This window comes from Hymenobacter lapidiphilus, from assembly GCF_013377885.1.
Taxonomy (GTDB): domain Bacteria; phylum Bacteroidota; class Bacteroidia; order Cytophagales; family Hymenobacteraceae; genus Hymenobacter; species Hymenobacter lapidiphilus.
The window spans coordinates 1-57671 of the sequence record NZ_JABKAU010000029.1; the positions used below are offsets into that span (position 1 = coordinate 1).

General features: G+C 60.4%; 46 protein-coding genes (1 of these 46 running past the window's edge). 24 read left to right on the forward strand and 22 right to left on the reverse strand.

What is annotated here, in order from left to right; translation table 11 throughout:
• A partial coding sequence (locus HW554_RS14450) for an N-acetyl sugar amidotransferase (protein WP_176909284.1) occupies positions 1 to 1161 on the reverse strand: 1161 nt, incomplete at its 3' end.
• Positions 1162 to 1213: 52 nt separating this feature from the next.
• Entirely contained in the window at positions 1214 to 2098 is an 885-nt protein-coding gene (locus HW554_RS14455; RefSeq protein ID WP_176909285.1) for a carbon-nitrogen hydrolase family protein, read from the reverse strand.
• Positions 2099 to 2400: 302 nt separating this feature from the next.
• On the opposite strand from HW554_RS14455, the gene HW554_RS14460 reads away from it, so the two are divergent.
• From HW554_RS14460 to HW554_RS14475, 4 genes are all read left to right on the forward strand, one after another.
• Complete coding sequence (locus tag HW554_RS14460; protein WP_176909286.1) at positions 2401 to 5097, forward strand: valine--tRNA ligase; 2697 nt, start codon at positions 2401 to 2403, stop codon at positions 5095 to 5097.
• A gap of 126 nt (positions 5098 to 5223) precedes the next feature.
• A complete protein-coding gene (locus tag HW554_RS21005; RefSeq protein ID WP_176909287.1) occupies positions 5224 to 7059 on the forward strand; it encodes a tetratricopeptide repeat-containing sensor histidine kinase in 1836 nt (611 codons plus the stop codon).
• A 738-nt stretch (positions 7060 to 7797) separates the two neighbouring features.
• Entirely contained in the window at positions 7798 to 8832 is a 1035-nt protein-coding gene (locus HW554_RS14470) for a hypothetical protein (protein ID WP_176909288.1), read from the forward strand.
• A 17-nt stretch (positions 8833 to 8849) separates the two neighbouring features.
• Positions 8850 to 9227 carry a sensor histidine kinase gene (locus HW554_RS14475; protein ID WP_176909289.1) on the forward strand — a complete coding sequence of 126 codons (378 nt, stop codon included), beginning with the start codon at positions 8850 to 8852 and terminating at the stop codon, positions 9225 to 9227.
• Positions 9228 to 9524: 297 nt separating this feature from the next.
• Here the strand turns inward: HW554_RS14475 and HW554_RS14480 are convergent, their stop codons facing one another.
• Positions 9525 to 10376 (reverse strand): hypothetical protein, encoded by an 852-nt coding sequence (locus tag HW554_RS14480; protein ID WP_176909290.1) that lies wholly within the window; start codon positions 10374 to 10376, stop codon positions 9525 to 9527.
• A gap of 282 nt (positions 10377 to 10658) precedes the next feature.
• Between HW554_RS14480 and HW554_RS14485 the strand changes: the two genes are divergently transcribed.
• Together HW554_RS14485 and HW554_RS14490 are read left to right on the forward strand one after the other, a co-directional pair.
• Positions 10659 to 12704, forward strand: a complete 2046-nt coding sequence (locus HW554_RS14485; protein WP_176909291.1) for a S9 family peptidase — start codon at positions 10659 to 10661, stop codon at positions 12702 to 12704.
• 224 nt (positions 12705 to 12928) lie between these two features.
• A complete protein-coding gene (locus tag HW554_RS14490; protein ID WP_176909292.1) occupies positions 12929 to 15445 on the forward strand; it encodes a TonB-dependent receptor domain-containing protein in 2517 nt (838 codons plus the stop codon).
• Between the two features lie 118 nt (positions 15446 to 15563).
• On the opposite strand, the gene HW554_RS14495 is transcribed toward HW554_RS14490, so the two are convergent.
• The 3 genes from HW554_RS14495 to HW554_RS14505 all read right to left on the reverse strand — a co-directional run bounded on the left by HW554_RS14495 (position 15564) and on the right by HW554_RS14505 (position 18878).
• Entirely contained in the window at positions 15564 to 15767 is a 204-nt protein-coding gene (locus tag HW554_RS14495) for a hypothetical protein (RefSeq protein ID WP_176909293.1), read from the reverse strand.
• A gap of 139 nt (positions 15768 to 15906) precedes the next feature.
• Positions 15907 to 17277, reverse strand: a complete 1371-nt coding sequence (locus HW554_RS14500) for a dihydrolipoamide acetyltransferase family protein (protein WP_176909294.1) — start codon at positions 17275 to 17277, stop codon at positions 15907 to 15909.
• Between the two features lie 248 nt (positions 17278 to 17525).
• The gene (locus tag HW554_RS14505) at positions 17526 to 18878 is read right to left on the reverse strand and encodes a competence/damage-inducible protein A (RefSeq protein WP_317170883.1); all 1353 of its coding nucleotides are present in this window, start codon (positions 18876 to 18878) and stop codon (positions 17526 to 17528) included.
• A gap of 105 nt (positions 18879 to 18983) precedes the next feature.
• Here HW554_RS14505 and HW554_RS14510 point away from each other — a divergent pair, with 105 nt between their 5' ends.
• Positions 18984 to 19742, forward strand: a complete 759-nt coding sequence (locus HW554_RS14510; protein ID WP_176909295.1) for a DUF4197 domain-containing protein — start codon at positions 18984 to 18986, stop codon at positions 19740 to 19742.
• A 145-nt stretch (positions 19743 to 19887) separates the two neighbouring features.
• On the opposite strand, the gene HW554_RS14515 is transcribed toward HW554_RS14510, so the two are convergent.
• The 6 genes from HW554_RS14515 to HW554_RS14540 all read right to left on the reverse strand — a co-directional run bounded on the left by HW554_RS14515 (position 19888) and on the right by HW554_RS14540 (position 26224).
• Complete coding sequence (locus HW554_RS14515; protein ID WP_176909296.1) at positions 19888 to 20247, reverse strand: hypothetical protein; 360 nt, start codon at positions 20245 to 20247, stop codon at positions 19888 to 19890.
• A 107-nt stretch (positions 20248 to 20354) separates the two neighbouring features.
• Positions 20355 to 20987 (reverse strand): ABC transporter ATP-binding protein, encoded by a 633-nt coding sequence (locus HW554_RS14520; protein WP_176909297.1) that lies wholly within the window; start codon positions 20985 to 20987, stop codon positions 20355 to 20357.
• A 160-nt stretch (positions 20988 to 21147) separates the two neighbouring features.
• Positions 21148 to 21948, reverse strand: coding sequence for an acyl-ACP--UDP-N-acetylglucosamine O-acyltransferase (lpxA, locus tag HW554_RS14525; protein WP_176909298.1), 801 nt, complete (start codon positions 21946 to 21948; stop codon positions 21148 to 21150).
• A gap of 100 nt (positions 21949 to 22048) precedes the next feature.
• Positions 22049 to 23440 (reverse strand): bifunctional UDP-3-O-[3-hydroxymyristoyl] N-acetylglucosamine deacetylase/3-hydroxyacyl-ACP dehydratase, encoded by a 1392-nt coding sequence (locus HW554_RS14530; RefSeq protein ID WP_176909299.1) that lies wholly within the window; start codon positions 23438 to 23440, stop codon positions 22049 to 22051.
• A 143-nt stretch (positions 23441 to 23583) separates the two neighbouring features.
• Positions 23584 to 24624 (reverse strand): UDP-3-O-(3-hydroxymyristoyl)glucosamine N-acyltransferase, encoded by a 1041-nt coding sequence (gene lpxD / locus HW554_RS14535; RefSeq protein ID WP_176909300.1) that lies wholly within the window; start codon positions 24622 to 24624, stop codon positions 23584 to 23586.
• A 370-nt stretch (positions 24625 to 24994) separates the two neighbouring features.
• Positions 24995 to 26224, reverse strand: a complete 1230-nt coding sequence (locus tag HW554_RS14540; RefSeq protein WP_176909301.1) for an HD domain-containing protein — start codon at positions 26222 to 26224, stop codon at positions 24995 to 24997.
• Between the two features lie 342 nt (positions 26225 to 26566).
• Between HW554_RS14540 and porX the strand changes: the two genes are divergently transcribed.
• Entirely contained in the window at positions 26567 to 28129 is a 1563-nt protein-coding gene (gene porX, locus HW554_RS14545; protein WP_176909302.1) for a T9SS response regulator signal transducer PorX, read from the forward strand.
• Between the two features lie 439 nt (positions 28130 to 28568).
• Here porX and HW554_RS14550 read toward each other — a convergent pair whose 3' ends face one another.
• Both HW554_RS14550 and HW554_RS14555 read right to left on the reverse strand, forming a co-directional pair.
• Complete coding sequence (locus HW554_RS14550; protein WP_176909303.1) at positions 28569 to 28889, reverse strand: hypothetical protein; 321 nt, start codon at positions 28887 to 28889, stop codon at positions 28569 to 28571.
• Between the two features lie 130 nt (positions 28890 to 29019).
• On the reverse strand, positions 29020 to 30276 hold the full coding sequence (locus tag HW554_RS14555; protein WP_176909304.1) for a pyridoxal phosphate-dependent aminotransferase: 1257 nt from the start codon (positions 30274 to 30276) through the stop codon (positions 29020 to 29022).
• Positions 30277 to 30510: 234 nt separating this feature from the next.
• Between HW554_RS14555 and tsaE the strand changes: the two genes are divergently transcribed.
• The 3 genes from tsaE to HW554_RS14570 all read left to right on the forward strand — a co-directional run bounded on the left by tsaE (position 30511) and on the right by HW554_RS14570 (position 32896).
• On the forward strand, positions 30511 to 30930 hold the full coding sequence (tsaE, locus tag HW554_RS14560; RefSeq protein WP_176909305.1) for a tRNA (adenosine(37)-N6)-threonylcarbamoyltransferase complex ATPase subunit type 1 TsaE: 420 nt from the start codon (positions 30511 to 30513) through the stop codon (positions 30928 to 30930).
• 95 nt (positions 30931 to 31025) lie between these two features.
• Positions 31026 to 32261, forward strand: a complete 1236-nt coding sequence (locus tag HW554_RS14565; protein ID WP_176909306.1) for an alanine dehydrogenase — start codon at positions 31026 to 31028, stop codon at positions 32259 to 32261.
• Positions 32262 to 32356: 95 nt separating this feature from the next.
• A complete protein-coding gene (locus HW554_RS14570; RefSeq protein WP_176909307.1) occupies positions 32357 to 32896 on the forward strand; it encodes a hypothetical protein in 540 nt (179 codons plus the stop codon).
• Between the two features lie 212 nt (positions 32897 to 33108).
• On the opposite strand, the gene HW554_RS14575 is transcribed toward HW554_RS14570, so the two are convergent.
• Together HW554_RS14575 and HW554_RS14580 are read right to left on the reverse strand one after the other, a co-directional pair.
• Entirely contained in the window at positions 33109 to 33513 is a 405-nt protein-coding gene (locus HW554_RS14575; protein WP_176909308.1) for a sugar 3,4-ketoisomerase, read from the reverse strand.
• Between the two features lie 213 nt (positions 33514 to 33726).
• A complete protein-coding gene (locus HW554_RS14580; protein ID WP_176909309.1) occupies positions 33727 to 34650 on the reverse strand; it encodes a flavin reductase family protein in 924 nt (307 codons plus the stop codon).
• 119 nt (positions 34651 to 34769) lie between these two features.
• Between HW554_RS14580 and HW554_RS14585 the strand changes: the two genes are divergently transcribed.
• The 13 genes from HW554_RS14585 (at position 34770) to acs (ending at position 50736) form a co-directional block, all read left to right on the forward strand.
• On the forward strand, positions 34770 to 35849 hold the full coding sequence (locus tag HW554_RS14585) for an SPFH domain-containing protein (RefSeq protein ID WP_176909310.1): 1080 nt from the start codon (positions 34770 to 34772) through the stop codon (positions 35847 to 35849).
• Positions 35846 to 36772: an NAD(+)/NADH kinase gene (locus HW554_RS14590; protein WP_176909311.1), complete on the forward strand. Its 927-nt coding sequence runs from the start codon at positions 35846 to 35848 to the stop codon at positions 36770 to 36772. Before HW554_RS14585 ends, HW554_RS14590 begins: the two co-directional genes overlap by 4 nt.
• Positions 36773 to 36836: 64 nt before the next feature.
• Entirely contained in the window at positions 36837 to 37760 is a 924-nt protein-coding gene (locus HW554_RS14595; protein WP_218134732.1) for a M28 family peptidase, read from the forward strand.
• 715 nt (positions 37761 to 38475) lie between these two features.
• Entirely contained in the window at positions 38476 to 38898 is a 423-nt protein-coding gene (locus HW554_RS14600; RefSeq protein WP_176909312.1) for an IS1/IS1595 family N-terminal zinc-binding domain-containing protein, read from the forward strand.
• A gap of 140 nt (positions 38899 to 39038) precedes the next feature.
• Positions 39039 to 40523 (forward strand): hypothetical protein, encoded by a 1485-nt coding sequence (locus HW554_RS14605; RefSeq protein ID WP_246285282.1) that lies wholly within the window; start codon positions 39039 to 39041, stop codon positions 40521 to 40523.
• A gap of 54 nt (positions 40524 to 40577) precedes the next feature.
• On the forward strand, positions 40578 to 42077 hold the full coding sequence (locus HW554_RS14610) for an MFS transporter (RefSeq protein ID WP_176909313.1): 1500 nt from the start codon (positions 40578 to 40580) through the stop codon (positions 42075 to 42077).
• A gap of 177 nt (positions 42078 to 42254) precedes the next feature.
• Positions 42255 to 42479, forward strand: coding sequence for a hypothetical protein (locus tag HW554_RS14615; RefSeq protein WP_176909314.1), 225 nt, complete (start codon positions 42255 to 42257; stop codon positions 42477 to 42479).
• A gap of 272 nt (positions 42480 to 42751) precedes the next feature.
• On the forward strand, positions 42752 to 45541 hold the full coding sequence (locus tag HW554_RS14620) for a sensor histidine kinase (protein ID WP_176909315.1): 2790 nt from the start codon (positions 42752 to 42754) through the stop codon (positions 45539 to 45541).
• A 122-nt stretch (positions 45542 to 45663) separates the two neighbouring features.
• Complete coding sequence (locus HW554_RS14625) at positions 45664 to 45909, forward strand: GIY-YIG nuclease family protein (RefSeq protein ID WP_176909316.1); 246 nt, start codon at positions 45664 to 45666, stop codon at positions 45907 to 45909.
• A gap of 64 nt (positions 45910 to 45973) precedes the next feature.
• On the forward strand, positions 45974 to 46141 hold the full coding sequence (locus tag HW554_RS14630; RefSeq protein ID WP_176909317.1) for a GIY-YIG nuclease family protein: 168 nt from the start codon (positions 45974 to 45976) through the stop codon (positions 46139 to 46141).
• Between the two features lie 131 nt (positions 46142 to 46272).
• Entirely contained in the window at positions 46273 to 46656 is a 384-nt protein-coding gene (locus tag HW554_RS14635; protein ID WP_176909318.1) for a response regulator transcription factor, read from the forward strand.
• Positions 46657 to 46716: 60 nt separating this feature from the next.
• Positions 46717 to 48696: an AMP-binding protein gene (locus HW554_RS14640; RefSeq protein ID WP_176909319.1), complete on the forward strand. Its 1980-nt coding sequence runs from the start codon at positions 46717 to 46719 to the stop codon at positions 48694 to 48696.
• Between the two features lie 111 nt (positions 48697 to 48807).
• Positions 48808 to 50736 (forward strand): acetate--CoA ligase, encoded by a 1929-nt coding sequence (gene acs / locus HW554_RS14645; RefSeq protein ID WP_176909320.1) that lies wholly within the window; start codon positions 48808 to 48810, stop codon positions 50734 to 50736.
• A 509-nt stretch (positions 50737 to 51245) separates the two neighbouring features.
• On the opposite strand, the gene HW554_RS14650 is transcribed toward acs, so the two are convergent.
• The 6 genes from HW554_RS14650 to fahA all read right to left on the reverse strand — a co-directional run.
• Positions 51246 to 53120 (reverse strand): pyruvate kinase, encoded by a 1875-nt coding sequence (locus HW554_RS14650; protein ID WP_176909321.1) that lies wholly within the window; start codon positions 53118 to 53120, stop codon positions 51246 to 51248.
• Positions 53121 to 53191: 71 nt separating this feature from the next.
• On the reverse strand, positions 53192 to 54052 hold the full coding sequence (locus HW554_RS14655) for a universal stress protein (RefSeq protein ID WP_176909322.1): 861 nt from the start codon (positions 54050 to 54052) through the stop codon (positions 53192 to 53194).
• Between the two features lie 41 nt (positions 54053 to 54093).
• Positions 54094 to 54915 (reverse strand): universal stress protein, encoded by an 822-nt coding sequence (locus HW554_RS14660; RefSeq protein WP_176909323.1) that lies wholly within the window; start codon positions 54913 to 54915, stop codon positions 54094 to 54096.
• Positions 54916 to 55315: 400 nt separating this feature from the next.
• The gene (locus tag HW554_RS14665) at positions 55316 to 55861 is read right to left on the reverse strand and encodes a hypothetical protein (protein ID WP_176909324.1); all 546 of its coding nucleotides are present in this window, start codon (positions 55859 to 55861) and stop codon (positions 55316 to 55318) included.
• Positions 55862 to 55872: 11 nt separating this feature from the next.
• Positions 55873 to 57027, reverse strand: a complete 1155-nt coding sequence (locus tag HW554_RS14670) for a zinc-dependent alcohol dehydrogenase (protein WP_176909325.1) — start codon at positions 57025 to 57027, stop codon at positions 55873 to 55875.
• 320 nt (positions 57028 to 57347) lie between these two features.
• Positions 57348 to 57671: the 3' portion of a fumarylacetoacetase gene (gene fahA / locus HW554_RS14675; protein ID WP_176909326.1), read on the reverse strand. 969 nt of this gene lie beyond the right edge of the window; only the last 324 of its 1293 coding nucleotides appear in the window; its start codon lies off the right edge, out of view; its stop codon occupies positions 57348 to 57350.

The window sequence follows — 57671 nt, forward strand, 5'->3', positions numbered from 1 at the left end:
GGTGCCGCAGTTAAAATACTTATCGTGGGCTGATTCGGGGATGAGGCGGAACTGGCTAAGGAGCTTGATGGGCCAGCGGAGGCGGCGGATAAGGGCGTAATTGTTGGGGTAGGAGCGGAAGGTGGTAGGTGGCGTAGCCACGATTTGCTCGAACTCCTCGCGGCTCAGACCCAGGCGCTTAATGCAGAGGCTGATGACCTTCTCATCCTCGATACTATTGATATGGCGCACTTTCTCCAGCGCATTCAGGCGGCTCATCTGGCCCGAACGCACCAGCGCCGAGTAGTTGAACAGCCGTCGGTCGATGTTGAACTTGGTGCGGTTGAGGTAGTAGATGACGCTCTGGTAAAGGTCGTCGAAGTAGTGGGCACCGGGGTTCACCCAATCGAGCTCCTGCTGCAGCAATTGGTCCACATCGGCGCGCACATAATCGAGGTGGTAGAGCAGCGTGACGGTTTTGATGCGGCGGATGAAGGCGTAGTAGAACATTTCCTTCAGGTCGAGGTGAAAGCCCGGGTCGGCGGGTTTCCAGGGGCGCAGTGGTACCGTGCCGAACTGCTTGTGCACGGCCTTCAGGTACTTGCCGTCGAGGTAGTTCCAGCTTAGCGGCGCAATGCCCTCGGTGCGAAACGACTGGCCGATAATGATGCGCTGAATCCCTTCTTTGGCAGCCACACCGTAGAGGGCCGTGGCAATGCCCACATCGGTGCCTTCCTCCATATCGGGCACCGAGGCCTTCAGGAAAGCAATTTTAAGGTCTTTGGATTCGCGCCAGTCGGAGGTGATGGTGCGCATTTCCACGCCCAGCTTGCGGCAGGCCTTGGCCATGTTCTCGCCGGCTATGGGGTTACCAAAACCGTCGTTGAAATGCACGGCCAGCGGGCGAAGCCCCAGCTTTACTACGCAGTACCAGAGCGTAAACGACGAGTCGCGGCCCCCGCTAACACCCAGCACGCAGTCGTAACGTTTGCCCCGGCCCTGGCGCTTCATGTCGGCCGTTAGGGCCTCTATATGCCGTTCTCCAGCCTCGCCCAGTGGGCAGGCGCGGTCCATTTTGTCGTGCAGCGCGCAAAAATTACACTCGCCCCGGGCATCAAAACGGATGCCGGGTACGGTCGTGTCCATGATACAGCGGTTGCACTGCTGGTAAAGGTCAGCCATTCAAAAGGGGGTAAGGGAAATCGGTGCGATAAATAGTTGGGAGGCCCGGCGGCTAACGGGCGGGGGCAGGCAGGGCATCGAACTGAAAGCCCTTTCGGGCCAGCATCTGCCCGATCTGAGTGCCCTGCTCGGGGCGTACCGGCCGGGGCAAATCGGCCACCACGAGCTGACCGGCAAACTCGTTGAATACGCCCTGGGCCCGGATGCCGCCTGCATCAACGGCCAGTGAGCAGCCGATACTCTTCTTGCCCTCGTAGGGCCCGCCCACGATGTAGCCCACCGATGTGGTGCCTACCACGCTCACGTTATACAGCTGAGCCAGAATAGAATAAGGCTTAATCCACTTCTCGTCGTAGGGGTCGTGCTCCTCCGTGATGGAGTAGTCCACCGTCCAGGACGAGGGCGAGAGGATGAACTCGGCTCCCATGCGGGCCAGCGTATGGCCGATGGCCAGGCCGTCGAGGAAGTTGTCGGCGCAGATGTTGACGCCGATTTTGCCCAGCGGCGTATCCACCACATTCAGCGTCTGGCCCACGGCATAGAAGGGGAATTCAACTTCGAGTAGGTTGATTTTGTGGTACTTGCAGATGATGTTGCCGGCCGGGTTGATGAGCAGGGCGGCGTTGTAGTTCCGCCCGTCGGGCGCGCGCTCGGTGAGGCCGGCGCACACGTAGAGGCCGTGCTGGCGGGCGGCCTGGCAGAGGCGGTCGGAGTAGAGGCCGGGAATGGGTTGGGCCTCGGTGAGGGCGCTGGGGTGGGTCCAGGCAAAATCGAGGGTTTCGGGCAGCAGCACCAGCTCGCAGCCCTGGGCGGCGGCATCGGCCACCATCTGCTCGGCCCTGACCAGGTTACGCTCGGGCTCACCGCCCTCTACCAACAGCTGGCCCAGGCCCACGCGTAGCGAGCCGGCAAACGCGGGAACAGCAGCAACGGGCACCGGAGCAGACGTTGTGGCAACGGCCGGCTGCAAAGCAGAGCGGGACACCGACGCTTTACGAAGCGAAAAAAAGGCCATAGGCGGGCAGGGAAAACGCATAAATGGCAGTAGCACGGTGCAAAGCAGGTTCTGACCGTAAGCGCCACATTAAAATATGCTAGTCAAGCCCCAAAAATAAACAATGAACACCGATGCAACATTGCGGAGGGCTGTAAATAACGTTGTGCGGTTGCCACGTTTCCGGCCCCGGCCCGAAATAGCTACTTTTGCGCTCATATCCGCCCCTGTTTTTACTCCGACCGATGACCATCGCCAAAACCTATACCCCCGCCGACGTTGAAGCCAAATGGTATCAGCGCTGGCAGGAGCAGGGCTTTTTCAAAGCCAAGGCTAACCCCCGCAAGCAGCCCTACTCAGTCGTGATTCCGCCACCCAATGTAACGGGCGTGCTGCACATGGGCCATATGCTCAACAATACCATTCAGGATGTGCTGGTGCGTCGCGCCCGCATGCAGGGCTTCGAGGCCTGCTGGGTGCCCGGCACCGACCACGCCTCGATTGCCACCGAAGCCAAAGTAGTAGCGCTGCTGAAAGAGCAGGGTATCGAGAAAAAGGACCTCACCAGGGAGCAGTTTCTGGAGCATGCCTTCGCCTGGAAGGAAAAGTACGGCGGCATTATTCTGGAGCAGCTCAAGCAGCTGGGCGCCTCCTGCGACTGGGACCGGACCCGCTTCACGATGGAGCCGGCCCTGACCGATGCGGTGCTGCGCGTGTTCGTTGACCTGCACCAGAAGGGCCTCATTTATCGCGGCGTGCGCATGGTGAACTGGGACCCGCTGGGCCAAACCGCGTTGTCCGACGAGGAAGTAATCCCGAAGGACGTAATGGCCAAGATGTACCATTTGCGGTACGAGCTTTCAGCTGAAAGCTTAGAGCTGTTAGCTAATAGCTCTCCGTCGAACGAAGCTAACAGCCAACAGCTTTCAGCTAATACCTTGGTTATCGCTACTTCCCGCCCGGAAACCATTATGGCCGACGTGGCGGTGGCGGTGAACCCGAACGACTCCCGGTATCAGCACCTGATTGGGCAGAAGCTGCGGATTCCGCTGCTGGGCCGCGAAATCCCGGTTATTGCCGACGAGTACGTGAGCATCGATTTCGGAACCGGGGCGCTGAAAGTGACGCCGGCTCACGATTTGAACGACTACGAGCTGGGCGTGAAGCACAATCTGCCCGTTATCGACATTCTCAATAACGACGGCACGCTGAATGATAAAGCGGTGCTGTACGTGGGCCAGGAGCGGTTTGCGGCCCGCCGCAACATTGTGAAAGACCTAGAGGAGGCCGGCCACCTGGTGAAAGTGGAGGAGTACGCCAGCATCGTGCAGACGTCGGAGCGCACCAAGGCCGTAATTGAGCCGCGGCTGAGCATGCAGTGGTTCATGAAGATGGAGCACCTGGCCAAGCCCGCGCTGGAGGTAGTCGAAAACGACACCGTGCAGCTGCACCCGGCCAAGTTCAAGAACACCTACCGGGTCTGGATGGAGAACGTGCGCGACTGGTGCATCTCGCGCCAGCTGTGGTGGGGCCAGCAGATTCCGGCTTACTACCTGCCCGACGGCACGTACGTGGTGGCCCTCACGCCTGATGAGGCGCTAACCCAGGCCCGCCGCCAGACCGGCAACGAGGCGCTGACGGCCGCCGATTTGCGCCAGGATGAGGACGTGCTCGATACCTGGTTTTCGTCGTGGTTATGGCCGATTTCAGTGTTCGATGGGTTTGCCGACCCCGATAATGCCGACGTCAACTATTTTTACCCCACCAACGACCTCGTAACGGGCCCCGATATCCTGTTTTTCTGGGTGGCCCGCATGATTATGGCCGGCCTGGAGTTCCGCAAGGAGGTGCCGTTCAAAAATGTGTACCTGACAGGCATCGTGCGCGACACCCAGGGCCGCAAGATGAGCAAGCAGCTCGGCAACTCGCCCGACCCGCTCGACCTGATTGCCCAGTTCGGGGCCGATGGCGTGCGTACCGGCATGCTGTTCTCGGCCCCGGCCGGCAACGATTTGCTCTATGATGAGAAACTGGTGGAGCAGGGCCGCAACTTCACCAACAAGCTCTGGAACGCTTTCCGCCTGAGCAAGGGCTGGGAGGTGGATGCCGAGTTGCCCTTCGTGAACGACAAGGCCGTGGAGTGGTTCGGTGCTCGTTTGCAGGCCGCCATTGCCGAAATGGACGAGCACTTCGCCAAGTTCCGGATTTCGGATGCACTGATGACGGTGTATAAGCTGGTCTGGGACGACTACTGCTCGGTGTACCTGGAGATGATTAAGCCCGCCTACCAGGCCCCCATCGACCCCGAAACGTTGCGCCATACCAGCGCCTACCTCGAAACGCTGTTGCGCCTGCTGCACCCGTTTATGCCTTTCATCACGGAGGAAATCTGGCACGAGCTGAAGGAGCGCGGCCCGAAAGAGTACGCCTGCGTGGCCGCCTGGCCCAAGCCCCAGCCCGTGGCCGATGCGCCCGCCCTGCTGGCCCGCATGGCCCAGGCGCTGGAAATCGTGGGCGGCGTGCGCACCATCCGCAACCAGAAGGGCCTCGGCCCCAACAAGCCCCTCACGCTGGCCGCCAAAACCACCGACGCCACCCTGCAAACGCTGCTCACCGACTACGCTGGCATCATCCGCAAGCTGGCCGCCCTCACCGATATTTCGGTGGTAGAGGCTACTCCGGCGGCGGCCGTGGGCTTCGTGGCCGGCGGGGCCGAGTTCTTCGTGCCCCTCGAAGGTCAGATTGACCTCGGGGCCGAAAAGGAGCGCCTGACCAAAGAGCTGGAGTACGCCCAGGGCTTCCGCGACTCGGTGGGCAAAAAGCTGAGCAACGAGAAGTTCGTGGCCAACGCCAAGCCCGAACTGGTAGAGCGCGAGCGGCAGAAGCTAGCCGATGCCGAAGCCCAGATTGCTGCGTTAGAGCAGCAGCTGGCGGGTCTGTAGATCAGGTGGTTAAACACAAACGGCCGGTTGCTCCTTGAGCAACCGGCCGTTTGTGTTTAACTGGAATTTTGGGGTGTTGGGCGAAGACGAAGGATATTATCGCGACAGTACTATATATTGGATGTGGTGAAAAGCTTCCTCCTCGCCCTTGCGTATTGCCTATGCCTGGCTGGTCCGGCGTGGGCGGGTGGGCCCAGCGCCCGCGCCGATAGTCTGCTCCGGCAGCTGGCCAACTCGCGCCCTGACACCAGCCGGGTAAACCTGCTGATTGTGCTGGCCTGGAATCGGACCGACGATAACCCCGTGGCCGCAATCCGCTATGCGCAGCGGGGCCGGCGGCTGGCCCACTCGCTAAACTTTACCCGGGGCGAATGCCGCTCGATGCTGATATTGGGCTGGGCTTTTCTGCGCAGCGGTAACTACCCTACGGCCGTGCAATCGATGCAGGCGGCGCGGCGGCTGGCAGAGCAGGCTAACTACCAGGGCGGCCAGATTCATGCCGACAATGGCCTGGGTTATGCGCATCTGGAGCAGGGTAGCCCCCGGCTGGCGCTGCGCTACTTTTTTCGGTCGGTGCGCCGGGCGCAGTCTATCGATGATAAAGTGTTGCTGACGCCTGTTCCGGGTAATATCGGCCAGGCCTATCTGCAGCTAAACCAACTCGACTCGGCTTTTCGCTATGCCACCTGGGGCTACCGGCTCGACTTGCAGCAAGGCGACTGGCACAGCGAAATTGGAGATTTGGCGCTGCTGGGCGACGTTGCGGCGCAGCGTGGCCACCCCGAGCAGGCTCGCCTCTATTACCGGCGTTGCATAGCGCGGGCCCAGGCGCGGCCAGTGTCGTATGCGCTGTGTCAGGCCTGGCTGGGACTGGCCCGTCTGGCCTGGCAGCAGAATCAGGCAGACTCGGCGCTGATGTATGCCCATCGGGCCCTGGACGCCAGCCAGGCCGGCGGTTACGCGAAGGGTGTTCTCATCGCCAGCGAAGTGCTGGCCGATCAGTATGAGGCCCGCGGCGATACGGCCAGTGCCTTCGCGCACCTGCACCGGGCCAGCACCACTACCGGCCGGCTGTTTAGTCTCAACCGCCAGGTGCAGGTCCAGGCCCTCGAGTTCAGCGAGCAGCTCCGCCGGCAGGAGCGGGGCGATGAGTTGCGGCAGCAGCAGGCGCAGCGACGGCAAAACCTGCTGCTGGGTAGCCTGCTGGTACTTCTGATCGGTGCCGGGGTGGGCTACCTGCTCATTGGCCGGCAGCACCTGCGCCGCGAGGTGGCGCTGGTGCAGGACCGCCAGCAGCTGGAGCGGCACTACGCGGGCGAAATCCTGCAGGTGGAGGAAAAAGAGCGCCGCCGGGTGGGAGCCGACCTGCACGACGGCGTGGGCCAGCTGCTGTGTGCCGCGCACATGAACCTAGCCGCTCTACAGCAGCAACTTTTCCTCACCAACCCCCAGCACCAGTCGCTGCTCGCCACGGCCGTAGCCACTGTCGATGAGTCGGTGCGCGAAATCCGGAGTATTTCGCACGGACTGGCGCCGGTGGCATTGCTGGAGCAAGGGCTGGTCCCAGTGGTCCAGCAACTACTAGTCCGCCTGCGCCACTCGACTCCGGGGCTGGATGTGCGCCTGCATACGGCGGGCCTGCCGGGGCCGGGGCTAACGGTTGCGGTTCAGGCGCAGGTGTACCGCATACTGCAGGAGGCCGTGCAGAATGTACTGCGCCACGCCGAAGCCACGGAACTGACCGTGCAGTTGCTGGGCACCGGCATCGACCTGACGCTGATGGTGGAGGACAACGGCCGAGGCTTCGGGCCGAAGCCGGTTGAGGGCCTGGGCCTGCACAACATCCGGCTGCGGGCCCGCTACCTCAACGCCCGCCTGGAAATTGATTCACGGCCTGGCCACGGCACTATCCTCACGCTGCTCGTACCGCTGGAAGCTCCGCCACCTCCTGCGGCGGCCTAATTTACGGCTTGGTCCGGCAGTTGACAGCGGCCAGCTGGCCGCCAACCGGTCGGCTTCGCTGTCCGGCAGTTTTTCTGCCCGATATCCACTCCTATGCATCTGCCCCTGTAGTGGTCGTTAAGGTCCACGCGCTCGTCTCGCCGTTTGGTATCAAACCGACATTATTACTGGCGCAATGAGCGCGAAAGACTGGCCGTTACTAACTGCCTTGACGCAGGAAACGTCTGCTACAATACCATATCCCCATTGGGCTTTGCTCTGCTGGTCGCCAAGCAGTTCTTCGCGTTACTGTCTTTGGTTGTCCTCTCGTCTTGGTCTGTAGTCCGCAACTTGAGCTAGTTATGGCAGTTGCGCACGCGGTAGGTATGCTGTAAAGACAGAACATTTTGTGTCTCTTTGTTGAACTTGCGTGCGTATAGCGGTTTCACGAACCGTAGGTGCCCGATGTAAAATCGTGTATTCGCGTCTCCTTGTTGAATGAAACTGTGCAGGCAGCGCGACCAGCAAGATGCGAATAGTCGTCGCTACATCAGACGGGTTACACCGTTTACGAAACCGCTATATCTGTCTTAATGATGACTTAGCCCACTGATTTACCGTATGAAATCATTGATTTTTTACCCGTTTTTAGTAATTTATTTACTGATAAATTCATTGTTTATATATAAATACGGGCTCCGGTACGGAAATAGTTATATTCCACATGTGCTTGTATTATACAGCTGTGTAATAATAGCTTTGCCATTATTTTTAAAAAAGATACCTTTTTCAAAAATATCTTTTTTTTCAATTTCCGTATTAGCTTTTTTTGCAAGTCTGTTAATCAATCTTACCGTTGATGGTAATAATCTGAATGTGGACCGTTGGTCGGCGATGGATGTTTCGCTGGCGGCGTTGTTGCACGGCGAGTATCCCTACTCGGCAGTAGACCATTTAAACGGGCGTAGCTCCAATCTGCCCGCGCTCTTGCTGATTGGGCTGCCGGGTTATCTACTGGGTGATGTTGGTTTCTTGCAGTCGCTTTCTTTTGCGTTCTTTATCTATATTCTGTTTCAAACTCTGGAAACGTATCAGGCCCGGCTCATAGGATTGTTGCTGCTGACAGGTTCGAGCGCCTGGCTCTGGGAGGTAGTGACTAAGAGCGACCTGATGAGTAATTTTATACTTCTGCTTGGTTTTATCGTATTATGGCAAAAAAAGAATGCCGGGCATATAACCCGGCGTTCTTTTCTGGTGGGTGGTCTGGCTGGTTTTATGTTTTACACGCGGCTGATTTCGTTTATTCCGTTGACGATTTTTTTGTTTCAGGATTTTGTGCAGCTGCCGTTACGCAAAAAGATGTCATTTCTTGCCGCGTCTTTGGGCGTTATTGTTTTACTCACGCTCGTAGTATTCAAAAATTGCCCGAGCATGGCCGTGTTCAAGGAAAATAATCCGTTTACGCTACAAAACAGGCAGCTGCCCCTGCTAGTCAGCGCGGGCACGTTGCTGCTACCTTTGTTTTTTTCCCAGAAAAGTATACCGCTACCTACGCTAATGCGGCGTTGCATTGTATTGATTCTGCTTCCCGTACTGCTCGCTTTTTTGTCTTCATGGCTGAAAAATGGTTTCCACAGCATCATTCACGAGTCGGCGTTTGATATTAGCTATTTCAATTTCGTGACCCCTTTCGTCATATACTACTTGGCCCTTGCCTTCGAGCAACAGCTGGCGGCTACCGCCCAAGTGAGTCCGGTACCAACACAAACCTTACGTTTTCATCGGCCCGCCTGAGCTTGCTGGACTGGGGCTTGCCTACGCATCTGCCATATCCGGGGCTGAATGTGCGCCTGCATACGGCGGGCCTGCCGGGGCCGGGGCTAACGGTTGCGGTTCAGGCGCAGGTGTACCGCATACTGCAGGAGGCCGTGCAGAATGTACTGCGCCACGCCGAAGCCACGGAACTGACCGTGCAGTTGCTGGGCACCGGCATCGACCTGACGCTGATGGTGGAGGACAACGGCCGAGGCTTCGGGCCGAAGCCGGTTGAGGGCCTGGGCCTGCACAACATCCGGCTGCGGGCCCGCTACCTCAACGCCCGCCTGGAAATTGATTCACGGCCTGGCCACGGCACTATCCTCACGCTGCTCGTACCGCTGGAAGCTCCGCCACCTCCTGCGGCGGCCTAATTTACGGCTTGGTCCGGCAGTTGACAGCGGCCAGCTGGCCGCCAGTTGGCCGCCTCGCTCGGCCGTTTTTCACCCGATTCCAAAAAGTGTGTCCCGCCCCGCAATAGCGGCCATGAAGGTCCACGCGCTCGTCTCGCCGTTTGGTATCAAACCGACATTACTACTGGCTCAATGAGCGCGAAAGACTGGCCTTATTCGACTATATGAAGGCCGAAAACACCTATTTTGACCAGCATATAGCCCCGGTGAACGTCTTGGAGCAGCAACTGGCTGCGTTAAGGAAAGATGGCGGCTGGTTTAAGATTTCAGGAGGCCGGTGGCGGGGCGGTTCAGCCGGTTGTAGCCGTAGGCCACCAGCAGCACGAAAAGGCCCGCCGACACGCTCAGTAGCACATTGTAGTACTTGGGGGCCGTTAGCGAGAGGCGGATGATGACCGTGGCTAAGGCAAACGAGGAGTAGCGGAACAAGTGTAAGTAAAGGGTGCTGTAGCGCAGGGAAATAATCAGAATCAGGATATCGGTGAAAATCAGAATCGTGTAAAAGCGGCCCAGCAGACTGTGGTACTGGCCGTAGTAAACGAAATCGGCCAGCGAGTAGAGGCCGGTGGCCAGAAAAGCGACCAGCAACACCGAGGCAACCAGCTTTTTGAGGCGCACGAAATCCTGCTGCTCCTCAACCGAACTCGTAATGCGGGTGTGTTGCTGGATGCGGTAGAAGAGGCCGATGATGAGGAAGACGGCCACGGCCCCCAGCGCATCGGTGAGAATGGGCAGCAATTCGAGCAGAATGGCCGTGTCCCAGGCCAGTTCCAGCGGCAGATGGCCCAGCTCCTTGAACGACTCGCGCAACAGAATCAGCGAAACTACTTCGAACTGCTTGCCCACCGAATCGGCCACCGAGTGCGAGAGCGTGAAGATGAGGCTGGTTATTTCGCTTATCAGCAACACGCTAAAAGCCAGCTCCACGGCGTAGAATCGTCTTACCGGGTAGTTTAGCAGGCCGTAGTAACTGAGCAGACTGATAATTATGCCCCCCACGAAGGCCACGATAACTAAGTTGCTCGTCAGCTTGGCGGCCCGTAGCGAATGCCATTTGCGCTCCGTCGTGTCGTACCAAGTAAGCCAGTTTCGCGGATGCTTTTCGAGCATGAGTTGGGGGAATGACGACGGATTGACGCTGGATTTCAGACTACCTACCTAATTGGACAAACCAGGCAGGCCCTGTATAAGTTAAACGGCTGCCCTGCCTGCGGCCGCTCCGCCCACAAACTCCCCGAACCCGTGGTTTAGCGGTACTTTGGCTAGCTGCCGAGTGGCGGCACGCTTCTTCTCGTCTGCTCCGCCACGAAACACTCGTCGTTACTGCTGCCTGCCGGGCTTCTGCTGTGCTTCGCGCTGCCCACCACCCACGTCCAAACCCCCGCTTTCAATATGTCTAAACCGCCCGTAGCCCCCATCAAAGCCCACGCACTCGTGTCGCCGTTCGGTACCCGCACCGATAACTACTACTGGCTCAGTGAGCGCGAAAGCCCGGAAGTGCTCGATTACCTGAAGGCTGAAAACGCCTATTTCGACCAGCAGATGGCTCCCGCCAAAGCCCTGGAGGAACGGCTGTTTCAGGAGATGAAAGGCCGTATTCGGGAGCAGGATGAGTCCGTTCCCTACCGCGACAATGGCTATTACTACTACGTGCGCTTCGTGGAGGGCGGCGAGTACCCGGTGTACTGCCGCAAGCCGGGCAGCCTGGAGGCGCCGGAGGAAGTGCTGCTCGATGGCAACGCGCTCAGCCACAGCCACGACTATTACCACATCGGGGGCCTGGAAGTAAGCGACGACAACCGCACGCTGGCCTACTCGGAAGATACCGTGAGCCGCCGCCTCTACACGCTACGCTTTCGCGACCTGCAAACCGGTCAGCTGTATCCGGAAGCCCTAACCAACACCAGCGGCAGTGCCGTGTGGGCCACCGATAACCAGACGGTTTTTTACACCCGCAAAGACCCCGACACGCTGCTCGACTACCAGCTCTGGCGCCACCAGCTGGGCACCGACCCGGCCCTCGACGAGCTGGTGTACGAGGAAATCGACACGGCCTTTTACCTGCACGTACACCGCTCCAAGTCGCGCGAATACGTGTTTTTAAGCATCGGCAGCACCATGTCGGCCGAAGTGCGCTACCTGCGGGCCGATACGCCCCGGGCGGAGCTACAGGTATTCCTGGCCCGCGAAGACGACCACCTGTACGAAGTGGAACACTTCGGTCCCGATTTCTACGTGCTTTCCAATGATGCCGCGCCTAATTTCCAGCTGCTGAAAACGCCCGTTACCGCTACCGCCAAGGCGAATTGGCAGGTGGTGGTGGCGCACCGCGCGGCGGTGTTTCTGGAGAACATGGAGCTGTTTCGGGAGTATCTGGTGCTGGGCGAGCGGCAGGAGGGGCTGCTGCGGCTGCGGGTTCGTCCGTGGGCTGACCCGGCCTCGGAGCACTACCTGCCGTTTGGCGAGCCCACCTACACGGCCGCCATCAGCATCAATCCCGAGTTCGATACGCCCGTGCTGCGCTACGGCTACTCCTCGCTCACCACGCCCACGTCCACCTTCGACTACGACATGGCTACCCGCGCCAAAACGTTGCTGAAAGAGCAGACCGTGCTGGGCAGCTTCCGCAAGGAAGACTACGTGACGGAGCGCCAGTACGCCCCGGCCGCCGACGGTACGCTGATTCCGCTGTCGATTGTGTACCGCAAAGGTTTCGAGCACAACGGGAAAGCGCCGCTGCTGCAATACGCCTACGGCTCGTACGGCCTCTCCATGGACGCCACGTTCAGCGCCAGCCGCCTGAGCCTGCTCGATCGGGGATTTGCCTACGTGATATGCCACATCCGGGGCGGGCAGGAGCTGGGCCGGCAGTGGTACGAGGGCGGCAAGAAACTGCGCAAAATGAACACGTTCACCGATTTCACCGACTGCTCCCGGTTTCTGATTGCCGAGCAGTACACGTCGGCCGATACCCTGTTTGCTATGGGCGGCTCGGCTGGCGGCCTGCTGATGGGGGCCGTACTCAACCTGCACCCCGAACTGTACAAGGGCGTGGTAGCCGCCGTGCCCTTTGTTGATGTGGTAACGACCATGCTCGACGAGAGTATTCCGCTGACGACCGGCGAGTACGATGAGTGGGGCAACCCCAACCAGCAGCAGTTCTACGAGTACATGCTCTCGTACTCGCCCTACGACAATGTGCGGGCCCAGCCATACCCTAACCTGCTCGTGACCACCGGCCTGCACGACTCGCAGGTGCAGTATTACGAGCCCGCCAAGTGGGTGGCCAAGCTGCGGGCCACCAAAACCGACCACAACCTGCTGCTGCTGCACACCGACCTGAGCGCCGGCCACGGCGGGGCCTCGGGCCGCTTTCAGAGCCTGCGCGACACGGCCCGCCACTACGCCTTTTTGCTCCTCCTGTTGGGCGAGCGGTAGGGCGGTGGCGCGGCTTGCACTTTGCCGCCCCAAACCGGTGCAAACAATTCCTCCGTTTCCTGCTTTGCATACAGCTTTGGGCAACGGGTGCGGCTACCTGCTGGAGCCAGGCCATGGTTACGGCCGTATGCCAAAATTTTCCCGGTTCGCGGTGCCACTCGCGCTGCAAAGTTGTGTCTCTGTCCAGACTCCCAGAATTTGTGGCGGTCGTTATTAATTCCAGAATGAAGAAAGCACTACTGCTGCTGGCCCTGAGCGGCGCGGCCGCCAACGCGCAGGCCCAGGCTCCAACCGGTGCCGGCCGCCCTGCCGGGCAGGCCCAGGCCGAACCCGGTACCGGCCGCGTAACCGGCACCGTTATCGATGCCGCTACCAAGCAGCCCGTGCCTTACGCCACGGTGGTGCTCCTGAGCCCCGCCACCGGCAAAGCCGTCGATGGCACCTCGGCCGATGATAATGGTAAGTTCAGCATCCCGCGGCTGCGGGCGGGCACCTATACGGTGCAGGTGAGCTTCATCGGCTACAAGAATTTCGAGAAGCCCGGCGTAGTGATTACCGACGATGGCAACACCGTTAATCTGGGCAGCATCAGCATAGAAAGCACGGCCCAGGCGTTGAAGGAAGTGGTGGTGGAGGGCCAGCGGGCGCTGGTAGAGGAAAAGGTAGACCGCACGGTGTACAACGCCGAAAAGGACGAAACCACCCGCGGCGGCGACGCCACCGACGTGCTGCGCCGCGTGCCACTGCTTTCGGTCGACCTTGATGGCAACGTGAGCCTGCGCGGCTCCAGCAACCTGCAGGTGCTCATCAACAACCGGCCCTCTACCATTACGGCCGGCAACATTGCCGATGCCCTTCGCCAGATTCCGGCCGACCAAATTAAGAGCGTGGAGGTGATTACCTCGCCCTCGGCCCGCTACGACGCCGAAGGCTCGGGCGGCATTATCAACATCATCACCAAGCAGAACACGCTGCGGGGCTTCACGCTCGATACCCGCCTGAGCGGGGGCCTGCGTAGCGCGAACCTGAACCTGAGCGCGGCCTACCGCACCGGCAAAATGGGCTTCTCGTTGAGCGGCGGCGGGCGGGCACTCTACAATTCCCCCGGCAGCTTCCGCAACGACCAGCTCACTTACCGCCTCACCGACCCCACCGACCCGGCCAGCCGCCAGCTCGTCAGCACCAGCCTCCAGCAGGCCGACACCCGCCAGAACAACGTGTTCGGGCGCTACACCCTGGGCTGGGATTACGACATCAACAAGCGCAACTTCCTGGCCGCCTCGGTGCAGCTGAGTTTGCGTAACGGTACCAACTACCAGGACGACCTGCTCACCGAAACCCTGACCACCGGCATCAACCCCTTTACCAGTAGCCTGCGCGACGTGAAGGTGCTCGACAATTCGACCACCGTAGATGCCACGCTTACTTACGTGCGCACCTTCGAAAAGCCCCGCCAGGAGTTCAGCCTGCTGGGCCAGTACAGCCGCAACGTACGTCAGAACGACTTCACCAACGCCATCCGTGAGGGGCTGGGCAGCGGCAACTTCCTGCGCAACATCAACGACAGCTACAACCAGGAAATTACGCTGCAGGCCGACTACACCACGCCCGTGAGCGAAAAGCAGATTCTGGAGTTCGGGGCCAAAAACATTACCCGGAGCGTCAATAGCGACTTCAATACGCAACTCAACGGGCGGGAGCTGTCGGGGGCAGGGCAGTCGAACGAGCTGTTTTACGACCAGAACGTGGCCGCCGGCTACGTGGCCTACACCGTAAGTCTGCCCAAAGATTTCACCCTCAAGGCTGGTGCCCGCTACGAGTACACCAGCATCAACGCCAACTTCGCGTCGGCCGAAAACCTGGATATTCCTTCCTATGGGGTGCTGGTGCCAAGCGTGAACTTCTCGCGCAAGCTCAGCAACGGCAACCTGGTTAAGCTGGCGTACAACCGCCGGATTCAGCGGCCTTCGCTGCAGTTTCTGAACCCCAACCGCCAGGCGTCCAACCCGCTCAACGTCACCATCGGCAACCCCGAGCTGGAGCCCGAATACACCAACAATTACGAGCTGGGCTACAGCACCTTCATCAAGCAGACCTCGCTCAACTTCTCCACGTTCATGCGCAACTCCACCGGCTCTATCCAGCCCGTGCGCATCACCCGGCTCGATACCATCATTACCACTTTCGACAATATTGGCAACGAAAACGCCTATGGCGGCAGCATTAACGCCAATGTAAAGGTGGGTAAAAACTTCACCCTCAGCGGGGGTACCGATGTGTTCTACGCCGTGCTTGATAACAACTCACCCAACCCCGTGCTGGCGGCCAGCAATGAGGGCTGGGTAGCCAGCGGCCGGCTCAGCGCCAATTATCAGTTCGAGAGCGGCTGGGCCTTACAGGGTTTCAGCTTCTATCGGGGCCGGCAGGTACAGCTGCAGGGGTCGCAGGGTGGGTTCGGCATCTACAGCTTGAGCCTGAACAAGAGGTTTGCCGAGAAGCGCGGCTCGTTTGGGGTGGGGTTTGATAACTTTTTCACGCCCAGCCTGCGCATTAGCAATACGTTCAGCTCGGCCGTGCTCGACCAAAACAGTGTTAACGACCTCAAGCGCATTGGCTTCCGGTTCAACTTCAACTACCGCATCGGCAAGCTCACCACTGAGCAGCGGCCTGCCCGCCGCCGCCGCGCCATCAGCAACGACGACCTGAAAGAAGGTGGTAGCACCCCCGACGGCCAGCAATAAGCAAATCTGCCGTTCCGACAAAAAAATGAATCCGGGTCAGGTCATCGAACTACATTGTTCAGTGACCTGACCCGGATTCATTTTTTGTCGGAACGGCAGGTTAGCACCTCTGTGCGTGCTACTTCTCCCGCAAACTGTCGGGCACGGGGCCGCGCTTGATTTGGCTGAGCTTGTTCTGAAGCTGAAAGGTGACAATCTCGCAGTCCTGGAATTTCTGCTCGGCCCGCTTTAAAGCCGTTTCAGTGTTGTTCAGGCGTTGGTAGAGGAACAGGATGAGGCCGAGCGCAATCAGCAGCGCTACCAGGGGTAGGTATTTTTTCATGAGGAAGAAGTAGCGAGTAAAAAGCCGAAGGCCCAATTGGTGCAAACGCCCAGGCCGACGACAGGTAAAAGTAAGCTCATACCACCGAAAAGGCCCCGCCGTGTAACCACGGCGGGGCCTTTTACATACCTTCTAAGCGCTAAATGCTCGTGTTGGGGTCGAACTGCTCCAGGTAGTCGGCCACGCGGCGTACGAACATGCCGCCGAGCGAGCCGTCTACCACGCGGTGGTCGTAGCTGTGGCTCAGGAACATGAAGTGGCGCACGCCAATCAGGTCGCCCTGGGGCGTTTCAATCACCGCCGGCTTCTTCTTGATGGCACCCACGGCCATGATGGCCACCTGGGGCTGCATGATGATGGGCGTACCCATTACGTTGCCAAACGAGCCGACGTTGGACACGGTGTAGGTGCCGCCTTCCAGATCTTCGGGCTTGAGTTTGTTGGTGCGGGCGCGGTTGGCCAAATCGTTCAGCTTCTTGCTCAGGCCATTCAGGTTGAGCTGGTCGGCGTTGTGAATAACCGGCACGATGAGGTTGCCCGAGGGCAGGGCCACGGCTACGCCAATATTGATGTCGCGCTTCTTGATGATGTAGTCGCCATCAATGGACACGTTAATCATCGGGTAGTCCTGAATGGCGCGGGCAATGGCCTGGATGAAGATGGGCGTGAAAGTCAGGTTCTCGCCTTCGCGCTTCTTATAGCCATCCTTGTGCTTGTTGCGCCAGTTCACGATGTCGGTTACGTCGGCCTCCACGAAGCTCGTTACGTGGGGCGAAATGCGCTTCGAGTCCACCATACGCTGGGCAATCATCTTGCGCATGCGGTCCATCTCAATCAGCTCCTGCCCCCCACTGATGGAAGGCACGGCCTTGGGAGCCGTAGCAGCCGCCTGAGGTTTGGCGGCTGGAGCGGCAGCCGGGGCAGCTGCGGCAACCGGGGCCGGAGCAGCAGCGGCCGGGGCGGCAGTCTGCGGTGTGAGGGGCTGCTTACCGCCGGCCACGTAGTCGAGGATGTCTTTCTTGGTGACGCGGCCCTCGTTGCCGGTACCGGGCAGGTACTCCAGGTCGCTCATGCTGATGCCTTCCTCGCGGGCGATGCTCATTACTAGCGGCGAGTAGAAGCGACCAGTCTGGGGCTGGGCGGCACCAGCGGCCGGGGCCGTTTCGGCGGGCACATGGGGCACCTGGGCGGCAGCAGTAGCAGCGCCGTTGTCGGAAGCCGCTGGGGCGGCTGGAGCAGCGGCTGAGGCCGTAGCGCCAGCGTTGGCGGCGTCGGTTTCAATTACGGCGATGGGCGCGCCCACGGCAACAACCTGGCCTTCCTCCACCAGAATTTCCTGCAGAATGCCCGCGTGCAGGGCCGGAACTTCGGTATCAACCTTATCGGTGGCCACTTCCAGCACCGATTCGTCCTGCTCGATGGCGTCGCCTACTTGTTTGAGCCATTTGAGAACGGTGCCTTCCATGATGGATTCGCCCATCTTGGGCATCGTCATTTCCATTCGTGCCATGCGGTCGGGATATTAATAGAGGTGGGTGGGGGTGGGGTTGGTGGTGCAAAGGTAACCAGAACTCGCAATGCGGAGAATCGGTGGATGAGTGAACGGGTGACCAGATGAGAGGGAGCACAAAAAAGGCCGTCATGCTGAGCGGAGTCGAAGCATCTCTACCTCTGACTAACCTAAGACATTGCAACGAAGCGGTAGAGATACTTCTGCTCCGCTCAGCATGACGTTCCCTCACCCACCGAGTCATCAAATCACTCTTGCACCCCGCCCGGCAGGCTCAGGCGTAGCAGGTTCAGGGCAGTGGTGGCGGTGAACTCCAGGTTGAGTTGGCGGCCGCGGTCAAAGCTGATTTGCTTCGTGACGGTGCGGTGGGCGTCGGCATAGGCTACGCAGATGGTACCCACGGGCTTTTCGGGGGTCCCACCATCGGGGCCGGCAATGCCACTGGTGGCCAGGGCCACATCAACGCCCAGCCGGCGGCGTAGGCCTTCGGCCATTTCGGCTACCACGGCTTCGCTCACGGCACCGTGGGCAGCCAGCGTTTCGGCCTGCACGCCCAACTCGGCCATTTTCAGCTCATTGGAATACGCCACGAGGCTGCCCTGGTAGTAGCGCGAGGCGCCCGGTACGCTGGTGAGGCGGTGGGCCAGCAGGCCGCCGGTACAGCTTTCGGCCGTACCCACCGTCAGGCCGCGCTCCATCAGAAGCTGGCCCACTACTTCTTCCAGCTTGATTTCGCCCTCGGCATAAATATGGGTGCCGAGTAGCCGGCGCAACTCTGGCAACAGCGCCTCCATGCGGGCCAACAGGTGGGGCTGGCCGTCGTCCTGGCCCGTCAGGCGCAGGCGTACTCCTCCCAGGTAAGGCAGGTAGGCCAGCTTCACATAGGGTGGCAGCGCCGTTTCCCAGTCCTCAATCTGCTGGGCCAGAAACGACTCGCCCAATCCCACCGTCTGCACCACGACGTGCTCGATGGCGGGCGTCTGGAAGTGGGCCCGCAGGCGCGGCAGCACCTCGTGGGTCATCAGGTACTTCATTTCGTGGGGCACGCCGGGCATGCTCACGAACACCACGCCGCCGTCTTCGAACCACATGCCGGGGGCTGTGCCCACGGCGTTATGTAGCACCTGGCAATTGGCCGGCACCATTGCCTGCTGGCGGTTTACTTCCAGCATGGGCCGCTGGTAGCGGGCAAAAATGCCCTCTACGTGGCGTAGTACGTTTTCGTCGAGCACCAGCTCGGCCCCGAAATAGCGGGCCAGCACGTGCTTGGTCAAATCGTCTTTGGTGGGGCCGAGGCCGCCGGTCATCAGCACCACGCGGGCCCGCTGCCGGGCCTGGTCGAGGGTGGCTACTATTTCATCGGCCCGGTCGGATACGCTCGTAATCTGGCGCACGCGCAAACCCAGCTTGCCCAGCTCCTGCCCCATAAAAGCCGAATTCGTATCGATAACCTGCCCGTAGAGCAGCTCATCGCCAATGGTCATAATCTCAATATCAGGCACCATGCGGAAGGGGAGAGGGAAGTAGTCAGGAGGAAAGAGGCGGAAGGCAACGCCTGGCAGCGCGAAGGTAGCAGACGAAGCCGCATCCGGCCGGCGCATAAAGTCCGGGGAGTGCTTCTGGGTTTTGCCTTTCGGCTTTGTTAGCTGACTTTAAGTTTGGTCCGGTTTGTGCAAAACCCGCAGCATAACCGCTTCCTTTACGCCATGAAAAACCGCTCCTTCCTCGCGCTACCCTTCTTGCTGCTGGGCCTGCAACTGCCCGCCGCCGCCCAGTTCCGGCTGCCTAAGCTGGGCGACATTTTCAAAAATCTGCCCGCGCAAACCGGCCCTACCACCACAACTCCGCGTCCCGGTGGCCTGAGCTCCGACGAAGCCGCACGTGGCCTCAAAGAAGCCCTTACGCTGGGTATCAGCAAAGGTGCCGATCAGGCCTCGAAAACCGATGGCTTTTACCTGAACCGCCTTATCCGCATTCCGTTTCCGCCCGATGCGCAGCGCGTAGCCACCACGCTCCGCACGTTGGGCTTGGGTAGCCAGGTAGATAAGTTTGAGCTGACGCTGAACCGCGGGGCCGAGCAGGCCGCCCAGAGTGCGAAGCCCATCTTTCTGACGGCCATCAAAAGCCTCACGTTTAAAGACGTCTGGGGTATCCTGACGGGCGAGAAGGACGCCGCCACTAACTACCTCAAGCGCACCACCACCGCCCAGCTCACCACCGCTTTCCAGCCCATTGTGCAGCGCAGCCTCGACCAGGTAGGAGCCACCAAGTACTACACCGATCTGACGACCCGCTACAACCGCATCCCGCTGGTTACGCCCGTCCAAACCGACCTCAACCAGTACGCCACCGGCAAGGCCATCGATGGTCTGTTTACGCTCGTGGCCCAGGAAGAGGCTAACATCCGCGAAAACCCCGTTGCCCGCACCACCGAGTTGCTGCGCCGCGTGTTCGGCCGGGGGTAGAATACTGATGTGTTAACGCAGAAAGGCTGTCATCCTGAGCAACGCGAAAGACCGATAGAAAAGCTAACGATTAATGTTGGCTTTTCCATCGGTCCTTCGCGTTGCTCAGGATGACAGCCTTTTTCGCTGTCTCAATAAATCAAGGCTAATCGTAGTCGGAGTTGCGGCCGCTGTTGCGGGAGGAGCCGGAGGAGCCGTACTCGTCGGTGTCGTCGTCGGAAAAGTCGTTGTCGTCCAGGTCGTCGAGCGAGGTAAACTTGCCGCTGCTTTCGGGGTCGTTGCCAGCTTCGGCCTCGTCGAACTCGTCTTCACTCATATTGGCCAGATCCAGCGCCTCATCGTGCGAGGAACCAGTGTCGCGCCACATCAGGTAATCGGCATATTTGGCCGCGAGGCGTTCCTCGGCCGATCCTTGCGTTTTGCTGCCGCCGGCTTTGGCGAAGTTGTCCAGGGCATCGTCGTCGCCAAAAAGGTCGTCGTCGTCGAAGTCGTCGTGCTGTGTCATGGCCTTGTGAGGGGCAGGAAAGGATGAAACGAATTGAGCTGCAAAGATACGCGACGAAACCTTTCCAGGTTCCGTTCTGCCTACCAGTTTGAACTGTAAAAAGCCGCTCAGCGGGCCGCCTGGGCCCCGAAGTCGGTAATCAATAGCTGCTGCTCGCAGAAGTCATACTCTTCGGGCACATTGCTCGATACCAGCACCGTGCGGCCAAGCAGCGTGGCCGTTATATGCTCGCGGTACCAGGCCACGCCGGTGCGGTCGAGGTTGGTGGTCGGCTCGTCGAGTAGTAGCAGCGGGGCGTCGGCGTACAGGGCCAGGGCCAGCTTGAGGCGCTGCTTCATGCCGCTCGAAAAGTCGCGGATCAGCTTGTGGCGCGACTTTTCGAGGTACATCAGGCGCACCAGCTCGTCACTCGTTATGCCCGGCCGCAGGGGCTTAAAACGGGTATGAAACCGGATGAGCTCGGTCAGCGTTAACTCCTCAATCAGCTCCAGATAGGGTGCGGCATAGGCCAGCCGTTGCGGCACGTCTTCCACGGCCACCGTCAGGCCTTTTTCCTGATAATCCAGCGTGCCGTGGGTAGGTAAAATCTGGCCCGAAAGCGTGTTGAGCAACGTGCTCTTACCGGCTCCATTTGGCCCCAGAATGGCCGTAGCCGAACCCGCCGCAAACGTGTGGTTCAGCCCCCGGAAAATCCACTCCCGCGCAAACCGCTTGCTCAGTCCGGTAGCCGTAATCTGCATTCGTTGAGGAGTTGAGGACCTAGGACGGTCAATAGGAGCGGGGCTTGCCCCCGCCCGCCATTAGCGTAAGCCGGGAGTGAAGGGCATCGGAAACGATATGGGTTGTTATTCGGCGGGCGGGGGCAAGCACCGCCCCTACGTCATCCGCTTAACCTAACAACTACTCGCCGCCGCTGGCTGAGCCGCGGCCGTAGCCTTTGATGACGCCACGGCCGGAGTTGCGGATGAAGTTCACCACTTCGTCGCGCTCGGGCGAGGGGGCCAGTTCCAGCTCGATTTGTTCGAGGGCGGCGGCGTTGTTGAGGCCGCTCATAAATAGCAGGCGGTAGAGTTGCTGGATTTCGGAAATCTTCTGATCCGAAAAACCCCGACGGCGCAGCCCGATGCTGTTGATGCCGGCGTAGCTCAGCGGCTCGCGGCCCGCCTTCACGAAGGGCGGCACATCCTTACGAATCAGCGAGCCACCCGAAATCATGGCGTGCTGGCCCACACGCACAAACTGGTGGATGGCTGAAGAGCCGCCGATAATGGCGTAGTCGCCGATTTCGACGTGGCCGGCCACCTGCACAGTATTAGCCAGAATGCAGTTGTCGCCGATTACGCAGTCGTGGGCCACGTGCACGTAGGCCATCAGCAGGCAGTTGCTGCCGATTACGGTTTTCAGCCGGTCCACGGTGCCGCGGTTCACCGTCACGCACTCCCGAATCACGGTGTTGTCGCCAATATGCACGGTGGTTCTTTCGCCGGCAAACTTCAGATCCTGGGGCTGGGCGGCAATAACGGCGCCCGGAAAAATGCGGCAGTTCTTGCCAATCCGGGCCCCGGCCATAATCGTGACGTTGGGGCCAATCCAGGTGCCTTCCCCAATTTCCACGTCCTTGTCAATGGTCGTAAATGGCTCCACTACCACGTTCTGGGCAATGATGGCCTCGGGATGAATATAGGCGAGCGGCTGGGTCATTTGATTTTAATTAGTAATTGATAATTAGTAATTAAGAATTATCTCAGCGGCAGAATTAGCAACAGTCCGCAGAAAATTATTCATTCTTAATTACTAATTATTAATTCTTTTTAACGATGCTGGCCGACATTTCGGCTTCCATCACCACTTTGCCATTTACGTAGGCCTTACCGCTCATTTTGGCAATGCCCCGCTTGATTGGCGCCGTCAGCTCGCACTTGAAGATGAGCGTATCGCCCGGCTTCACCATGCGGCGGAAGCGGCAGTTTTCAATTCCCAGGAAGTAGGTCCAGTAGTTTTCGGGGTCGGGCACGGTATTGAGCACCAGAATGCCGCCGGTCTGGGCCATGGCCTCAATCTGGAGCACGCCGGGCATCACGGGGTTGCCGGGGAAGTGGCCGGCAAAGAACTGCTCGTTGAAGGTGACATTCTTAACGCCTGTTACCGTGGTGGCATCGAGATGGATGATCTTGTCAATCAGCAGAAACGGGTAGCGGTGGGGCAGGGTGGCAGCAATCTGGTTGATGTCCATCACCGGCTCGCGGCTTGGGTCGTAGGTCGGGATGGGGCTGGTGTGGGCCTCCATCATCTTCTTTTTGATGCGCTTGGCGAAGGCCACGTTGGCCGCGTGCCCGGGGCGGGCGGCCAGAATCTGGCCTTTAAGCGGCCGGCCTACCAGGGCCAGGTCGCCTACCAAATCGAGCAGCTTGTGGCGGGCGGGCTCGTTTTTGTAGCGCAAATCCACGTTGTTGAGGATGCCTTCCTTCTTGACGGCCACCTTGGGCTTGCCAAGCATCGTGGCTAGGTCATTCAGCTCGTCGTCGCTCACCACGCGGTCGACCACCACAATGGCGTTGCTTAAGTCGCCGCCCTTAATAAGGTTGGATTTGTAGAGCGCCTCCAGCTCGTGCAGAAAGCAGAAGGTGCGCGACGAGCCGATTTCGGCGGCAAACTGGGTGATGTCGGTGAGCGAGGCGTGCTGGGAGCCCAACACCGGCGAATTATAGTCTACCATCACCGTGAGGCGGTAATCGTTGAGCGGCAGGGCGGCAATTTCCACCGAGCGGGCGTTATCCACGTAGCGGATTTCGCTTGGAATCTCGTAGTAATTTCTCAGCGCGTTCTGCTCCTCAAAGCCCACTTCCTGCAACGGCTTGATGAACTCGAAGCTGGAGCCATCCATGATGGGTGGTTCGGGGCCGTCGAGCTGAATGAGTACGTTGTCAATCTGCAGGCCCACCAGCGCGGCCAGCGTGTGCTCCACAGTGTTTACGCGGGCACCGTTCTGCTCAATGGTCGTGCCGCGTGATAAATCCACCACGTTGTCCACATCAGCATCCACGATGGGCTGGCCGGGCAAATCGATACGCTGAAATTTATAGCCGTGGTTGACGGGGGCCGGACAAAACGTCATCGTGGCCACTACGCCCGTATGCAGCCCAATACCGCTTACGGTGACCGGTGCCTTGATTGTGTGTTGCTTGTCGTTCATTTAAAGGAGCTAGAAGCTGAGGAAGCTAGAAGCTAGAAGAAAAGTCAATGGGGGAGGCTGAAAGCAGCAAAATCAGAGCAGGGCAGCCAACGAATTCTATCTTCTAGCTTCCCGAGCTTCTAGCGCCTTTCAGAAAGGCAAAGTTAGCGCTTTTCCGGTGGCTGTGCTTGCTGTTCGAGCAGGCGCAGGCGGCGGTCTAGTTCGGGCAGATGCCGGAAAATGGCGTTTGAGCGCAGGCTGTCGCGTAGCGCGAAGGCCGGTGAGCCCTGCAGCAATACGCCTTCGTGCTTAATGGATTTGCCTACTCCCGACTGGGCCGTAACGGTAGTGCGATTAGCCAGCGTGAGGTGGCCGGCCATGCCTACCTGGCCCGCCAGCACGCAGAAATCCCCGATTTTAGTGGAGCCCGACACGCCTGTTTGCGATGCAATAACCGTGTGCCGCCCCACCTCCACGTTGTGGGCCAGCTGCACGAGGTTATCGATTTTGGCACCCTCGCGGATAATGGTGGAGCCCAGCGTGGCGCAGTCAACGGTGGCGTTGGCGCCGATGCTCACGTTGTCTTCGAGCACCACATTACCGATTTGCGGAATGGTGCGGTAGGAGCCGTCGGGCTGGGGGGCGAAGCCGAAGCCATCGGAGCCGATGACGGCCCCGGCGTGTATCACGCAGCGCTGGCCGATAACGGTTTCGGCGTAGATTTTAGCTCCGGCATAGAGGATCGTGCCGTCGCCGATTTTCACCCGGTCGCCGATGAATACGTGCGGAAAAATCACCACGCCTTCGCCAATCTCGCAGTTTTCGCCGATGTAGGAGAAGGCCCCGCGGTAGTGGTTAGCCCCGATGCGGGCGCTGGCGGCCATAAAGGCCGGCTCCTCGACGCCGCGCTTGCCGGTGCGGCTGGCCTGCTGGTAAAACTCCAGCAGGGCGGTGAAACTGGTATAGGGGTCGTCGACGCGAATGAGAGCGGCTGTAACGGGTCTTTTCAGTTCCAGCGTGCGACTCACAATCACCACCGTAGCCTGGGTGGTATAGAGGTGGGGCTCGTACTTCAGGTTTGACAGAAACGAGAGCGAGCCGGCCTGGGCTTCTTCAATCTTGGCCAACCGGTTGACGGGCTGGCTGGCGTCGCCTTCTACAGTGCCCTGCAGCACTTCGGCTATCTGACCTACGGTGAATTCCATGAGGGCAAAAGTAGTGGTTAGGGATTAGTGGTTGGCAGTTGACGGCTGGTGTTGGGCTACAAGGCAAAACCGTACGTCATGCGGAGCAGAAGCGGAGCCCTAGCTGCAGTGTCTGTACCGCTATGGTAATCTTACTGTTAGCCTGGTTTGGCAACGAAGCGGTGGAGATGCTTCAGCTTCGCTCAGCATGACGGTCTCTTACTAATCCCAAACTGCGGTAGAGGTCTGTCAGCACGGTGTAGGGGCGGGGCTTGTCCCCGCCCACCGTTGGCGCCGTTGCAACGGTAACCGTTCAACGGTAATCGGTCAACGGCGGGCGGGGACAAGCCCCGCCCCTACAACGCCCTCCACAGGTTGGGTTAATCACCAATCACAGAATCTCCTTGGGGTAGCAGATGTAGTGCTTTTCCACGCGCTGGCTCAGGGCCTTGATGTTGGGCAGGTCGGAGGCCTCGGCGGCGTTGACCACTTCGCCGCGCTTGGTGAGCACGTCGATGGAATCGTGGCCGTCGGCGTCGTAGGCATTGTTGCTGATGCGGCCGGCAATCATCAGCTGCGCAGCGTCGGCGGACGGCAGGTCGAAGCGGGCGGCAATGAGCTCGATGATGCCGAGCTGGAATTCTTCGTCGAAAGGCTCGGTCTGGAGCGTGATTTTGAACAGGTGCCGGTCGAGCAGGCTTTGGGCCAGGTAGCGCAGCACCGTGTCGGGGTGGTCGGCCCAGAGCTTCACGGCGCCCCACACGTCGGTATCGTCGAGGCGGGCGAAGCGGCGCAGGATGGTATCGTCGGTTTCGAACTGCTCCTGCGTGACGTTACGAGTCAGGAAGAACTGCAGGTTGGGCGAGGCGGGTACTTCGGTGCCGCCGCGCGCTAAGTCGCGGGCCCGCTGCATGATGCGAATTACCATCTGCTCGGCGCTGGTAACGGTTTTGTGCAGATACACCTGCCAATACATCAGCCGCCGGCTCACCAGAAAGTTCTCGATGCTGTACACGGCTTTTTCCTCCAGCACCAGCCGCTCATCTACCACCGTCAGCATTTTAATGAGGCGGTCGGCGCCGGGGCGGCCTTCCTGCACGCCGGTATAAAACGAGTCGCGGTTGAGGTAGTCGAGCCGGTCCATATCGAGCTGGCTGCTGACGAGTTGATGAAAGAACGGCCGCTCGTAGGTGCCCTGAAAGATGGCAATGGCCAACTCCAGCGCCCCATTGAACTCGGTGTTGAGCTTGCGCATCAGGTGCAGGCTCACGGCCTCATGGTGCACATCGTGGAAAATGCTGCGCTCCAGCGCGTGGGAGAGGGGGCCGTGGCCGATGTCGTGGAGCAGAATGGCTGCCATGGCCGCCTCACCTTCCTCGGCCGAAATCTTCACGCCTTTGTCTTTGAGCGTGCGTAGCGCCAGCGACATCAGGTGCATGGCGCCCAGCGCGTGGTGAAAGCGTGTGTGCAGCGCCCCGGGATACACGAACATCGTCAGGCCCAGCTGCTGAATCCGACGTAGCCGCTGGAAATACGTGTGCTCAATCAGGTCGAAGAGCAGCTCCGTCGGGATGGTGACGAAGCCGTAGACGGGGTCATTGAAAATCTTCTTTTTATTCATCGGAAACTCGGGGAAGCGGCGGGTTTTCAGGTGGTTTTGCGGGGCTTAAAGCAGGAAATGCAAAACACACCGGCGGGCTCAGTTGTATAGCTACGAAGACTCAAGCCGTTGATTTTTGGTTTCTTTACGGCTGAGTTGATCTGAAATAGCGCCAGCGCAGAAAAAATATAACAACCTAAAGGCAAGGATTGGGAGTAAAGCTACTTATGAAACCGCCGCCGCAACTTTTGCCGGCAGCCCGACATCTTTGAACTACCCGGCCGGCTCAGCTTTATGGCCAAGGTAGTTTTCTTCGCGCCGGACAGCGGTCCGGGCTTTCTTGTGTAACTCTCAACCCGCCATATGCAATACAGTATCCTCTGGGCCGATGACGAAATCGACCTGCTTAAGCCGCACATCCTCTTTCTGAAAGATAAAGGCTACGACGTAACCGCCGTTAATTCCGGTACCGACGCGGTGGAGGAAATCCAGGAAAAAACCTACGATATCGTCTTCCTCGACGAGAATATGCCCGGCCTGACGGGCCTCGAAACCCTCACCGAAATCAAGGCCCTGCGCCCCACCGTGCCGGTTATCATGATAACTAAGAGCGAGGAGGAGCACATTATGGAAGAGGCCATCGGCAGCAAAATTGCCGACTACCTCATCAAGCCCGTCAACCCGAACCAGATTCTGCTGGCCGTGAAAAAGGTGCTCGACAACAAGCGCCTCGTGAGCGAGAAAACCAACTCGGGCTACCAGCGCGACTTCCGCCAGCTGGGCATGCAGTTCGGCGACCGGCTCAGCCCCACCGAATGGGCTGACGTGTACAAGAAGCTGGTATATTGGGAGTTGGAAATAAACGAAACCGAGGGCAAGAGCATGGCCGAGGTCTTCAACATGCAGAAGGACGAGGCCAACACCTACTTTGGCCGCTTCATTCAGGAGAATTACGAGGACTGGCTGCACGGCGACGCCGACGCGCCGCTCATGTCGCACCAGCTGTTCAAGGAGCGGGTGTTTCCGCTGCTCAAGGAAACCGGCGACACGCCCGTGTACTTCATGCTCATCGACAACCTGCGCTACGACCAGTGGAAGGTGCTGGAGCCGATTATCGCGGAGATGTTTACCGTTGATCAGGAGGAAACCTACTACAGTATTCTGCCCACCACTACGGCTTACGCACGCAATGCCATTTTCTCGGGCATGATGCCGGGTGAAATCCAGAAGAAATACCCCAACCTGTGGGTGTGGGACGACGACGACGAGGGCAAGAACCTGCACGAGGCGGAGTTCCTGGAAATCATGTTCCAGAAGGCCAACCAGAAGCACAAGTTCAGCTACCACAAGGTAACCAACCTGCAGGCCGGCAAGGATTTGCTGGGCAAAATGGCCAACCTGCACAACAACTACAAGCTCAACGTCATCGTCTACAACTTCGTGGACATGCTCTCGCACGCTCGCACCGATATGGCGATGATTCGGGAGCTGGCCGCCGACGAATCGGCCTACCGGAGCCTGACCAAATCGTGGTTCCTGCACTCGCCGCTGTATGAGATGTTCCAGCAGATTGCCGAGCGCAAGGGCAAGGTCATCATCACCACCGACCACGGCACGATTCGGGTGAAGCGCCCTTACAAAATTGTGGGCGACCGGAACACCAACACCAACCTGCGCTACAAGCACGGCAAAAACCTGGGCTTCGACGATAGCAAGGATGTGTACACGGTGCGCAAGCCCGACAACATCTTCCTGCCCCGCGAAAACGTGAGCACCGCCTACGTGTTCACGGTCGGCGACTTCTTCTTCGCCTACCCCAACAACTACAACTACTACGTGAACTACTACAAAGACACGTTCCAGCACGGCGGCATCTCCCTGGAGGAGTGCATCATCCCATACGTCACGCTGAGCCCGAAAGGGTAGGGGTGCAGTTAGTCAAAACAGAAAAGGGCTGCCAATTATGGCGGCCCTTTTTGCATTCTAAATGCTAACCCAATGACAGCGATACTGGTATTTACCGGACCGTTCTAATAGGTTTAGTCGTAATCAGGATGGCTCCGTTCTTGGCCGAACTACCATATTGCTTCGTTGCGGCTGGTGGCTGCATAATGTGGAATGTATCAATCCGATCAGGGTTGATATCTAGGGGGCGACGTCTATCCCAAATCCGTCCATCAACGATGAAAAGCGGCCGTTCAGCCAATTCAAGCGGACGACATCGAAGGGTTATAAGGGTGCCAGATTTAGTGTGTGTGCTGGCGCTGTCATATCCAGTAGGTGCAGTCTGGGCGCTGGCGGCAAACCCCAGCAGCAGCAGCGGAATCAGTAAGAAGCGACCTATCATAGTTTAGTAATCAAATGATTAACGGCCGGTTTTGACGGGTTTATTGGTAATCATGACCGTCCCGTTTCTTACCCGTGGCCCGAAAGATGCAGCTGCCGCCTGAGGCTTTATAATGCTGACAGATTTGATCTGGTCAGGGCTGATGGTAGATAAGGCGCTGCTGTCCACTATCTGCCCATCGACAACATACATCGGGTTTGGCTTCATGCTCAACGCCTCAATGTAAAGGGGGATAGTGGTAGGCTTGCCGAGCCCGAGGCGTGGTGCGGTAGTTGGGGCAGTCTGGGCGCTGGCGGCAAAGCCCAGCAGAAGTAGCGGAAGCATCAGGAGGCGGGTCATGGCTTACGAAGTACAAGTGAAAAAACAGCACTAAAAAGCGTGAGTATCTGCGTGTTTATAGCTGGAAGATAAGCGGTTCGGTGCATAAACGTGCGGCGGCCCGGAAAAGTAACCGTCCCACCCCCGCCATCTAACGCAACGCCTCCAAAGCCGTCCGCAGCCGGGGCAACGCCGCCGCAATAGAGTCAGCCGAAGCCCCGCCCACCGACATGCGGAACCACGGCGCGGTGCCGTCGTTTCCGAAGGCGCTGAAGGGCACCAGCGCCAGCTTCGCCTCACTGATGAGGTAAGAGGTTAGTTGCTGGGTGTTGTCGAGGCGCTGGCCGGCGGGCGTGCTGCGGCCCAGCACGTCGAGCTTGGCCGTGAGGTAGATGGCACCCATCGGCACCAGCGAATCGACGGGCAGGCCGGCGGCCTTCATGGTTTGCAGGCCTTCATGCAGGAGGTTCAGGCTGCGCTGGATTTTCTGCTTGAAGCTGGCCATGTACGCATCCACGGCTTCCGTTTGGGGCAGGTACTGGCCCACGGCTACCTGCTCGGCCTTGGGAGCCCAGGCACCTACGTGGCCCAAAATGGCCTTCATCTTGTCGATGACCTTGCTGGGCCCGAAAGCGTAGCCCACCCGCACGCCGGTAGCGGCCAAGCACTTCGAGATGCCGTCGATGTAAATGGTGTAGTCGCGCAGGGCGGGGCGCAAGCTAACCGGGTCGTAGTGCTCGGTGGCACCGAAAGTGAGGAGCCAGTAAATCTGGTCGTAGAGTAGATAGAGCGGCTTTTCGTCGGGGCCGCGGCGCTGGTTTTCGGCCAGCACCAAGTCGCAGATAGCCTCTAAGTCTTCGCTGCTGAAAACGGTGCCGGTGGGGTTGAGCGGGGAGCACAGTGCCAGCATTGTCGCGCCGGTCAGGTGCGGGGCAAGGTCGGCGGCGGTGGGCATGAAGTTGTTTTCGGCCCGGGTCTCCACCATTACCGCCTCGGCGCCCGAAAGGTGACAGTAGTGGTTGTTGTTCCAGCTGGGCACCGGAAACACCACCCGGTCGCCGGCATCCACGAGGGCCAGGTAAGTGGCATAGATGAGCGGCCGCGAGCCACCAGCCACCAGAAAATCGGACGCCGCGTACTCCAGGCCCAGCCGGCTGGCCGTGAAGGCCGCGGCCGCCTCGCGCAGGCCGGCCATGCCATTGGCGGGTGGGTAGTTGGTCTGCCCGGCTTCGTACGCCGCCATGATTCCGGTCTTCAGCTCAGTTGGAATCGGGTATTCGGCCGGGTCAAAGTCGCCGATGGTGAGGTTGCAGATTTGCTCGCCCCGGCGAATCATATCGTTTACCTCGTTGCCGATTTTGATGATTTCGGAGCCAATCAGGCCCGCGGCCATTTGCGAAACGTGCATGGTTGTGGAAGGGTTAAGGGAAAGGTATATAGTGGTGCAACAGTGTCATGCCGAGCGCGGCGGAGCGGAGTCGAAGCATCTCTGCCGTTTCGTTGTAGTAGTCAGGACTAGCGTTGCAGTAGAGATGCTTCGACTCCGCTCCGCTGCGCTCAGCATGACACTGTTGCAAGCAGCCTAAAAGTACACAACCGCTACGGGTTTGGCCCCCCGGCCGGGCGGTGTACCTTTGCCACCATGCGCACGATTACCATTTCCAGCCTCGCCGATCTGCCCGCTGCCGCTACCCAGGTACGGGCTGCCCTCGGCAACCATACCATTCTCTGCTTCGAGGGCGAGATGGGTGCCGGCAAAACCACCTTTATCAAGGCGCTGTGCCGCGAGCTGGGTGTGGCCGATGAAGTCAGCAGCCCCACTTTCGCGCTCGTAAATGAGTACCGCACGGCTGCCGACGTACCCGTGTACCACTTCGATTTTTACCGCCTGGATGAGCCGGCCGAAGCCGAGGGAATCGGCGCTTCGGAGTACTTCGATTCTGGCTATCTTTGCTTGGTTGAGTGGCCCGCCCGCGTGGCACCCCTGCTGCCCGACCACCGTCTTACGCTCACGCTCACCGTCACGGGACCCGCTTCGCGGGAATTAAAAATTGAGAATTGAAAGTTAAAAACTGCTCCTTCAGCAGCCGGGTTGGCTTAAAGGGAACAGTTCTTAATTTTTTTAATTTTTCACTTTTAATTTTTAATTAAAAAAAGATGCCCCAAGCAGTACCATCCGGCTTCGAGTCGCTGGCCGCCAGCCGCGCCTACTTCACCCAGGAATCGATGCTGGCCGTGGAAACGCGCAAGCGGAAACTGTTTATCGGGCTGCCCCGCGAAACCTCTCTGCAGGAAAACCGCATCTGCCTGACGCCCGAGGCCGTGAAGCACCTGGTAGAAGGCGGCCACGAGATTCTGCTCGAAAGCGGCGCCGGCGAGCCCAGCCGCTACTCCGACCACGCGTACTCGGAGGCCGGCGCCACCATTGCCTACTCGCAGAAGGAGGTGTTCGAGGCCGATATTATTCTGAAAGTGGCCCCCGCCACCTACGAGGAAATGGAGTACCTGCGGGCGGGCCAGACGCTGATTTCGGCCCTGCAGTTCGGTACCCTTACGGCCGACTACATCACGGCCCTGCTGCGCAAGAAAATCAACGCCATCAGCTTCGAGCTGATAAAGGACCCGAGCGGGGCGCGGCCGGTGGTGCGGGCCATGTCGGAAATTGCGGGCTCGACGGTGATGCTGGTGGCGGCCGAGTATCTGGCGGCCCGCGGCGGCGACGAGGGTAAGGGTATCATTTTGGGCGGAATTACCGGCGTGCCACCTTCGCAGGTGTTAATTCTGGGGGCCGGCACGGTGGCCGAGTATTCGGCGCGGGCCGCCATCGGGCTGGGGGCCGAGGTGAAAGTGTTCGACAACCACCTCTACAAGCTGCGCCGCCTCAAGCAGAACCTGGGCCAGCCCCAGCTCTACACCAGCACCCTCGACACGTTCGCGCTCAACCAGCAAATCCGCCGGGCCGACGTGGTTATTGGTGCCCTGAACCCCGAGGAGGGCCGCATTCCGTTCATGGTTTCCGAGGAAGCGGTGTCGCAGATGTCGCCCGGCTCGGTGATTATCGACGTGAGCATCGACCAGGGCGGCTGCTTCGAAACCAGCGAGATTACCAGCCACGCCAAGCCCGTGTTTCGCAAGTACGACGTGATTCATTACTGCGTGCCCAACATTGCCTCGCGGGTGCCGCGTACGGCTACCAATGCGCTGAGCAATATTTTTACGCCTATTCTGCAGGAAATCAGCCAGCACGGCGGCGTGAACGAGGTGCTGTTCACCAACGAGCATTTCCGCTCCGGCGTGTACGCCTATAAAGGCTCGCTCACCAACGCCAGCATCGCCCGCCGCTTCAACATGCGCTATAAGGAACTGGCCCTGATGATTGCCGTGCGCAACTAAGGACCACGGGTTTTGACGGATTACACGGATTTTGCAGTCGGCTGCAACTCTTCGGGTGGAGCTGGTATCTTGTGGTAAATTATAGCTATCCGACTATGCTGAAGCGCGCTACTACCGTTTTTGCTGGCCTGTTGTTGGCCGTGGCCGTGGGGCCTGCCGCCTGGGGCCAGTCGTTGCCGCTGGGCGCCGACACAGTTGCCGCGCCGGTTACGCTGCCCAGCCTCAGCACCCTGCGCTACGACCGTACCGACACGCTGCGGGCCGTGCAGCACCTGTTTATGCGGCGCTCCAAGGCTATGCGGAGTTGGTTGGAAGGTGGCGCAGCTATTATGGCTACCGGCGCGGTGAAAAAAACCATAGTGGCCAACCGTAGTAAGGCTGAGCGCCAAAACCACAAGTTACGAAGCAAAGATGTGGAGGAAACCGGCACCGGCGACCTGCTGATAGGTGGCCTGATGGTGGGTTACGGCGTATTCCGCCACATCCGCTTCGGGCCGCAGCAGTACCAGCGAGTGGTAGCCGCTTATCAAGAGGGCGAGCCACTGCCGCCCTACCTCACGCGCAAGCTGAAAACCAAGTACTTCCGGCTGTTGCCGCTGGGCAGCCGCCAGGAGCGGGTCCAGGCCATACGCTAGAGCCTGTTATGCACTGGTGCGCCGAAACGCGGTTTATCAAAAGCACCTTAACGCATTGGAAGCCCTCTATGACACGCAGAGACAATTTTAGTACTGCGCTACCCTTGCTCCTGCTGTAACCAGTCACAAAAAAGTGCCTCAGTTGCTCAAAAAGTGCATAACAGGCTCTAGTAGCGGGCGGCGGCCATTAGAGCGGGCATTGCTCGGCTGACTTATTTCCCGCTCACTAGCCGCGCAAAGTCATCGTAGTTGCGGATGTAGTCGGCCTCGTCGTACTCCTGCGAGGCCAGACACATAAGCACCGCGCCAGGGCCGAAGCGGATTTCGCGCCAGCACAGCGGTGGCACGTACAGGCCCTGCGTGGGTTGGTCGAGGGCGAAAGTGTGGCGCTGGCGGTCGGGCGTTTCTACCAGCAGCTCGATGGTGCCGTGTACGGCCACAATCAGCTGTTCCAGCTCGTGGTGGGCGTGGTTTCCGGCAACTTTGGTGGTGGGCATGCCGGCGGTCCAGTACACGCGCCGCACTGCAAATGGCAACTGCCCGCCCTCCGCGATTATCAGGTGGCCCATTTCAGCGGAGCCAGTGGCAGGAAAATCGAGCAGGTGCGGAAGCGGCATGAGAAGCGGACGGGGAGGAGCACAGCCGGTTCAGGCAACCAACTCCGGGCAATGCACAAAGAAACAAATAGTAATGGTAGGCTACTACCAGAACGTCATTCAGAGGGCAGCGAAGAATCTCGCGTGCTGCCATTGTGAGGGTAACTCAGCGTCAGCACGCGAGATTCTGCGTCCCTGTTCTAAGCGCAGCATGCGCTGAATGACGTTCTCGCGCTACTCACCACTCACTAGCTCGGCCAGCAGCAGGGTTTTCCAGGCGTCGAGCAGGCGGCCTTCCTCCAGCAGCTTCTGGGCCAGCAGTATCAGCTCGTGGCGCTGGCGGGTGGGGTCGGTGGGGTGCTGGCCGAGGGTGTAGCTCACCAGGGGCTCGTGGCGGAAGGCAGTTACCTCATCGGAAGTCGGGATGGATTGGACCTCGATGTTGGCCAGGCGGCCTAGGTTGTTGCCGGTGAGTACCGCAGAGTTGCGGATGAACTCGGGGAGCTGGTCGATGCCGATGCCCAGGTTGCGGTTGGGCTTGGGTACTTCGAACAGGCTGCTGCCCGAGGCGCGGCAGTACCAGTCGCCGCCGAGGCGGGCGATGGCGTCGAGCTTAAACGGGTCGATGCCGGTGCCGGAAGGCAGTACGATGTCGTCGCGGAAGTGAGCCAGCACGACCCGGCAGATGATCAGGTTGCCGGCCCCGTTGTTCTGGCCCAGCTCAATCACCTGCTCCACCACACACTCGAAGGCGGCCGGTGCTTCGGCCACGCGGGGCGGCCGTACTTTCTGGCTGGGCAGCTCCGTAAAACCGGCCTTCACGAACTCGTTGACCCCCTTCTCATACTCGGTGCTGGCCAGCGACATCTGCTCGACCATGGCGTAGTCGCAGATGTGGATGACGACTTCGGGTACTTCGCGCACGTTTTGCAGCGTGTGCTTCTGAGAGTTGTCGCGCACCCGGTTGGCGGGCGAAAACACCAGGATGGGCGGGTTGGAGCCGAAGCAGTTGAAGAAGCTGTAGGGGCTCAGGTTCACGCTGCCGTCGGCCGCAATGGTACTGGCGAAGGCCACGGGGCGCGGGGCAATGGCACCCACCATAAAGGGGTGTAGCTCGGCGGGCGTGAGTTGAGTGGGGTCGATGGTGCGGAAGGACATGAGGCGAAGGTCGGAATAGTCGGGCGGAAATCCGTTGGGAGTTCGGGCGGGCTGGTAAGTTGGGTGCCGAGTGGGGCGAAATCAATAGTTTTGGTCCGCCATCCCTTCAACTCGCCTTTATGTTCGGAATCAACCACATCAAGTTCGATTCGATGACCTACGTCATCCACTACCAAAACGGCCGCGTGCGCAAGGAGGGGCGGGGACTATCGTTCTACTATTTCGGGCCCAACAGCTCCATTGTCGCCATTCCGATGGGCAGTAACGACCTGCCATTCATCTTCAACGAAACCACCGCCGATTATCAGACCGTTTCCATTCAGGGGCAGATAACCTACAAGGCCGGCGACCCGCGCCAACTGGCCGAGCAGCTCGATTTTACGGTGGATAACCGGGGTGTCTATAAAAAGAACGAGCTGGAAAAGCTGCACCAGCGCATTATCAACGAGGCCCAAACCGCCACCTCAACTTTCGTGCAGCGCCTGGGCCTGAAGGACGTGATGCGGTCGGCGAAGGCGGTGGAGGTGAACATCGGGGAGGGGCTGGCGGCCTCCACGGCCATTCGGCTGCTGGGTATTGAGGTGCTGGCCGTGAACGTGCTGGCCGTGCGGGCCACGCCCGAAATGGGCCGGGCTCTGGAAACTGAAACCCGCGAGAAAATTCAGCAGGAAGCCGACCAGGCCATTTTTGAGCGCCGCAACTTTGCCGTGGAGCAGGAGCGCAAAATCAAGGAAAGCGAGCTGAACACCGAAATTGCGGTGGAGGAAAAGAACAAGCAGATTGCCGAGAAGCAGATGGAGGGCGAGATGCAGCGGGCCAGCAGTACCCGGCAGCTGCGCGAGATGCAGGTGCAGGCCGATATTGCGGTAGAAGAGCAGCGCCAGCGCCTGATTGAGCAGGCCGCCGCCAACCAGCGCACCGAAGCCGAAACCCAGGGCTACGTACTCGAAACCACGCTCAAGCCCTACAAGGAGATGGACTGGAAGCTGCTGGTGGCCCTCAATAACAACCCCGATCCGCGCTTCAATATTGCGTTGGCTTTCCGGGAGCTAGCCGAAAACGCGGGCAAAATCGGCAACCTCAACATTTCGCCCGATCTGCTCGATTCGCTGCTGCAAAACCCGCCGCCCTCGCGCCCCGAGCGGCCCGATGTTCGTTCCGAAGGCCGCGCCGGTAACCGCCCCGACAACCGCCGATGAGCCAGCGCGACTACGCCATTCTGGTGCGCGGCAAAACCCGGCTCGAACAACTCGTGGAGCGGTTTAATACGCTGGGGCAGGCCCGGTTCTACATCGAAAGCGCGGGCGGTGAGTTTGCCGAGTATGAGGCCGAGAACGACCGGTTTCAGGAGTCGTTTTCGCTGGTGCAGCGGCAGCTGTCGGCGCTGATGAAGAACAAAATCGTGGAACGGAGCTTTCTGCCCGCGTTTCTGTTTGACCCCCGGCAACTGATAGTGGTAGTGGGCCCCGACGGACTGGTGGCCAACACGGCCAAGTACGTGGGCCGGTTGCCCATCGTGGCCATCAACCCCGATCCGGCCCGCAACGACGGGGTGCTGCTGCCCTTTACGCCTCACACATTTGGGCCGGCCGTGGAGCGGGTGCTGGCTGGCAAGTTCGCAGTGCGCGAGGCCTCACTGGCCGAAGTGCGCCTGCAGGACGGGCAGCGCCTGCTGGCCTTCAACGACCTGTTCATCGGAGCCGCCTCGCACGTGTCGGCCCGCTACCGCATCCGTTACCAGCAAACCACCGAAACGCATTCCTCGTCGGGCATCATCGTTTCTACGGCGTCGGGCGCCACGGGCTGGCTGAGCTCGGTGTTCAACATGAACGCCGGACTGGTAGAGTTTCTGGACCCCAATGAAAACGCCCCACCGCGCCCTGCTCTGGCCCCCGACGAGCTGCTGTTTGTGGTGCGGGAGGCCTTCCGTAGCCAGCGCACCCAGTGCGGCCTCACGGCGGGTGTGCTGAACGCGCAGGTGCCGCTGGTGGTCGAGTCGATGATGCCGGCCAACGGCGTTATCTTCTCCGATGGCGTGGAAAGCGACTTTCTACACTTCAACGCCGGGGCTATTGCCACCATTGGCGTAGCGCCGGAGAAGGCCAATCTGGTGGTAGCGTAGGGGGCAGGCGCCGCCGACGCCCGCGGCCGTTTGCTGCCCGACTGCTATAACCATGATGCGAACTATGCCAAAAGTGCTGCTTATCCGCCTGTTTTTACTTCTGCTGCTTGCCCTACCGGCCCTGGCCCAGACTCCGGCTGATACGGCCCGGTTGCGCCGCCACCTGGTGGCCCTCACAACTACGCCCCAGCCCCGCAATTACCAGCACCTGGCCAGCCTCAACCAGGCCGCCGACTATATTACCGCCGAGCTGGCTGCTGCCGGGGGGCGGCCAACCGCGCAGGCCTACGAGGTGCAGGGCCAGACCTACCGCAACGTGCTGGCCAGCTTCGGCCCCGAAACCGGCGCGCGCCTTGTAATTGGGGCGCACTATGATGTGTGCGGCGAGCAGCCGGGCGCCGACGACAACGGTACCGGCGTGGCGGCGCTGCTAGAGCTGGCGCGGCTGCTGGGCCAGCAGCCGGCGCTGCCCTACCGCATCGACCTGGTGGCTTACACGCTGGAAGAGCCACCCTTTTTTCGGACTCCGCAGATGGGCAGCTACGTGCATGCCAAGTCGCTGCACGAGGCTGGCGTGCCGGTGCGCGGCATGGTGGCCCTGGAAATGCTCGGTTACTACGACGACCGAAGGGGCAGTCAGGACTATCCTTTTGGCCCGCTGAAATGGGTGTATGGCAGCCGGGGCAACTACGTAACCGTGGCCCAGAAACTCGGTAACGGCCGCTTTGGTCGAACATTTGCGCGGCGCTACAAAACGGCCGCCACGCTGCCCGTGAAGCGTTTTAAAGCCCCCGCCTGGATGCCCGGCATCGACTTCTCCGACCACCTCAACTACTGGCACTTCGGCTACCCGGCGGTGCTACTCACCGATACCGCCTTCTATCGCAACAAGCACTATCACCAGCCCACCGACACGTTGGCCCGGCTCGATATGCGCCGTCTGGCCCTGGCCGTGGATGCGCTGCTGGCTGTGGTGCTACACGATTGATGCCGGCGTGGCAGCCCGCCGGCCCACCCAAGCCCAACCAGTTTGCACTATTAGGTACGTACTGGCATCCTCATGAACGTGCGTGAAGTGGGGTTTAGTGAGGCCCCACGTCGGCCAGCCGTCTGGGTAATCAAAAGAATCCAGCCAGATTTCCCAGGGGCGGGTTATCCAGGTGAGTTGGGCGGCACCGGGTAGCTGCTGGTACTCCGGGGGCAGGGAAGGGCCGCCTGCGGAGGGCTGCTGGGATACAGATTGATGATGCGCTAAATTGTCCCGGATGCTGACTGATACTTCTGATTCATGTGCAAAATCCGGAGAAACAAGCCAAATCGTTAAGCAACACGGTTCTGATAAGCCCTCTAATTGTATCTCCCAGTCAAATAGCGTGTTGAGTAAATGTGTGGCAGCCCGTTGCCGAATCTGGCGCGGTGGTAGTCTTCCGTGCCAGTGCCAGATGCCCAATCCTAGCTGACGGCGAAAAACGTGATGCTGGTCGAGTACAGCCATCGGTAACGGGGCTGGCTGAGGCTGGAGGCTAGAGGTAAGGCGGGAGTGACGCCTGCCACCTCTGACCTTGCTGCGTAGGGAGAATTTCATGAAGACCAAGGTTAACCTTTATTTTTGCTCAACTACTATATCTTTACTAATTTGCTCAACTGCTATATCTTTACTAAATAGCTATAGCTTTAAGCAAATCGTTCTTCATCCGTGGTTTATGTCTCAGCTCCGCTGCCCCAAGTGCGAATCGATGGAAGCTACCAAAAGCGGCATTGTGGGCGGTAGGCAGCGGTATAAGTGCCGCAACTGTGGTTACCACTACTCGGTGGCCAAGGCCGGTAAGGAAACCAACCCGTACTACGTTATCAAGGCCCTGCAGCTGTATGTGGAGGGCGTGAGCTACCGCGAGATTGAGCGGCTGCTGGGCGTAAGCCACGTGAGCGTGATGAACTGGGTGAAGAAATATGGCGTGAAGGCCCCGCGGCAAACCGACTACCATCCGACGTATAAAATCCTTAATCAGAAGGAGCTGGCCGAGTTTTTCCAGAACCCTGACAACATTAAGGGCTCGGGTATGATGATAACCGAGCTGGGCGACAAGTACATGCTGATTAAGTGGGAGCGGTTCCGGCAGGCCTGAAGCTATAGGCACTTAGCGGAAGTATAGCCAGCATGCGGATTTGCGGGCGGAGATTTTTCTATTTGGGGATACCGAAGCGCGGCTGTTGAGGCTGAGGCTTGCGGGTTTGACCCAGATCTGTCCCATTTCTCCCCACCCTCATGCGTAAAAATTGCTACCCACTGGCCCTGAGTGCCTTGCTGCTGGCCACTGCCGCCTCGGCCCAGGTGCAGCCGCCGCCCGCCGGCAAGCAGCCCTCCCCGCCGCCCGCCCCCCAGGCCCCCGCACCCGCGTCGGCCGCCCCCACCGAGTCGGTGCCCTATGGAGCGGGGCTGAAAGTTTCGCTCTCGCCCGATGGTTCGAAATACATGCGTTTCATCACCTGGCACCAGGTCTGGACGCGCTTCAACCAGAACAATAGCGGCTCGCAGCATACTTCAGGCGACCCGCAACGCAACACCTTTGATGTGGGCCTGCGCCGCTCCCGCCTGATTCTGTACGCCCAGCTGAACCCGCGGTTTATGGTTCTGACCCACATCGGTATCAACAACCAGAATGCGGTAGGCGGCGGCGTGGGCATCGGCGACCCGGGCAAAAAGCCCCAGCTGTTCGTGCACGAGGCCGTGGTGGAGTACAAGGTGTTTAGCCAATTGAGCCTGGGAGCGGGCCTGCACTACCAGAACGGCATTTCGCGCATGACGCGGGCCAGCACCCTTAACTTTCTGGCCTTCGATGCGCCCATCACCAACTGGCCCACCATCGAAAAAACCGACCAGTTTGCCCGCTACATGGGCATTTACGCCAAAGGCCGGATAGGCAAGCTCGATTACGCGGTAGCCGTTAACGACCCGTTCGTAACCAGCCCGACGGCCACCCCGGCCACCGTGCCCACCAACGTGGCCGAGTACTATCCGCGCAACCATTCCAAGAACTTCCAGGGTTACTTCGCCTACGAGTTTCTCGACCAGGAAGCCAACCTGCTGCCCTATGCGGTAGGCTCGTATCTGGGAGCCAAGCGAGTCTTCAATATCGGGGCGGGCTTCCTGTTTAACAAGGATGCTATGTTCTCGCGGCCCGGTGCTTTGCCGCCGCCGCCCACGGGCCAGCCCGGCGCCGACCCGTACAGCTACGTGCCGTTCAAAACCCATAACATGGGCATCTGGTCGGCCGATGTATTTTTTGATACGCCTCTCAACAAAGAGGCCGGCACCGCTTTCACGACCTACGCGGTGTACTACAACTTCGACTTTGGGCCGAACTACGTGCGCAACATCGGCATCATGAACCCGAGCTCAGCCGGAGGCTCGGCTGCTATTCCAGGGGCCGGCACGCTGCGCGGCAACTCCTTCCCGACGGTGGGAACGGGCTCGGCTTTGTACGCACAAGCCGGCTACCTGCTGCCCAAGAACGTGCTCGGGCCCAAGGCGCGCCTGCAGCCCTACGCTGCCTGGCTGCACGGCGATTACGAAGGACTGGAGGCCATTGGGGCCAAAAAGGTGAACGTGCTGGACCTGGGGGCCAATGTGCTGCTTGACGGCCACAACGCCAAGCTCACGCTCAACTACCGCGTCCGGCCCGACTACTCCAACCCGCAAAACATCAACTACCGCCCCGAAATCACGCTTCAGACGATGGTTTTCTTGTAAGCGTCCCAGCAGTTCGCAGTTCACTCATATTTCCAACCCCAACTCCCCAACTTCATGGAACAAGATGTAAACCGGGGCGGCTCGGTGGCAACCCTCGATGCGTCCCCGGAGCACGACAACAACCAGGTTTCGTCCAGCAAAATCTGGCAGGTAATCACGGCCTCCTCGGTGGGCACGGTGATTGAGTGGTACGATTTTTACATTTTCGGCTCGCTGGCCGCCATCATTGGGCCGGTGCTGTTTGGTACCAGTGGTAAAATAGAAGACACTATTCTTGGCACGCTGGCCGTGTTTGGGGCCGGGTTCGTAGTGCGGCCGTTCGGGGCACTCGTGTTCGGGCGCATCGGCGATATGATCGGGCGTAAATACACGTTTCTGCTCACGCTGCTGCTCATGGGCGGGGCCACGTTTGCCACGGGCCTGATTCCGAGCTACGACAAGATTGGGGTGGCCGCGCCCATTATCGTAACGCTGCTGCGCCTGCTGCAGGGCCTGGCGCTGGGCGGCGAGTACGGCGGGGCCACTACCTACGTGGCCGAGCACTCGCCCGACAAAAAGCGCGGCTACTACACGTCGTTTATTCAGACGACGGCCACGGTGGGCCTGCTCATCAGCATCATCGTCATCATTGCCACCCGCAACCTCATGGGCGAGGCTGCCTTCAAAGAGTGGGGCTGGCGCATTCCGTTCCTGCTGTCGGGCGCGCTGGTCATTGCTTCGTACTACATCCGGCTCAAGCTGCACGAGTCGCCGCTGTTTGCCAAGGCCAAGGCCGAGGGCACTACTTCGAAGAACCCGTTGCGCGAGTCGTTCGTGAACCCCGTAAACCGCCGGCTGGTGCTTATTTCGCTGTTTGGCGCCACTATGGGCCAGGGCGTGGTGTGGTACACGGGGCAGTTCTACGCCTACTCGTTCATGCAGAATACGCTCAAGCTCGACATTATCGACGCGGCCCTGGTGCTGTGCGCCGCCCTGATTCTGGCCACGCCATTTTTCGTGTACTTCGGCGGCCTTTCCGACCGTATCGGCCGCAAGAAAATCATCATGATGGGCCTGCTCTGCGGGGCCTTGTTCACCATCCCAATTTTCTACGGCATGAAGGCCTTTGCCGGCCCGCTCACCGAAACGGTGGCCGCCACCGTGGACGCCACCGGCAAGGCCGTACCGGCCGTAATGAAGGCCCTGAATCCGCAGCTGCTGCCGATGACGGCCCTGGTTTTCTGCCTGGTCCTGTTCGTGACGATGGCCTACGGGCCGATTGCCGCCTACCTCGTCGAGCTGTTCCCGACCAAGGTGCGCTACACCAGCCTCTCGTTCCCGTACCACATCGGCAACGGTATTTTCGGCGGCTTTGTACCCCTCATTGCCACGGCCCTCACGCTGTGGGCGGCCGGCAAACCCGACGGCACGTTTTTGAAGATGTGGAGCAGCTACGCCGGTCTGGTGTATCCGGTGGCCATTGCCTTCATCTGCTTCATTATCGGCTCCATCTACATGAAAGACGTGCGCAACGTCAAGCTTATGGATAACGAGTCGGGCGAGGCAGTTTCCTAGCCGGGCCGTGCGGCCACCGCAAATCCGCCGGGCCGTTGGTTCGGCGGATTTGCCTTGCCCGGCAGGCGGTGGCAGGCGTAGCGGCGCTGGCATGCGGCGCTGCTTCAGCTCCGATCCGCTCTGCAACATACTATCCATTTATGCGCTTACTTGAACGCGTCATCTTCCTGCCACGCCATGCTGAACCCCCAACCCTCCGAACAGCGGCCCGAGCAGCGACGCGGGCAGCGGCTGCTGTTTCTGGCGCTGCTGTTTGGGGTGCTGCTCAACTTCCCGCTCCTGGGTGCCTTCAGCCTCGATGCCCGCGTGGCCGGCATTCCGGTGCTCTACCTCTACGTGCTGCTGGTTTGGGGCGCTTTGGTTGCTCTCACGGGCTGGCTGGTGAGAGGAATTAAAAATTGAAAAAAATCAGAACGTCATACTTCATCTGGCGTCCGCTTGTCGAAGCATGACGTTGCTTTGACTTTGAAACTGTTTAGGAAGTACTTGGAATCAATTAGAACGTCATGCTGAGCTTGCCGAAGCATCTCTGCCGCTTCGTTGAACGACTGCTACGAAGCGGTAGAGATGCTTCGGCAAGCTCAGCATGACGGTCCTTTGACTTCCTAAACAGCTTCTTCGTAAAACAGCTTCAGCGCATCATACCGCCATACTTTCAATTAGTAATTCCCAAAATGTCCCCGCTGCTGGTAATCGGTTTTTCGTTTGGTTACCTCGGGCTGCTGTTCGGGTTGGCTTATGCGGCCGAGCGGCGGGTGGCGGCGCGCCGTAGCTGGGTGAGCAACCCCTACGTGTACGCCCTGAGTATGGCCGTGTACTGTACCGCTTGGACGTATTACGGCTCGGTAGGAAGGGCCGCGCACTTCGGGCTGGAGTTTGTGGGCATCTACCTGGGTCCTACGCTTATGGCCCCGCTGGCCTGGCTGGTGCTGCGCAAAATCATCCGCATCTGCCGCGCCCAGCGCCTCACTTCCATTGCCGATTTTATCTCGGCGCGCTACGGCAAAAGTGCCAGCCTGGGCGCGCTGGCTACCGTAGGTTGCGTGCTGGGCGTGGTGCCCTACATTTCGCTTCAGATCAAGGCCATTGCGGCCTCGTTTGAGATGCTGACCCACGGCCCAAATGCGCTGGGTCTGCCCGTTGAGAATGCGGCGGCCGTCACGTCGGCGTTTTATACCACCGTGGCGCTGGCTTTCTTCACCATTGTGTTCGGGGTGCGCTCCGTCGAGGCCACCGAGCGGCACGAGGGCATGGTGCTGGCCGTGGCCGTCGAAAGCCTGATGAAGCTGGTGGCCTTTCTGGTGGCCGGCCTGTTCGTGACCTACGGGCTGTTCAACGGCTTTGCCGACGTGTTCGAGCGGGCCGCGGCCGTGCCCGATCTGCGCCGCCTGTTCACGCTGGAAGGGGCCGGCACCACGCCCGGACAGTGGCTAACGCTGCTGCTGCTGAGCATGTCGGCCATTCTGCTGCTGCCCCGGCAGTTTCAGGTGAGCGTGGTGGAAAACGTGAACGAGGACCACCTGCGCAAGGCCATGTGGCTGTTTCCACTTTACCTCATTATCATCAACCTGCTGGTGCTGCCGCTGGCTTTCGGGGGCCGCCTGCTCGATGGGGCCGGCCGCCTCGATGCTGATATGTATGTGCTGGCGCTGCCCCTGCAGGCGGGCCGGCCCTGGCTGGCGCTGTTCATTTACCTAGGGGGGCTTTCGGCGGCCAGCAGCATGATTGTGGTGGAAACCATTGCCCTGAGCGTGATGATCAGCCACCACCTGTTTATGCCGCTGCTGGTGCGTGGGCCGGTGGGGCGGGAGCAGGGGCCGCGCTGGTTTGCCCGCCTCGGGCAGCTGGCGTTGCACAGTCGGCGGCTGGCCGTGGTGCTGGTGCTGGTGCTGGCCTTCGCCTACTACGCCGCCGTGGGGCATCTGCTGCCGCTGGTAAACATTGGCCTTATTTCGTTTGCCGCGGTGGCGCAGTTTGCGCCCGTGGTGCTGGGCGGGCTGTACTGGCAGGGCGGCACCCGGGCCGGGGCCACGGCGGGCCTGCTGGCCGGGCTGCTGCTGTGGCTCTACACGCTGGTGCTGCCTACCGCAGTAGAGACAGGCCTGCTGGCCGATACGCTGCTGCTCGAAGGGCCGTTGGGCGTGGGCTGGCTGCGGCCGGGGGCGCTGCTGGGCCTCACGGGCCTCGACCCGCTTTCGCACGGGCTGTTCTGGAGCTGGTTTTTCAATTTGGGCCTGTACGTGGGCGTGTCGTTGCTGGGGCGCGCGCCCTCGGCGCTTGAGCAGCGGCAGGCCGAGCTGTTCGTGCATGTGTTTCGCCACGAGCCGGGCTTCGAAACCGGCCCGGCCGGCTGGCACAGCGTGGCCTCGCTGCCCGATGTACGGGCGTTGCTGACAGGCTTTTTGGGGAAAAAGCGTACGGCGCAGGCCCTCGGCGCTTTCCACGAGCACTTCCCCGGCCACATGGTTCGGCCTGCCGATGCCACCGGCCCGGCTGCGCCGGCAACCGGGCCCGATGCGCCCGCCGACCCGCGGCTGCTGGCCTACGCCGAGAAGCTGCTGGCCGGCGCCATCGGCCCGGCCTCGGCCCGGCTGCTGCTGCGCTCCTCGGTAGCAGGAGTCGAGGAAATCAGCTTCGATAATGTGGTGGTTATTCTCAAGGAAAGCCAACAGTTGCTCGAAGCCAACCGCCAGCTCCAAAAGCAGCAGCGGCAGCTGCAGGCCCTCACCAGCCAGCTCCAGCAGGCCTACAACCAGCTCCGGGAGCTCGACCAGCACAAGGACGAGTTCCTCTACACCGTCACCCACGAGTTGCGCACGCCCCTGACCAGCATCCGGGCGCTGTCGGAAATCCTGAGCGACAACCCCGAGCTGGATGAGGAGGAGCGCCACCGTTTCCTGCACACCATCACCCGCGAGGCCGAGCGCCTGAGCCGCCTGATTGCGCTGGTGCTCGATCTGGAGAAGTACGAGTCGGGTACGGCGCGCCTCGACAAAGCGCCCCTCGATGTGGCCGACATCATCACCGATGCCCTGGAGGCCGTGGGCCCGCCGCTGCGCGCCAAGCAGATACAGCTGGACTTGGCCGTGCCGCCCGGCCTGCCCGCCCTGCCCGGCGACCGGGACCGGCTGATGCAGGTGTTAGTAAACCTGCTCAGCAACGCCATCAAATCGTGCCGGGCCGATGGGACGGGGCGCATTGCCGTGGGCGTGCAAACCACGGCCGGTGGCCTGTTGCTGTGGGTGCAGGACAACGGCAAGGGCATTGCGCCCGAGTTCCACCACCTGCTGTTCGACAAGTTTTACCAAGCCCAGAACCAGACCACCCGCAAGCCCGAGGGTACGGGGCTGGGGCTGGCCATCACCAAAAAAATAGTGGAACTGCACGCCGGCCGCATCTGGGTGGAAAGCGAAACCGACCAGGGGGCCCGGTTTTCGCTGGAACTACCGCTATTGTCATCCTGAGCGCAGCGAAGGAACTGTACAGAAGCTAACCCTAATACTGAATACCCTCTACCCAGTCCTTTAATTGCGCTCAAGATGACAAGGTTAAGGGATTATGAATCTGCAACTTAACAACTACGGAAATGAATGCAGGCTATTATGTGTACATCACGGCTAACCCTACCAAAACGGTGCTTTATACCGGCCTGACCAACGACCTGAACACTCGGTTACAGCAGCACTTCGAAAACCGGGGTACCAAAAGCAGCTTCGCCGGCTGGTATTATTGCTTTGAGCCAATGAAGCTGTTTAGAAAGTCAAAAGAACGTCATGCTGAGCGCAGTCGAAGCATCTCTACCGCTTCGTTAACAACCACAACGAAGCGGTAGAGATGCTTCGACTGCGCTCAGCATGACGTCCTAACTGATTGCTGGCACTTCCTAAACAGCTTCAATGTATTTCGAGCATTTCCAGGAGATAAACCAGGCAATTGCCCGCGAAAAGGAAATAAAAGGCTGGACCCGCAACAAAAAGAACCCCCTAATTGAACAACTGAACCCGCATTGGGAGTCGATGGCCCCGACTACCTGGCAAGACGACGCTACGCTGCCAACAGTATGAACTGCTACTCCTGTCTAACCCTGAGCGAAGTGAAGCACCTGTACATCAGGCGTAGTTTGATGTTGGCCTCTGTAAAGTTCCTTCGCTCCGCTCAGGATGACAAAGGTGGAGTAGTTTAAAAACCCCTCGCTATGAATACGACCCCGCATATTCTTATTGTCGACGACGAGCCCAATATTGTGATGTCGCTCGAATTTCTGATGCGCAAGGCCGGCTATCGCGTCAGCATCGCCCGCAATGGCAGCGAGGCGCTGGAGGCCGTTGGCCAAACGCCCTTCGACCTGATTTTGCTCGATATTATGATGCCCGATGTGGATGGCTACGAGGTGTGCCGGCAGGTGCGCCGGCACCCCCGGCAGGCCGGCACGCGGGTGGTGTTTCTGAGTGCTAAAAGCAAGGAGGCCGATATGCAGCAGGGCTATGAAGTAGGGGCCGACCTCTACCTGACCAAGCCTTTCAGCACCCGCCAGCTGATGGCGAAGGTAAAAGAGCAGCTAGCCGCTGGCAGCCCCTAAGCCCGCGCCGCCGCCCGGCACCGTACCGTTCTGCATTCACTCCCTCCAAACGCCCCGCCCATGCCTACCTACGCCGCCGATTACGCTGCCAGCCTCGCCGATCCGGCCGGTTTCTGGTCCGGGCAGGCCGCCCGCCTGACCTGGCAGCGCGACCCGCCCCGGCCGGTGCTGAGCCAGGACGAGGATACCGGCTTCTACCGCTGGTTTCGGGGCGGCCGGTTGAACACCAGCTGGCTGTGCCTCGATTACCACGTAGCCAACGGCCGCGCCAACCAGCCTGCCCTGCACTACGACTCGCCCGTAACCAACGTGCGCCGCAGCTACACCTACGCCGAGCTGCTCGACCTGACGGCCCGGCTGGCCGGGGGCCTGCGCGCCCAGGGGGTCGGAGAGGGCGACCGGGTGCTCATCTACATGCCCAATATGCCCGAGGCGGTGGTGGCTATGCTGGCCTGCGCCCGGCTGGGGGCAGTACACTCGGTGGTGTTTGGGGGCTTTGCACCGCCCGAGCTGGCCGTGCGCATTGATGATGCGCAGCCCCGCGCCATCATCTGTGCTTCGGCCGGAATGGAAGTCGACCGCCCGATACCCTACCTGCCGCTGGTGCGCGAGGCCCTGGCGCTGGCCACCCACCAACCGGCCTGCGTGGTGGTCAGCCAGCGCGACTTCTGCCCGGCCGAGCTGCCCGAAGTGCCGGCCACCGTGGCAGGAGAGGCGGCCGCAACGGCCCCACGGTTCGTGGACTACCACGAGCTGCTCCAGGCCGCGCCGGTAGCGGCCGTGCCGCTTGATGCCACGGCGCCGCTCTACATTCTGTACACCAGTGGCACCACTGGCCGGCCCAAGGGCGTGGTGCGCGAGCATGGCGGGCACGCCGTGGCGTTGCGCTACAGCATGGGGGCCGTGTACGGGCTGAAACCAGGCGAAACCATGTTCAGCGGCTCAGATATTGGCTGGGCCGTGGGCCACAGCTACATCGTGTACGGGCCTCTGCTGCTGGGCGCCACCACGGTACTGTTCGAGGGCAAGCCCATACGCACGCCCGACGCAGGCACGTTCTGGCGGCTGGCCGCCGATTACGGGGTGCATGTGCTGTTCACGGCCCCCACTGCCATCCGCGCCATCCGCAAAGAGGACCCCGAGGGCCGGTTGGCCCGGCAGTATGATTTAAGCCGGTTGCGCCACCTGTTTCTGGCCGGCGAGCGGTGCGACCCTGCTACCTATGCCTGGGCCGGCGAGCTGCTGGGCATACCCGTTGTCGACCACTGGTGGCAAACCGAGTCGGGCTGGCCGATGCTGGCCACCTGCATGGGCTACCCCGATGCGCTGCCGGCCCGCGCCGGCTCGGCCGGCCACCCGGTGCCGGGCTACCAGCTCGAAATCCTCGACGAAGAAGGCCAGCCCGTACCGGCCGGCACCACCGGGCTGGTAGCGCTACGCCTGCCGCTGCCCCCCGGCTGCCTGCCCACGCTCTGGCAGGATGATGCCCGCTTTCAGCAGGCCTACCTCGACCAGTTTCCGGGCTACTATATATCGGGCGACGGGGGCTACCGCGATGCGCAGGGTTACTGCTACATTATGGGCCGCGTAGATGACGTGATAAATATAGCCGGCCACCGCATGAGCACCGGCGAGCTGGAAGAAGTGCTGGCCGCCCACCCGGCCGTGGCCGAGTGCGCTGTACTGGGCCTCTTCGACGAGCTGCGCGGGCAGGTGCCGGTGGGCCTGGTGGTGCTCAAGGATGGCCAGACACTGCCTGAAGCCGAGCTGGAGCAACAGCTTATTCAGCTGGTGCGCAGCCGGGTAGGGGCGGTGGCCTGCTTCCGGCAGGCGGCCGTGGTGGCGCGGCTGCCCAAAACCCGTTCGGGCAAAATACTGCGCAAGACCCTGCGCCAGCTCGCCGACGGTGAAGAATTTACGGTACCTTCCACGATTGATGACCCCGCCATCCTCGACGAAATCCGGGCCGTACTGACCCGGCGCGGGATGCTGAAGGAAATCGGCGGCTCCCAGCTTGACCCCTCATGCCTGTCATCCTGAGCGGAGCGAAGAACCTGGCAAGAAGCTGACATCAAGGAATAGATTCTTACCAGGTCCTTCGCTCCGCTCAGGATGACAAAACGTTAACCTCACCATTTCAAAACCCAACCTATGCCTACATCCGCTACACCCCAGCACGCCCGCATCCGTACCCTCGAAGGATACCATGAGGCTTACCACCTCAGCACCCACCACCCCAACGAGTTCTGGGCCGCGGTGGCCGAGCCCTTTACATGGCGCCGCAAGTGGAGCACCGTGATGGAGTCGGATATGGCAGCCGGCGAAACGACGTGGTTTGCGGGGGCGCGGCTCAACATCACCGAAAACTGCCTCGACCGCCACCTGGCCACCCGGGGCAACAAGCTGGCCCTCATCTATGAGCCCAACGACATCAAGGAGCGCCACCTGCGCCTGACCTACCGCGAGCTGCACCAGCGCGTGTGCCAGTTTGCCAACGTGCTGCTCAACAATGGGGTGGAAAAAGGCGACCGGGTGTGCCTCTATATGCCCATGATACCAGAGCTCACCATTGCCGTGCTGGCCTGCGCCCGTATCGGGGCGGTGCACTCAGTCATTTTCGCCGGCTTCTCGGCCACCGCCATTGCCGACCGCGTGAACGATGCCCAGGCGAAGCTGGTGATAACGTCGGACGGCCTGAACCGCGGCGCCAAGCAGATTCCGGTGAAACGGGTGGTGGATGAGGCCCTCGAAACCTGCCCTTCGGTGCGCAAGGTAGTGGTAGTGGAGCACCTGGGCTGGCCGGTGCAGATGGAGGAAGAGCGCGACGTGTGGTACCACGAGGAGGCCGAAGACGTGGCCAAAACCTGCCCCGCCGAGGAGATGAAGGCTGAAGACCCGCTGTTTATTCTGTACACCTCGGGCAGCACCGGCAAGCCCAAGGGCGTGGTACACACCACCGCCGGCTACATGGTGTGGGCCGATTACACCTTCCGCAACGTGTTTCAGGTGGAAGAAAACGACGTGTTCTGGTGTACTGCCGATGTGGGCTGGGTAACGGGCCATACCTACCTGATTTACGGCCCGCTGCTGGCCGGCTCCACCACCCTCATGTTCGAGGGCATCCCCACGTACCCCGATGCCGGGCGGTTCTGGGAGGTGATTGACAAGCACTCGGTGAGCGTATTCTACACCGCGCCTACCGCCATCCGTGCCCTCATGGCCGAGCCCCTCGACAACGTGCTCAGCTACTCGCTCGACTCGCTACGCGTGATTGGTTCGGTGGGCGAGCCCATCAATGAGGAAGCCTGGCACTGGTACAACGAGCACGTGGGCAAAGGCCGCTGCCCGCTGGTAGACACCTGGTGGCAGACCGAAACCGGCGGCATTATGATTTCGCCGCTGGCCGGCATTACCCCCTCGAAGCCGACCTACGCCGGCCTGCCGCTGCCCGGCGTGTGGCCCGTGCTGCTGCGCCAGGATGGCACCGAAGTTGAAGGCAATGAGGAAGAAGGCTATCTGGCCATCAAGCAGGCCTGGCCGGGTATCATCCGTACCACCTGGGGCGACCACAGCCGCGCCGTGCAGACCTATTTCGCGGCCTACCCCGGTTACTACTTCACCGGCGACGGGGCCCGCCGCGACGCCAACGGCCTCTACCGCATTATCGGCCGCGTTGATGACGTGATTAATGTGAGCGGCCACCGCTTCGGCACGGCCGAAATCGAAAATGCCATCAACCAGAACCCCAACGTGGTGGAAAGTGCGGTGGTAGGCTACCCGCACGAGGTGAAGGGCCAAGGCATTTACGCCTACATCATCTGCCGCGAAGGCGCTTGTAAGAGCGAGGCCGATAAGCCCCGTATCGAGGCCAGCGTCATCGAAACTGTGGTAGCCGAAATCGGTAAAATCGCCCGGCCCGACAAAATCCAGATCGTGACGGGCCTGCCCAAAACGCGCTCGGGCAAAATCATGCGCCGCATCCTGCGCAAGGTAGCCGAGGGCGACACCACCACGCTGGGCGACACCAGCACCCTGCTCGACCCCGCCGTTGTAGACGATATTATCGAGGGCGCCAAGTAAGGCGGAGCCGCGTATGAGCGTGCGGCTGCCACGTGTCTGAGCAGCTTTCCGCTAATAGGATTTGTGAGAAAGGGTTACGCTAAAAGGCTGTAGCGCGAGGTTCGAACTTCGCGCTACAGCCTTTTAGCGTAGGTGCTGGCTGACCCGAGTTGCGGAGTAGTTTGTTGGCACGGCGTAGGGTGCGGGGCTTAGACCCGCCCGCCACGAGAGCGATACGTAGTGTGCCAACCTGGCCGTTCAATGGCGGGCGGGGACAAGCCCCGCACCCTACGCTGTTATTCGCAACTCGGGTCCGCCATACAGGCTGAGTTCTTCGCTGTTTATAGTCAAAATAAAGCAGGTGCTCTACCCTCGTCGTGGCTGCTTACCCCGCCGGTGCTTTGATGAAAGTCATGCATAGCGCGTGATATGGATCATAGCATTTGCAGGTCATTCCCAGGTTCTTTGCTTGCGCTTATTTTCCCTGCTTCCAGCCCTGTCTCATGATACCTTCCCTGCTGATTCGTTGGTTACTCCGGGCTCCATAGGCGGGCTACGTGCAGGCTTCGGAGCAGGGTGTTTTTCTTGCTCTGGTGGGCCTCCATGCGCCCCAGAATGCCGGTCAGCGTCTGCACGGCGGTTACAATGCGGGGGCCTTTGTTGAGCATAACGCACTCGGCCCGGCTGCCCATGGCGGCGTCGGTAATTTCGGCCCGCGCCGGCATACCACCGCTAGCCAGGCTTTCCAGCACCTGCGTGGCCCAGATAGCGGGCACATGGGCCGCTTCGCAGAGCCACAGTATCTCTTCCTGCACCTCGGCCAGCCGCTCGAAGCCGCACTCCACTGCCAGGTCGCCGCGGGCAATCATCACGCCGCAGCTTTCGGCCTGCATAGCGCGCAGCAACAGGTCGGGCAGCTGTTCGAATGCCCGTCGGGTTTCAATTTTAAGTACAATGGGCAGCACCCGGTCGGTGAGCCGGTGTAGGTGCTGCCGTAGCAGCGTTATATCCGCGGGGCTGTTGACGAAGGAGAGTTGTACGGCATCGGCGTGTTGAGCAATAAATACCAGGTGCTGCAAATCCGTTTCTGTCAGGGCCGGAATGGAAAGCTGGCTGTCGGGCAGGTTGATGCCTTTGTCGTTGCGCAGCTTGTCGCCCTCGGGGCGGGCCTGCACGATGCGCACCTGCACTGCCTGCTCATCTACCCGCTCCACTACGCCCCCAATTTTACCGTCGTCGAACCAGATACGCTCACCCGGCTGCACCGAATCGAACACTTCGGGCAGCGTGCAGCCGATAACTGCCGGGCCGGCCCCGGCAGCAGCCGTGGAGTGGGGCAGGGCTGGCTCGTTGCGGGCCTTGCCAACTAGGGGCTGGCGGGTGAGCAGCAGCTGGTCGTTGGGGCGCAGCAGCAGAAACGAAGACTTGGCGGATATGCCATGCGGGCTGGCCTGCGCCCCGCCGGGCCCGGTAAAAACCGTGGAAGGGGTGATGTAGGCCGTTTTGCGCAGCTCTATCCAGCAACCGTTTGCCTCCACACCCACTACGCGCAGCTTCCGCCGGGCTCCGCGCGCATCCTTAAACGATACGCGGCTGCCCAGGCGCAGACCCTGCAGCCAGGCCACCGGAAAAGCCAGCGTGGTAGCTGTGGCCGGGTGCTGCCGGGCTGCCAGCCATAGGCGGGCGGGGGCCGTTACCCGGCCCATGGCGTCGCGCGTGGGCTTCACCTTCAGCACGGCTGGTGCGGGCGGCAAGCCCTGGGTGCGCAGCTTGGGACCGGCCAGGTCCATGCTTACCCGGCAGGTCTTGCCCAGTTCCTGCTCGGCGCGCCGCAGGTGAGCAATCATCAGGCTCCAGGCCGTGGCGTCGTCGTGGGCGCAGTTGATGCGCATACAGTTCATGCCTTCGCGCAGCAGGTTGCGCACCAGCTCGTAGTTGCCAGCTGCCTCGCCGGGCATGGTTACCATAATCCGGACGTTGTGCGCTGCCGGTGCCGGACCCAGGCAGGCGTTGCTATGCCCGGCCAGCAGGCGCGGGCCGCCCTCAAAATCGGGGGTAGTTTCGGGAGAAGGGACGGCGGCGGCCGGTGCCAGCAATGCCTGCACGATGGCCAGCACCGATTCGACGGTGGCCAGTGCATGGGCTTCGGCGCGGCCCAACGACGAGAGGCCCAATGCGGCAAGGCGTTGCTGCAGGTCGCGCCGGTCGTGCTGGCGCAGGGCCAGGTAATGCAGCAGGTTGTGGGCGCTGGGCAGGAAGCTTGGGTGCACGGCCTGCAACTGGTCGGCGGCCTGTTCGGCCAGGCGCAGCATGTCGGCGCGCAGCGTGGTCAGCTCAGCCAGCAGTTCGGTTAGCGCGGGTGCGTGGCGTCGGGCATAGGGGAGGTGCTGGACAAGTTTAGGCATAAGGAAGCAGCATCAACCTCGGGTACCAAAATGGGTGAGCGTTGGGCAGCAGAGCAGCCGCAGGCGGTGTATCAGCTCATCGAGGGCATCCAGTCGGGCACGCCCGGGCCGTGGGCGGGTAGCAGCAGCACCGGCACCGCGCAGCCGCGCAGCACCTGCGCCGTTACGCTATGGTGGAACAGCCGACCCAGAAAGCTGCGGGGGCGCGCAATCAGAATCAGTAAATCGGCCTGCAGCTCGGCCCGGGCCCGCAGAATGGTGGCGGCCGGGTCGTCGTCGTTGTAGAGCTGCGGTGCCGTGGCCAATGGCAGCAACTGGCGCAGCGGCTCGCCAACCCGCGTATACTGGTCCGCCTGCTCTGCTGCCCCATCCAAAGCCGGCCGGACATGCACCACCGAAAAAGTGGCTTTCCAGCTTGCCAGCAGTGGGGCCAGGGCCAGGGCGGCTTCTCCTAATATGAAGTGCTCGCCATCGACGGCTACCAGCACGCGGCGCGGCATCTCGGGCGGCGGCCCGGCTTCGGGCACCAGCAGCAGCGGCCGATGAGTGGCCCGCAGCACCGGCAGGGCCTGGTTGTGCAGCAACTGATCCAGCAGGTCGGGCTCGGCGCTCAGGCCCATGGCCAGCAGCAGCGGATGGAAACGGGTAATTGCCTGCTGCACGGCATCGGCCAGGGGGGGCATCAGCACCGATGCGCCGGCTGCCGTGGGCAAGCCTTCGGCCAGCTCCTGTAGGGCCGCGTCTGCCTCGGTCTGCAACCGGTCTACGTAGGGCATCGGAACAAACGCCAGCTCCGACGACAGCATCGGAGCCTGGCAGACGTTGACCAGCTCCAGCCGCACCTGCCGCGGCGCGCCCAGCAGGGCCGCATAGTGCGCGGCACGTGCGGCTCCGGCAGACAGATCGACGAAGACAACAAAGCAGGGCTGCATGACGAGAAAGAGGAAAAGTTTACGGACCTGATTTATAAAAGCTAGTCTTTGGCGGGCAGCACCAGCACCGGAATGGGGCTGCGCTCGATGAACTGCCCCGTGATGCTGTGATGGAACAGGCTGCCCAGCAGGCTGTGGCGACGGGCTATTACGACCAGCAGGTCGGCCTGCTGCCGGGCCGCTTCGGCCAGCACACCATCTGCTGCCGACAGATCGGCCACTTCGGAAACCTGGCCAAAGGCTATTTCGTCGGCTAAGTCGTTGGCGGCTATGGTTTCCAGAATGCTTTCGGTTCCCAGGCGCGGGTGGCTGCTGTCGGATACCCGTACTACGTTCAGTGTGCCGCCGTCCGATACGCTTAGCAGACGCCGGATAATGTCTTGGTACTGGTGCAGCACGAACGGGTGCCCGTCGACGGCCAGCAGCAGGCGGCGGGGCGGCCCGGCCTGCTGGCCCAGGGCCGGTACCAGCAGCAGTGGGTAGGGAACGGTGCTGAGCAGTGTTTTGGCCGTGTCAACCATCACTTCCAGGGGTGTGCTGCCTCCACCGGGCGGGCCCAGTACCAGCAGCAGGGGCGCGTGGTAGCGCACGGCGGCGCGCAAGGCCTCGGGCAGTTCCCGCTCCGATATTTCTACCTGAGTGGATACGGGCTGCGTTGCGGCCAGTTGTTGCAGTGCCTGCTCGGTGGCCAGGGCACCAACGGGCACGTAAGCCGGGTCATCGACTGGGGCCAGTAGGGCATCATAGCGGGCGTGTAGTAGCACGAGCTCTGCCTGCAGGGGCAGCGCCAGCCCGGCAGCATATGCCAGCGCACTATTGGTAACGGCATAAGAATCGGTCAGTACTATTAAAGGCAAGGCCATAGTGGGAGAGAATAGCAGGTGGAATGAGGGCTTAGCAAGCGGCTGGAAGTGGACTCCAGAAAGAGGGAAGTGCGCAGGAATGCGGAATGCGTCGGGAGAAAAACAGCCGGGAAAACAGGGCTGCAACGGTGACCAGGAAACTGACCGGAAACCGCACAGAAGCGAAAAAAAAGGCTTCCGGGAGCAGGGGCAGACCAAGTGGACAGTCACGCTGGCTTGATATGCTCAAGATACGCTAATAACTTAACTACTGTCGGGCGCCCAGCCCACGGGCGGCTCTTTGGCACTGTGCTAAGCCCAAACCGGAAAGAGTGCCGACCAACCGGCCGGCACTCTTTCGAAAACTTGGATAAACGCATAGCAAAACGAAGGATCCAGTGCCCTCCGCATCTTGGATGGTCTAGAATCGGCTCAGGTAGTCCTTTGCTTTGGTCTTGCTCTTCTTTTTCTTCTTGCCCGAAGAAAGCCACACTATCAGGCCTGCCGTAACGGCGCCAATGGTAGCCATTTTAGTAACGAAAGCGGTACGGTTGTGCTTCCACTCCATGTCGTAGCCTTTTTCGGCCCAGATGTTGGGCAGCTTGCCATGAGACAAGTCAGACACGAGCCCTTCCACCATATCCACGCGGTCGGCCAATACCAGTGGCAGCCAGCGCTTATACTGGTTCTCGGGGTACTTATAGGCCTGGCGGCGAATCATGCCACTCAGGCCGGCAGGCAGCTCGGGCGTACCGAATACAGCCGACACGTGCTGGCGCTCCACCGATTTCAGCACTTCCTCGTTCACGGGCTGCAGGTTGTTGGGGCGGCTCTTGCTGTTGGGGTCCTCCTCCGCGTTCATGCGTTTGCGCATGGGGTAGGTGGGGTCATTTTTGGGGTCGGCGTCAATGCCCCAGCCATTAATGGTTTTAGGGTCGATGGGGGTATTTATGGCGGTATCTTTCATGGGAGGCGAGGTTACTGGTTGGCAGTTGGGGGCATGAGCACGGTTTTGATGCAGTTATCCAGTTTGTTGGAGAACATGCGGTAGCCGTCGGCTACTTCTTCCAGCGGCATACGGTGCGTAATCAGGCCCTTGGGGTCCAGTACGCCGTTCTGCACGTGCTCAATCAGGCGCGGCAGCAGGCGCTTCACCGAGGTCTGGTTGCCCCGGATGGTCAGGCCTTTGTTCATGGCGTTACCGATGGGAATCAGGTTGTCGGTCGGGCCGTACACGCCCACAATCGATACCACGCCACCCTTTTTCACGGCGTTGATGGCCCAATGGAGGGCCGTGGCCGAACCCGCTTGCAACAGCAGCTTGCGGCCGGTAATGGTTTGCAAGGTGTTGCCTTCGGCTTCGGCCCCCACGGCGTCAATCACGCAGTCGGCGCCCATGAAGTCGGTGATTTTCTTGATGAACATCACCGGGTCGCCGATTTCCTCGAAGTTGTAAGCCTCGCAGTACGCGTAGTTGCGGGCAAAGTCAAGGCGGTATTCCTGCTTGTCGATAATGATAACCCGACCCGCGCCGAACAGCCAGGCGCAACGGGCGGCCACAATGCCGATAGGACCGGCCCCGAACACCACCACCGTGTCGCCCTTCTGGATACCGGCCATCTCGGCGCCCTGGTAACCCGTCGGAATCACGTCGGTGAGCATCACGGCATCGTCCAGGTCCATATCGGCCGGAATGATAACCGGGCCCACATTGGCGTAGGGCACGCGGGCGTACTCGGCCTGGCCACCGTTGAAACCGCCAGCCGTGTGCGAGTAGCCGTAGATGCCGCCTACCGCCCCCGATTCGCTGTTGGATTCCTGGCAGTTCCCGAACATTTCCTGCTTGCAGAAATGGCACTCGCCGCAGGCAATATTGAAGGGTACAATCACCCGGTCGCCCACTTTTACGTTGGTCACTTCAGACCCGATATCGACTATTTCGCCCACAAACTCGTGGCCGAAAGTGGAGCCTACGCGGGTGTCGGGGATGTTGCCGTTGTACAGGTGCAGGTCGGAGCCGCAGATGCAGGCGCGCAGCACGCGCACGATGGCATCCTGAGGATGCTTGATTTCCGGCATGGGTTTCTGCACGGCACGGACCCGCTTGGGGCCCCGATATTCCATTGCTAGCATAAGGATTCTGGAAAGGATATGAAGGAGTGAAACGGGCAAATACCTGGGCCAGGAGCGAAAAAACGGCCGCTCGCAAACCCGGTATCTACCCATTCATTTACCCCGGGCCCTGCCAGAAGGTTGTTACGGTGGCGCTTGAAGACGCCAGGGAGTAAGAAACGACAAGTCGGCAAACGAAGCGGAGCCGAATTGACTACCGGGTGGTAGTCGATTCGGCTCCGCTGTTTTTATCCAGGCCACCTACGCAGTCAGCAACTGCCTGCAAAGCTGGAGCTTCGCTGTCCTTAGCTTCGCGCTACAGCCGCGTTATATCAGTTGTGTTAGAAATCCAGACTGGGCGCTGGCAGCACCTTGCCCGTTACCTCGCCGAAACCGATGCGTACGCCGTCTTTCTCAGCGAAGCCGCGCATCGTTACCCGGTCGCCGTCGAGCAAAAACTTGCGCTCTGTACCGTCGGCCAGCGGCACGGGGCGGGTACCCTTCCAAGATAGCTCCAGCATCGAGCCCAGCGAATCGGGCGTGGTGCCCGAAATGGTGCCCGAGGCGTACAAGTCGCCGACCTGCTGGTTGCAGCCGTTGGAAGCGTGATGGGCCAGCTGCTGGGCCATGCTCCAGTACATGAGGCCGAAATTGGCGTATGAAAC

Bases quoted from the DNA above. Each gene is read 5' to 3' on its own strand.
- HW554_RS14460 (WP_176909286.1), top strand. From the start codon at position 2,401: ATGACCATCGCCAAAACCTATACCCCCGCCGACGTTGAAGCCAAATGG.
- HW554_RS14480 (WP_176909290.1), bottom strand. From the start codon at position 10,376: ATGCTCGAAAAGCATCCGCGAAACTGGCTTACTTGGTACGACACGACG.
- HW554_RS14485 (WP_176909291.1), top strand. From the start codon at position 10,659: ATGTCTAAACCGCCCGTAGCCCCCATCAAAGCCCACGCACTCGTGTCG.
- HW554_RS14490 (WP_176909292.1), top strand. From the start codon at position 12,929: ATGAAGAAAGCACTACTGCTGCTGGCCCTGAGCGGCGCGGCCGCCAAC.
- HW554_RS14495 (WP_176909293.1), bottom strand. From the start codon at position 15,767: ATGAAAAAATACCTACCCCTGGTAGCGCTGCTGATTGCGCTCGGCCTC.
- HW554_RS14500 (WP_176909294.1), bottom strand. From the start codon at position 17,277: ATGGCACGAATGGAAATGACGATGCCCAAGATGGGCGAATCCATCATG.
- HW554_RS14505 (WP_317170883.1), bottom strand. From the start codon at position 18,878: ATGCGCCGGCCGGATGCGGCTTCGTCTGCTACCTTCGCGCTGCCAGGC.
- HW554_RS14510 (WP_176909295.1), top strand. From the start codon at position 18,984: ATGAAAAACCGCTCCTTCCTCGCGCTACCCTTCTTGCTGCTGGGCCTG.
- HW554_RS14515 (WP_176909296.1), bottom strand. From the start codon at position 20,247: ATGACACAGCACGACGACTTCGACGACGACGACCTTTTTGGCGACGAC.
- HW554_RS14520 (WP_176909297.1), bottom strand. From the start codon at position 20,987: ATGCAGATTACGGCTACCGGACTGAGCAAGCGGTTTGCGCGGGAGTGG.
- lpxA (WP_176909298.1), bottom strand. From the start codon at position 21,948: ATGACCCAGCCGCTCGCCTATATTCATCCCGAGGCCATCATTGCCCAG.
- HW554_RS14530 (WP_176909299.1), bottom strand. From the start codon at position 23,440: ATGAACGACAAGCAACACACAATCAAGGCACCGGTCACCGTAAGCGGT.
- lpxD (WP_176909300.1), bottom strand. From the start codon at position 24,624: ATGGAATTCACCGTAGGTCAGATAGCCGAAGTGCTGCAGGGCACTGTA.
- HW554_RS14540 (WP_176909301.1), bottom strand. From the start codon at position 26,224: ATGAATAAAAAGAAGATTTTCAATGACCCCGTCTACGGCTTCGTCACC.
- porX (WP_176909302.1), top strand. From the start codon at position 26,567: ATGCAATACAGTATCCTCTGGGCCGATGACGAAATCGACCTGCTTAAG.
- HW554_RS14550 (WP_176909303.1), bottom strand. From the start codon at position 28,889: ATGACCCGCCTCCTGATGCTTCCGCTACTTCTGCTGGGCTTTGCCGCC.
- HW554_RS14555 (WP_176909304.1), bottom strand. From the start codon at position 30,276: ATGCACGTTTCGCAAATGGCCGCGGGCCTGATTGGCTCCGAAATCATC.
- tsaE (WP_176909305.1), top strand. From the start codon at position 30,511: ATGCGCACGATTACCATTTCCAGCCTCGCCGATCTGCCCGCTGCCGCT.
- HW554_RS14565 (WP_176909306.1), top strand. From the start codon at position 31,026: ATGCCCCAAGCAGTACCATCCGGCTTCGAGTCGCTGGCCGCCAGCCGC.
- HW554_RS14570 (WP_176909307.1), top strand. From the start codon at position 32,357: ATGCTGAAGCGCGCTACTACCGTTTTTGCTGGCCTGTTGTTGGCCGTG.
- HW554_RS14575 (WP_176909308.1), bottom strand. From the start codon at position 33,513: ATGCCGCTTCCGCACCTGCTCGATTTTCCTGCCACTGGCTCCGCTGAA.
- HW554_RS14580 (WP_176909309.1), bottom strand. From the start codon at position 34,650: ATGTCCTTCCGCACCATCGACCCCACTCAACTCACGCCCGCCGAGCTA.
- HW554_RS14585 (WP_176909310.1), top strand. From the start codon at position 34,770: ATGTTCGGAATCAACCACATCAAGTTCGATTCGATGACCTACGTCATC.
- HW554_RS14590 (WP_176909311.1), top strand. From the start codon at position 35,846: ATGAGCCAGCGCGACTACGCCATTCTGGTGCGCGGCAAAACCCGGCTC.
- HW554_RS14595 (WP_218134732.1), top strand. From the start codon at position 36,837: ATGCCAAAAGTGCTGCTTATCCGCCTGTTTTTACTTCTGCTGCTTGCC.
- HW554_RS14600 (WP_176909312.1), top strand. From the start codon at position 38,476: ATGTCTCAGCTCCGCTGCCCCAAGTGCGAATCGATGGAAGCTACCAAA.
- HW554_RS14605 (WP_246285282.1), top strand. From the start codon at position 39,039: ATGCGTAAAAATTGCTACCCACTGGCCCTGAGTGCCTTGCTGCTGGCC.
- HW554_RS14610 (WP_176909313.1), top strand. From the start codon at position 40,578: ATGGAACAAGATGTAAACCGGGGCGGCTCGGTGGCAACCCTCGATGCG.
- HW554_RS14615 (WP_176909314.1), top strand. From the start codon at position 42,255: ATGCTGAACCCCCAACCCTCCGAACAGCGGCCCGAGCAGCGACGCGGG.
- HW554_RS14620 (WP_176909315.1), top strand. From the start codon at position 42,752: ATGTCCCCGCTGCTGGTAATCGGTTTTTCGTTTGGTTACCTCGGGCTG.
- HW554_RS14625 (WP_176909316.1), top strand. From the start codon at position 45,664: ATGAATGCAGGCTATTATGTGTACATCACGGCTAACCCTACCAAAACG.
- HW554_RS14630 (WP_176909317.1), top strand. From the start codon at position 45,974: ATGTATTTCGAGCATTTCCAGGAGATAAACCAGGCAATTGCCCGCGAA.
- HW554_RS14635 (WP_176909318.1), top strand. From the start codon at position 46,273: ATGAATACGACCCCGCATATTCTTATTGTCGACGACGAGCCCAATATT.
- HW554_RS14640 (WP_176909319.1), top strand. From the start codon at position 46,717: ATGCCTACCTACGCCGCCGATTACGCTGCCAGCCTCGCCGATCCGGCC.
- acs (WP_176909320.1), top strand. From the start codon at position 48,808: ATGCCTACATCCGCTACACCCCAGCACGCCCGCATCCGTACCCTCGAA.
- HW554_RS14650 (WP_176909321.1), bottom strand. From the start codon at position 53,120: ATGCCTAAACTTGTCCAGCACCTCCCCTATGCCCGACGCCACGCACCC.
- HW554_RS14655 (WP_176909322.1), bottom strand. From the start codon at position 54,052: ATGCAGCCCTGCTTTGTTGTCTTCGTCGATCTGTCTGCCGGAGCCGCA.
- HW554_RS14660 (WP_176909323.1), bottom strand. From the start codon at position 54,915: ATGGCCTTGCCTTTAATAGTACTGACCGATTCTTATGCCGTTACCAAT.
- HW554_RS14665 (WP_176909324.1), bottom strand. From the start codon at position 55,861: ATGAAAGATACCGCCATAAATACCCCCATCGACCCTAAAACCATTAAT.
- HW554_RS14670 (WP_176909325.1), bottom strand. From the start codon at position 57,027: ATGCTAGCAATGGAATATCGGGGCCCCAAGCGGGTCCGTGCCGTGCAG.